Raw genomic sequence first — 46,116 nt, 5'->3', positions numbered from 1 at the left:
CTCGCCGGCCGTGCGGTAGGCCCGCGGATCCGGCTTGTAGGTGCGGGCGAGCTCGGCGGACAGGATGCAGTCGAAACGCAGCCCGGCGTGCTTGGTGAGGCGGCTCAGCAGGCCGATGCCCCCGTTGGACAGCGTCGCCGTCAGATGGGTTCTGCGCAGCTGTGCGAGTCCGGGTGCCGCGTCGGGCCAGGGGCGCAGCCGGTGCCAGGCGCCGACGAGTTCGGCGCGGTCGGCCCCGGTGAGCGCGTCGAGTCCGTGTGCGGTGAGGACCTCGTCGAGCATGCGGCGGTGGAGCACGTCCAGAGTCCGGTAGGGCAGTTCCCCGTCGAGGACCTGCCGCAGCGTCGGGCGGTACCGGTGCCGCCAGGCGTCGGCGACGGCGGACCAGTCGGCGTGCAGCCCTGCCCGGCCTCCGACGCGGGCGACCTCGTCCCGGATGCTCGACCGCCAGTCGGTGAGCGTCCCGAAGACATCGAAGAGTACGGCGTCGAGAGCGTGCGTCATGGTGCCATCGTCCCGGCAGGCGGCACGCCAGGGCGAGAGGCGCCGGCAGGTGATCTCGGGCGAGTCCGTCGGCCGGGGCCGAAGGCCGGGCCGTCAGCGCGGCAGGTCGGCCTCCAGCTCGTCCAGGATCCGGTCGGCGGCCGTGTAGCCGATGCCCTGGATCCACAGCTCGTCACCGACTGGAAGGCACGGCGCTCCGCACGGCGCGCATGGTCTTCCGCAGCGGACTCCTGACGGCCTTGACCTCACCGGACTTGGCCGCGTCGCTGAAGGCGGTGTAGAAGACGGCGTCCGCGTCGCCCTTGTCGACCTGTTCGGGGCCGACCTCCATCGCCGGCCCGCCGAGATCCTCGGCCCGCTTGGCGGCGGCGGACGGGAGGGGCCCACGTCCTTCAGCACGGTGCCGATGTACGCCTTCTCGCCGTGGACACGGGTGTCGCCGCCCTCCTGGAAGCGGATGACACCCGTCTCGACACCGGCGGCCCGCTTCGCCCCGCCGAGCGCCTCGGTGACCTGCCGGGTGTGGGACCGGTAGCCGGCCAGCACCTTGCGGGCCTCCGCCTGTGCGCCGAGCGTGGCGGCGTGCACCTGGAAGTTCTTCTTCCACGGGTAGCCGGTGGTCTCCGTCATCACCGCCGACGGGGGAGAGGGCGGCGGGGCGAGCAGGAGGGGAAGGCGGGGCCGCCCGTGCGGCAAGGCAGAATGTTCGACATGGTTTCGCACGCCCCGTTCCGGTCCGCGACGGCGGGACCGTCCGGCTCCCCCGACGCGTCGCCCGGGCCGTCCCCGGCGTCGGGCCCGTCCGGCCCCACGGTCGGGTTCGACCTCGACATGACGCTGATCGACTCCCGCCCCGGCATCCACGCCACCTGGTGCCGACTGGCGCAGGAGACGGGCGTGCCCATCGACGCGGACCTGGTCGTCACCCGGCTCGGCCCGCCCCTGGTGCAGGAGATGGCGTACTGGTTCCCGAAGGCGGAGATCCCCGCGCGGACGGCACGCTACCGGGAGCTCTACCCCGACCACGCCATCGAACCGACCACCGCCATGCCGGGGGCCCGCGCCGCGCTGGACGCCGTCCGGGCTGCGGGCGGGCGCACGCTGGTCGTCACCGCCAAGCACGGGCCCAGCGCGCAACTCCACCTCGACCACCTCGGCCTGCACCCCGACGTGCTGGTCGGCGAGCTGTGGGCGGAGGGCAAGGCGGAGGCGCTGACCGCGCACGGCGCCGCCGTGTACGTCGGTGACCACGTCGGCGACGTGCGGGGCGCCCGGACGGCAGGCGCCCGATCCGTCGCCGTCGCCACCGGACCCTGCTCGGAGGCGGAGCTGGCCGAGGCGGGCGCCGACGCGGTGCTGCCCGACCTGACGGCGTTCCCCTCCTGGCTGGCGGACTTCACCGGGCGGCCACGGGGCGTGTGACCGGACGCCGAGCGGCCCGGGATCAGCCCCCGTGGGCCGCGCGGCGCTGCGCCAGCGCGGTGCGTACGACGCCGACGGCCGCCAGCACGAACCCCAGCCCCATCAGCATGCAGACCAGGTAGGCGGGCGCCGGGAACGGCGTGCTGCCCAGGAACAGCGGGGCCACCGTGACGACCGTGGCCACGGCGCCGATCAGGAAGACGATCCCGCCGATGCGTACGAGAAGATCACCGGCGGACGGAGTTTCAGTGTTCACCCACACAGGGTAGGTCGGGTGGCGGGTGCTCCACCGGCGGGGCACCCGGCTCGTCGGAGGGACACGCTCCGGATGCGACCGGCGCCACCTCGCAGCCGATGGCACCTTGCCACGGCGCCCCGGGCCATTAACCTTGGTGATGGCGGGTCCTACGGCCCGCCCGACTGTTCTTCCGGGGGATCGGGGGTCGTGTTGTCGGGGTTCGCCAGCGGCGGTCCCGGGGCCTGACCCGCCCCAGCACAGCAGCGCCAGCCCATCAGCCAGTTTCCAGCAGCCCCTTCCCGGTGCTTCCGGACGAGTACGAGGACGAGGACAGACGTGCCTACCGGCAAGGTCAAGTGGTTCAACAACGAGAAGGGCTTCGGCTTCCTCTCCCGTGACGACGGCGGTGACGTCTTCGTGCACTCGTCCGTGCTCCCGGACGGTGTGGACACACTCAAGCCCGGACAGCGGGTCGATTTCGGCGTCGTCGCCGGACAGCGCGGCGACCAGGCGCTGTCCCTCACACTGCTGGACCCGGCCCCGTCCGTGGCGGCCGCACAGCGCCGCAAGCCGGACGAGCTCGCCTCGATCGTGCAGGACCTGACGACGCTGCTGGACGGCGTCTCCCAGTCCCTGGAGCGCGGCCGCTACCCCGACAGACAGAGCGGCCGCAAGATCGCCGGTCTCCTCCGCGCAGTAGCCGACCAACTGGACGTCTGACCCCCACCCCGCGGCCCCCGCGCCTGCGGGGGCGCGGGGAACGGCGCACTCAGCCGAAGCGCACCCGCACGGGGCCGCTCACCGCAGTCCGACGGTGAGGGCCCCACCCACTCCGGGGTGAACCCGCCCCTCAAGGCGAGCCCGCTCCTCAAGGCGAGCCCGCTCCTCAAGGCGAGCCCGCCCGTCAGGCGTACCGCTTCACGGGAAGTCGAGAGCTCCGGGCGTCAACGCGGGCACCAGTCCCTCCCCCGCAGCCCGGGACAACAACCCGCGCACCGCCCCGTAACCGTCCTCCCCCAACTCCTCGGTGAACTCGTTCACGTACAACCCGATGTGCTGCTCGGCCACCGCCGGATCCATCTCCTGCGCATGCGCGAGCACATACGGCCTGGAAGCCTCCGGGTCCTTCCACGCCGTCCGCACGGAGGCGCGAATGGTCTCCGCGAGCGCCCCCAGCACCTCCGCCCCCAACGACCGCTTCGCGATGATCGCGCCGAGCGGGATCGGCAGCCCGGTGGTCGCCTCCCAGTGCTCGCCCATGTCGGCGAGCTTGTGCAGCCCGTACTGCTGGTAGGTGAAGCGGGCCTCGTGGATGACCAGCCCCGCGTCGACCGCCCCGTCCCGAACGGCGGGCATGATCTCGTGGAACGGCAGCACCACGATCTCCCCGACCCCGCCGGGCACCTCGGCCGCCGCCCACAGCCGGAAGAGCAGGTAGGCGGTCGACCGCTCGCTGGGCACGGCCACCTTCTTCCCGCCGAGCGCCGCCGCGCCCCCCGCCGCGCCCCCCGCGGCGGTGAGCACCAGCGGCCCGCAACCGCGCCCCAGCGCACCGCCGCACGGCAGCAGCGCGTACTCCCGCAGCACCCACGGCAGCACCGCGTACGACACCTTCAGTACGTCCAGCTCGCCACGTTCGGCCATGCCGTTGGTGACGTCGATGTCGGCGAAGGTCACCGATGGCGGGGCCGGGGCCGCCTCGGCGATCCGGCCGTGCGCCCACGCGTCGAAGACGAACGTGTCGTTGGGGCAGGGGGAGTAGGCGATCGAGAGGGGAGGCAGCGGGGAGGTGGTGGCCATGACGACATCCTTCTGTGCGGTGCTACGGGACCAGCGCGCCGAAGGCGGCCGTGAGGGCGGCCAGCGCCTGCGGTATCCGCCAGGCGGCACGGTCCCGGGGGCCGACGGCGTTGGAGACGGAACGGATCTCAAGAGCGGGTACTCCGCCCGCGTGCGCGGCTGCCTCGGCGACGCCGAAGCCCTCCATCGCCTCCGCGGCGGCGGCCGGGTGGCGGGCCAGGAGGTGGTCCGCGCGCTGCCGGGTGCCGGTGGTCGTCGAGACGGTGAGGACGTCTCCCCGGTGGCCGCCGGTCGCCTCGGCGGCGGCCGCCACCAGGTCGGGCGGCGGCAGATGCGTGTCGAGACCGAAGCCGAGCTCGGCGACGGACGCGAAGCCGGCCGGTCCGTCGGGGCCCGGGGGCAGTTCGGCACCCAGGTCGGCGGCGACGATGCGGTCGGCGACGACGAGGTCGCCGACCTGTACTCCGGCCGCGGCGAACCCGCCGCCGATGCCTGCCGCCACGACCAGCTCGTAGGGGCGGCCCTCGCGCGCCGCCGCGCCCAGGGCGCTCGCCGTGCGGGCCGCGGCGGCGGCGGGACCGACCCCGCCTTCGATCACCTCGACGTGCGCGGCCCGCTCGCCGGTGGCCGCGGCCACCGCCTCGCACTCGGCGGGCACGGCTGCCACGACCAGGACCCGCGCACACCGCTCCAGCACGTCGTCGCCTCCCGGGTGGGGCCGCCGCACGGGCCGTGGCCCGGCGTGCCCGTCAGTTGTGCGGGTCTTCAGCTGTTGCTGTTCTTCAGGTTCACGTGCCAGACGCCGTTGAAGTCCCCTCCGGCGGTCTGCACGACGGTGACCTCGACGTTCTTCTTCGGCGCCGAGGGCTGGCCGGAGGAGGAGGACTGCTGGAAGAAGGCGTCGCCCTGGAAGGAGTAGTACGTCTTCTTCAGCGGCTCGGGCAGCGCGGGCTTCCCGTCGACCAGGACCAGCCAGCCGTCGTCGGCGGTCTCCGGGTCGACGCCGATCCGCAGCTTGTCGCCGGCGCTGACGTCGACGGTCTTGTCGGCCTTCTTGCCGAGACACTTGCGTACGTCGTCCTGCGGGATGGCCTTGCCGTCGTCGTAGCAGGCGGCCTCGCTGGAGACGGAGTCCCCGCCGACCGTCGAGGTCACCATGGGGCTCGGCTGCGTGCCGCACGCCGAGAGGGCGACGAGGCCGAGCGAGGCGGCACCGAGGGCGGAGGCGGTGCGCACGCCCCGCCGCGACTGTGACGACATGCGGCCCTGCCGCGCGAGCTTGCTCATGCGGGCAGGCTATCGGGCGGCCCCGACTCCACCGCGCGCGGGTGCGGCGTGCCGCGGCTTCCCCGGCCGTCGCCCGGCCGGGGTCCACCCGCCTCACGCTCACCCCCGCCGAGGGGGGCCGACCGCACCCCGGCGCGGCCCGACGCACCCCGGCCCGGCCCGTCGCGGGCCCGCCCGGCCCGGCCGAACACCCGGCGTCCGTCCGCGGCGGGGCCGAGTCCGGTTGTCCGTCCGTGTGCGGGTCGGTGGGGGGGCTGGTCGTTGTCCGGTGCTGTGTCGGTTTGGGTTCGGTGTCCGTGTGGGGTGGGGCGGGGTCCGGTTGTTCGTCCGTCCGTGGGTCGGCGGGGGCCTGGCCGCTGTTCGGTGCTGTGCTGGTGTGGGTTCGGTGTCCGTCCGGGGCGGGGCCGCGTCCGGTTGTCCGTCCGTGGGTCGGTGGGGGGCTGGCCGCCGTGCGGTGCTGCGTCGGTTTGGGTTCGGTGTCCGTGTGGGGCGGGGCGGCGCCCCGTTGGCTGCCGAGCTCGGGCGACGGGGGCGGCCACCGTTCGACGGCGTCCGGGCGTCCGCCCGGCAGCCGTTCCCGTCGGCGGGCAACTGTCCGGCGTCCGCCAGGCAACCGTGCGACCGCGGGTCAGGACCCCGGGGCGGGGCGTCACGCGACGCGGGAGTGGGGGCCGCCGCGGCGGGCGGCGCTCAGCAGGCCGCGGGCGGCGGTCAGGACGCCGGCGGCCACCACGGCGGCGCCCACGGCCATACCGAGCCGTCCCACCAGGGGGAGGGCCATGGCCAGGGCACCGCCGAGCACCCACGACATCTGCATCAGGGTCTCGGAGCGGGCGAAGGCGGAGGTGCGCACCTGCTCGGGGACGTCGCGCTGGATGATCGCGTCCAGCGCCAGCTTGCCCAGTGCCTGCACGATCCCGGCGACGGCGGCGACGCCGGTGACCGTGACGGTGCCGTACAGCGCGGCGGCCGTCAGCGTCGCGCCCAGGGCGCAGAACAGCACCACCGTGATGATCACTTCGGGTCCGCGGGCGCGCAGCCAGGCGCCCAGCGCCGTGCCGAGGGCGTTGCCCGCACCGGCCGCGACGCCGGCCAGGCCCAGGGACACGGCCGCCGACAGACCGTCGAACGGGTGCTCGCGCAGCAGGAAGGCGAGGAAGAAGGTGAGGAACCCGGACAGCGCGCGCAGCGCGGCGTTGCCGCACAGGGCGCTGAGCACCGGTACGCCGACGGTCCGCAGTCCCGGCCGCGCCGAGCGGGCCAGCTTCGCCGGGCGCTCGCCCTTGGCCGAGTCGACCTTGGGGTCGAGGGAGAAGGACAGGAAGGCACCGAGCAGGAAGACCGCGCACGCCCCGTACAGCGGCCACGGCGGGCCCAGCGCATGCAGCCCCGCACCGGCGGGCGCGGCGGCACCGGTGGCCAGCAGCCCGGCGAGGGTGACCCGCGAGTTGGCCTTGACCAGGGAGATCCGCGGCGGCAGCAGCCGCGGCACCACGGCGGAGCGCACCACGCCGTACGCCTTGGAGGAGACCAGCACCCCCAGTGCCGCCGGGTACAGCTCCAGCCCACCCGTCGCCACGGCGCCCGCCATGGTCACCGCCAGCACGGCGCGGGCCAGCATCGCGGTGGCCATCGCGGCGCGCCGCCCGTGCGGGACGCGGTCGAGCAGGGGCCCGACCACGGGCGCGAGGAGAGCGAAGGGCGCCATGGTCACGGCGAGGTAGAGGGCGACACGGCCGCGGGCCTCACCGGTGGGGACGGAGAAGAAGACGGTGGAGGCGAGGGCCACCGTGATGAGCATGTCGCCCGCCGAGTTGACGGCGTGCAGCTCGATGAGTTTGCCGAGTCCCGACTCGCCGGCGCCGCTCGCGTGGGTGGCGCGCCGGACGCGGCGGGCCAGGGCGGCCGGCGGGCGCGACAGCGCGCGCCCGGCACGGCCGAGGGGGCCGTGTCCGCTGCGGTTGCCGTGCGTGTCGACAGGCACGCCGTTCAGTGTGCCCCAGATCGTGCCGCCTGCTTCTTCTCGCGGGCGGCCTGCCGGTTTCTCCGCGAAGCGGGCGGTTCGGCCGCGGTGGAAGGCTGGCTGCGGATTTCTTCCGTGACCCTGTGGGGTAGCGTGGGTGAACGGTGCGCACCGTATGGCCTTTGAGCGCGGGCGCGGACGTCGCAGCGGCCACCCGGTCCCGCTCCGTCCCCGACCCGGCCCCTCCACTCGTGGCCGTCCGGGCAGCGCACGCCGACAACGGCGCTACGGCGTAGGAGAGACGATTCTTGTGAGTGCTGCATGACTGCCGCGACCCGGAGTGCGAGCCGCGGTGCGCGGAGCCGGCGCGCCCCCGACCAGCTGTGTGCCGAGGCCGTCGAGCCGGCCCGTGCCGCGGCCGAGGAGGCGGCTGCCCCCGGCGACGTCGGGGAGTGGCTGGAGGCCGTCGCCGACGGGGACCGGGTGGTCACTCACTTCTTCGCGGCCCGCGAGCCCGGTTACCGGGGGTGGCGCTGGGCCGTGACGGTCACCCGTGCCTCCCGGGCCCGGAACGTCACCGTCGACGAGTCGGTGCTGCTGCCCGGTCCGGACGCGCTGCTGGCCCCCGAGTGGGTGCCCTGGAGCGAGCGGCTGCGCCCCGGCGACCTGGGCCCCGGGGACCTGCTGCCGACGGACGCGGACGACCTGCGTCTGGAGCCGGGCTTCTCCGGTGAGGACGAGCCGCTGCCCGGTTCTCCCGTCGCCGAGCGGGAGCCGGACGAGCCGGGCCCCACGCGCGCGGCCATCGGCGCCGTCGCCGAGGAGCCGGGCATGGGCAGGCCCCGGGTGCTGTCCCGGTACGGGCTGCACACCGCGGCCGACCGCTGGGAGGAGTCGTACGGCCCCAAGACGCCGATGGCGCAGGCGGCCCCGGCCAACTGTGTGAGCTGCGGTTTCCTGGTGCCGCTCGGGGGTTCGCTGCGGCAGGCGTTCGGGGTCTGCGCCAACGAGTACAGCTCGGCCGACGGCCATGTGGTCTCCCTCGCCTTCGGCTGCGGCGGCCACTCGGAGGCGGCCGTCATGCCGCGTCCCCCGCAGCCGCCGCCCCCGGTGATCGACGAGACGCTTGCCGACCCCTTCGGTCTCCGGGACGACCCCAGGGACGACGCGGGCCCCCTCCCGCAGGACGCCCCGTCGGAAGGTTCCGCCACGGAGGGCTCCACCGCCGGGAGCTCACCCGCGCCGGACCCCTCCGCCGAGGAGCCCGCTGCGGAGAGCTCCCCCGCGGAGAGCTCGACTGCGCAGCGTTCCGCCACCAAGGGCTCGGCCGCCAGGGGGTCCGCCGCGAAGAGGTCCTCCGCCAAGCGTTCCGCCGCCAAGGGCTCCTCGGCGAACGGCTCTTCCGCGAACGGTTCCGCTGCGAAGGGGTCGGCTGACAAGGGTTCCTCCACCGAGGGCTCGGCCGCCGAGAGCCCGACCGCGAAGGGTTCCGCCGAGGGTTCGGCTGCCACCGAGGGTTCCTCCGCCAAGGGTTCTTCCGCGAAGGGCTCGGCCGCCAAGCGTTCCTCCACCAAAAGCTCCTCCGCGAAGGGCTCCGCGAAGGGTTCGGCCGCTGAGGGCTCCTCCGCCAAGGGCTCGGCCACCAAGGGTTCCTCCGCCAAGGGCTCTTCCGGCGAGGGCTCTTCAGCGAACGGTTCCTCCGCCGAGGGTCCGGCCTCCGAGGGCTCGGCCTCCAAGGGCTCCTCCGCGAAGGGCTCCTCGGCGAAGGGCTCCTCCGCGAAGGGTTCGGCCGCCGAGGGCTCCTCCGCGAAGGGCTCCTCCGCCAGGGGCTCGGCCACCAAGGGTTCCTCCGCGAAGGGCTCTTCCACCAAGGGCTCTTCCGGCGAGGGCTCTTCAGCGAACGGTTCCTCCGCCGAGGGTCCGGCCTCCGAGGGCTCCTCCGCCAAGGACTCCTCCGCGAAGGGTTCGGCCGCCGAGGGTCCGGCCTCCAAGGGGGGCTCCGGGAAGAAGACCGCCGCTGAAAGGCCGGCCACCAAGGGTTCCGCGAAGAGCTCGGCGAGGGGCTCCGCGAAGGGCTGAGCAGCTGAGCGGAGGCGGGTGGCACGGCGGCGTGCCGTAACCTTCCCTCTCGCCCGAACCTTCCTTCCCGCACGGCACCGACGTGCGGACGGGCGGGGACGGGCGGCAGAACGGGGCGGGATGCGAGCGTCGAGGAGGCCGGTGGCGTGAGGGACACCTTCGGACAGGCGGTGGGGGACACGTCCCACGCCGCCCCCGCGGACACGTTCGCGACCGCACGGTTGCGGCAGGGCGTACTGGACGCGTGGCGGGCGTCCGCGGCGCGGTTCAGGGAGGACGCCAACGCCGAGCAGGACCTGGCGCTGGGCGGTTACCGCGACCGGCTGGTGGTCGAGCTCGCCCAGAACGCCTCGGACGCCGCGGCCCGCGCCGGTGTGCCCGGCAGGCTGCGGCTCACCCTCTCCGCCGACTCCACACTGACCGCCGCCAACACCGGGCAGCCGCTCGACGCCGCCGGGGTCGCCTCGCTCTCCACGCTGCGGGCCTCCGCGAAACGGGACGAGTCCGACCGGGCCGCCGTCGGGCGTTTCGGGGTGGGCTTCTCCGCCGTGCTGGCCGTCACCGACGAGCCCGCCGTCGCCGCGCGTTCGGGACAGGGGGTGCGCTGGTCGCTGGCCGAGGCCCGGGAGCTGACCCGGCAGGCCGCAGCGGGCGAACCGGATCTGGCGGCGGAGCTGGAGCACCGCCAGGGGCACGTACCGCTGCTGCGGCTGCCGCTGCCCGCGACGTGGGAACAGCCCGTGGTGCCCGCCGGGTACGACACGGCTGTCCTGCTGCCGCTGCGCGACGAGGCGGCGCGTTCCCTGACCCGCCGGCTGCTGGACTCGGTGGACGACGCCCTGCTGCTGGCGCTGCCCGGGTTGAGCGAGGTCGTCGTCGACAGCGAGCAGGACGGTGGCCAGGTCCGCACTCTGACCCGCCACGACGAGGGCCCTTTCGTGCGGATCGAGGACTCCGCACACGGCACCACCCGGTGGCGGCTCGCGAGCGCGAGCGGCGTCGCCGATCCCGGACTGCTCGCGGACCGGCCCGTGGAGGAGCGGGCGCGTCCGGGTTGGTCGGTCACCTGGGCGGTCCCCGTCGACGAGGAGGGCGCCCCGGCCGAGCCGCGGACCGACGCCTGTGTGCACGCGCCCACCCCGACCGACGAACCGCTGGGCTTCCGCGCCCTGCTGCTGGCCTCCTTCCCGCTGGAGCCCACCCGCCGCCATGTGGCGCCCGGACCGCTGACCCGGTTCCTGCTGGAGCGGGCCGCCGACGCCTACGCCGAACTGCTGCGCGACTGGCACCCGGTGTCCGTCTCCGCCCTCGACCTGGTGCCGGGGCCGCTCGGGCTCGGTGAACTGGACGGGGAGCTGCGCGCCCTCGTGCTGGAGAAGCTGCCCGCGGTGCCGTTCCTGGCGAGCGCGGCCACCCACCGGGAGGAGGGGGAGCCGCCGCAGTCGTACGCGCTGCGGCCGCGGGACGCCGAACTCGTCGAGGGCGCGGGCGCGGACACCGTCGCCGTCCTCGCGGAGCTCTTTCCCCACCTGCTGCCCGCCGGGCTGGAGCGCCGCCCCGAGCTGCGGGCCCTGGGTGTGCCCCGGGTGCCGCTGGGCGAGGCCGTGGACCGGCTCGCCGGTGTGGCGCGGGAGCCGGGCTGGTGGCGGGAGTTGTACGCCTCCCTCGCCGGTGTGGACCCCGAGCGGCTGACCGGGCTGCCGGTGCCGCTGGCCGACGGCCGCCGCGCGGTCGGCCCGCGCCACGTGCTGCTGCCGCTGCCGCAGGGTGCCGTAGCGCCCGGTGCCGAGGGCCCGGACGGGACGTGGGGGAGGCTGGCGCGGCTCGGGTTGCAGGTCGCGCACGCCGAGGCCGTCCACCCGCTGCTGGAGAAGCTGGGCGGCACGCCCGCCACCCCGCGCGCCGTCCTGACCACTCCGCAGGTGCGCGCCGCGGTCGCCGCCTCGCTGGACGCGGAGGAGAGCTGGGAGGAGGACGACGAGAGCCTTTCCCCGGACGAGCTGGCCGAGACGGTCCTCGCTCTGGTGCGCGACGCGCAGCTCGCGCCCGGCGAGGAGCCGTGGCTGGGCGCTCTCGCGCTGCCCGACGAGGACGGCGAGAGCGCGCCCGCCGCCGAACTCGTCCTGCCCGGCTCGGCGTTCGCCCGGGTGCTGCGCGAGGGGGAGCTGGCCGCCTGCGACGCCGAGCTGGCCGACCGCTGGGGCGCCGGGCCGCTGACAGCCGTCGGGGTGCAGGCCGACTTCGCGCTGGTCCGCGCCGAGAACGTGGTCCTGGACCCGGACGGTTTCGAGCCCCGCGACAGCGACTACCCCGAGCCCGACGATCCGGGGCTGCTGGACGCGGTCGACGTGTGGTGCGAGGACGTGCTCGACCAGTTGGCCGCAGACGGCGCCGACGGTGACGCCGACGCCGCCGACGGTATGGCCGTACCCCCCGTCGCCCTCGAACTGGTCGCCGTCCGCGACCTCGACCTCGTCGACGACGCGTGCTGGCCCGAGGCCCTGGCGATGCTGGCCCGCCCTCCGCTGCGGGACGCGCTGACCGCGCCGGTGCGGGTGCGCCTCGCCGACGGCACCGTCACCGACGTGCGCGCGTACACCGCCTGGTGGCTGCGCGGCCACCCCGTCCTGGACGGCCGCCGCCCCGCGGGACTGCGCGCCGCGGGCGCCGATCCGCTGCTGCGCGGCCTGTACGAGGAGGCCGATCCGGGCGAGGTCACCGACGACCGTGTCCTGCGGGCGCTGGGCGTGCGCACCACCGCCGCGGCGCTGCTGGCCGAACCCGGCGGCCCCGCGGAGCTCCTCACCCGCCTGGCCGACCCGGACGCGACCGTCGAGGCCGCCCAACTCCACGGCCTGCACACGCTGCTGGCCTCGGCCGGTCTCGACCCGGAGACGGTGACCCTGCCCGAGACCCTGCGGGCCGTGCGCGGCGGGACCACGGTCGTCGTGGACGCCGCCGAGGCCCTGGTGGCCGACGCGCCCGACGTCCTTCCCCTGCTGAGCGGCCGCCCTCTCCTCCCGGTGGCGCCGGCCCACGCCGCGGAGCTGGCCCGCCTGCTGGAGGTGCGCCCCGCCACCGAGGCCGCCGCCCGCCTGGTGCCCGAGGACCCGGGCACCCTGCGCGAGGTTCCTCCGGCTGTACGGGACCTGCTGCCCGGCGTTCCCGCCCACTACCGCGAGCACGAGGAACTGGTGCTCGGCGGCGTGGACGTGGACTGGCGCCGCGCCCCGGACGGGAGTCTCCACGCCGCCACCCTGGAAGGTCTCGCCTCGGCCCTGGCCTGGTCGGCGGGCGCCTGGCCCCGCCGCTTCGAGCTGACCGCCCTGCTGGAGGACCCCACCCGGGTGCCCGAACTCTCCCGGGCCCGCTGGTTCGACTGACCGGCGACGCGACTGCGCGGGCCGCTCCCGGGGCGCGCGTTTCGGGGCGCGGTGGCGGTGCGGGGCTCAGCCCTTGGTGCTGTAGACGGCGGCCAGCGGGGCGGGTCCGGAGCTGGGCTTGCTGATGTCGTCATGGCCCAGGTACAGGCGGCCGGCCGTGTAGCGGACGCGGGACGCGCCGATATCGAAGGAGGCCTCCGTCTTGCAGGCGGAGTCCTCGTTGTGCACGAGCGGGGCCTTCTTGAGGGTGGCCGCGTCGAGGCGCCAGACGGCGCCGCCCTTCTCGCTGCCCGTGTTCGCCTTCTGGTAGGCCAGCACGTCGCCGTGTGCGTCGAGGCCCATGGGGGCCAGCTCGCCGGAGTCCGTGCCGTCCGCCGCCCCGGTCTGCTTGCCGGTGCGCAGGTCGAAGGCGACGATGCCGTTCCTGGCGTCGGAGCCCGCCTCGACCGGTTCCTCCGTGCCCAGGTACAGGGAGTGTGCCTGCTTGCTGACGGCGACCTGCCGGCAGTCGGTGACCTTTGTGGCGGGGCATTCGACGTTGTACTTGCCGAACTTGCCGCCCTTCGCGCCGATGCTCGCCAGCACCCGCCCCCGCGTGCTGCTGGTGTCCACCGACAGGAACCGGGACGTCCCCGAGCCGCCTTGCGCCGTGCCGTCGTCGGCGGCGAGCACCAGCGGGTCGGCGGAGACGACGTGCACGTGCTCCGTCCCGGCGGGCAGCGCGTAGGTGGAGTCGGCGGCGCGCGTGCGCGGGTTCACCGTCTGGACCTTCAGGCGCGGGTGGTCGCTCGTCCCGCAGTCCCGTACGGCGACGAGCTTGTCGCCGAAGCCGGCGTATCCGTCGGCGGGGCACTTCTCCTCGGAGGAGGGGCCCCACAGCTGCCGGCCGCCGACGGTCCACCCGGCGCTGCCGCTGGTGCCGCCCGCGGCGACCGTGCCGCCGCCCACGGTGACCTCGTCGAACATCGTCGCGGAGGCGTCGCGCGGGGCCTGCTTGTGCCAGCGCAGCCTGCCCTGGTCCAGGTCGAGCAGGCCCACCTCGGTGCAGACGGAGGGGTCCTTCTTGTCGTTCTCGTAGACGACGGCGACCAGGCCGTCCTTCGTCGGTTCGGGGGACGACCAGCAGACCTTTCCGCCCAGGGGTACCGTCCAGGCGGGCCTGCCCCCGTCGAGCGGGTAGCCGACGACCTTCTTCAGGCCGGTCTTGACGAAGTGCTTGTCGGTCGTCCACATGCCCATGGATCCGGTCATCTCGCCGACCTTTGCCATGGGCACCTGGTGCGTCAGTTCCGCCTCGGAGGCGGCGTCCGCGGCGGCCTTGTCGCCGCCGCTCCCGCTCTCCTCGGGGCCGCAGCCGCTGACCAGCAGGGCTGCGGCCATGGCCGTCGCGGCGAGCGTCGGCACATGGGTACGGGGCATCGGATGTCTCCTCGCGGGTGTGACTGGTGTGGTGGGTGTGACGGGCCTTTCTGTCATGGCCGTTCCGGAACGTCAACTCCGCTTGCACGCTTGGAAGTTGAGTCGGGAATGACCCTGTCGGCCACCGCCGCGGGCGGAGCCCCGGAACTCCGCCGGTATCCCGGTGCCGCCCGGCGAGGCGCCCCCGAACGGGTGCGCGCCGGGCGGCTGAGCCGTCGCCGCGCAGGCTGCCTCACCGCCCCGGCGGGGTACCGATGTGCTCGCCCGGCACAGCGAAGCCCGTACCCGAATGCGCGAGGAGAGCGGCATGGCCGTCTGCGAGGTCTGCGACAACGACTACCCCCACACCTTCGAGGTCCGCGCTGCCGGGCAGGTGCATGTGTTCGACTGCCTGGAGTGTGCGGCCCACAAGATGGCGCCGGTGTGCGAGAACTGCGGGTGCCGCATCCTGGGCCACGGCATGGAGTCCGACGGAAGCTACTTCTGCTGCGCGCACTGCGCCCGCGCGCAGGGCCGCACGCAACTGGCCGACAGCGCCCCGTGAGACCCGCGCCGCCCGCTCACGGGCGGCGCCACCGTCGCACCACCGGGCCCCCGCCCTCGCCGCCCCGCCGGCACCAGGCCGGGGGCCCGGCGCCGTACCGGGGCGCCTTCACGGTTCGTCGGCCCCGGCCGCCCTCTCTCCGCGTACGGGGGCCTTCCCGGCTCTCCGCGTGCGGGGGCCTTCCTGGCTCTCCGTGTGCGGGGCCTGCCCGGGTCACTCGGCGCGGTCAGCGCTCTCCGCGTCGTCCCCCGCGCGTTCCGCACTCTCCGCGCGCTTGATCGCCTTGTCGCGGGCGCGTACGTACCAGATGCCGATGCAGCCCAGGCCCGCGCCCGCGGCGCAGGTCCACACCCACCAGCCGTGACCGCCGTCGGCGAACCACCCGTAGAAGGGCAGCTGGACGAGGAAGAGAACGAGCCAGACGAGGGTGCCGGTCACGACGGTGGCGACGACGTTGCCCTCCAGCGGCTCGGGGGCCTCGCGCTCGCCGTCGGTCCACTTGTTCATGAGACCCATCGCCGCGGCTCCCTCAGCTCTCGTCCGGTTGCGGCCCCAGCCTAGCGAGGGCCGGCGGAGGGGGGAGGGGCGGAGTTGGCGATCAGGCCGTTCGTTTGTTCATACTGAAACAACCGGGGGACGGCCGGTTTCTTTCGTAGGAACGTATGAACCACGGCAGTCGCGGTCCTCCCCTCCGCCAGCACCACAGCACTAAACCGAGGTCACCCATGCCCGCTTCGGCCAGCCCGGTCGATTCCTCCGGCTCCCCGCAGGACGTCCCGCCCGGCCCCCCGTCGGCTCCCCCCTCCGCACTGGACCGCTTCTTCCACATCTCGGCCCGCGGCTCGACCGTGAGCCAGGAGCTCCGCGGCGGGCTGGCCACCTTCTTCGCGATGGCGTACATCATCGTGCTGAACCCGATCATCCTCGGGGCGGGTACGGACAAGTACGGTCACCAGCTCGACAACGGGCAGCTGGTGACGGCCACCGCGCTGATGGCGGGGCTGACCACCGTGCTGATGGGCGTCATCGGCAACGTTCCCATCGCGCTGGCCACCGGTCTGGGCATCAACGCGGTGGTGGCGCTCCAGCTGGCCCCCGAGATGACGTGGCCCGACGCGATGGGCATGGTGGTGCTCGCGGGTGTCGTGCTGATGATTCTGGTGGCCTCCGGGCTGCGCCAGCGCGTCATGGACGCCATCCCGAACGGGCTGCGCCGGGCCATCGCCATCGGCATCGGCCTGTTCATCTCCCTGATCGGCCTGGTGGACTCCGGCTTCGTCACCCGCAACCCGGACGCGGCGAAGACCACCGTCCCCCTCGGGCTCGGCACCGGCGGTCAGCTCCAGGGCTGGCCCGTGCTGGTGTTCGTGCTCGGGCTGATCCTGATGTTCGTGCTGACGGTGCGCAGGACCAAGGGCGCCATCCTGATCGGCATCGTCGTCATGGCGGTCGTCGCCGTCGTCGTCAACGCCGTCGCCGAGATCCCCGAGGCGGCCTGGGGCCTGTCGGTACCGTCCGTGCCGCACTCGGTCGTGGGGACCCCCGACTTCTCCCTGGTGGGGAACATCAGCCTGTTCGGCGGCTTCCACGAGGTCGGCTGGCTGACCGGCTGCCTGTTCGTCTTCACGGTGCTGCTGTCCGGCTTCTTCGACGCGATGGGCACCATCATCGGCGTCGGCCAGGAGTCGGGGCTGGCCGACGAGCAGGGTCAGCTCCCCCGGATGGGCCGCATCCTGTTCCTGGACGGCGTGGGCGTCGCCGCGGGCGGCGTGGGTTCCTGCTCGGCCAACACCTGCTTCGTGGAGTCCACCGCCGGCGTCGGGGAGGGCGCCCGCACCGGGCTGGCCAACGTGGTCACCGGCGGGCTCTTCCTGCTGGCGCTGGTCTTCACCCCCCTCGCCAAGGTCGTTCCCTCGCAGGCGGCGACCCCCGCGCTGCTGGTGGTCGGCTTCCTGATCATGGCGGCCAACGTGCGGGACATCGAGTGGGGGGACACGGGCGTCGCCGTCCCGGCGTTCCTGACCATCGTCTCGATGCCGTTCACCTACAGCATCACCAACGGCATCGGCATGGGCGTCATCGCCTTCATCGTGCTGCGGGCGGCCGCCGGCCGGTTCCGGGAGATCCCCTGGCTGCTGAACGTCGTCGGGCTCTGCTTCCTCGTCTACTTCCTGCTGAACCCGATCGAGCAACTCGTCGGCGTCAAGTAGCGCCGCTCACCGCCCGGTTCCGCGCGTGTGCCCCCTCTCCCGGGAGGGGGCACACGCGCTTTCTGCCCGCGTTTGCGCCCCCGGCACGAGGCACGCCCCGCAGGGGGCGGCCTCCGGGCGGACGCCCGCGCGCCCGCGGAGGCCGGGGCACGGCCTCCGCTGGAGGGTCGCGGGAGGGAGGGCGGGTGTCGGCGGGCGTACGGGGGCGGGGCGCGGGTGTCCGAGGATGCGAAGAGAGGGGCACGGGCTTCTCGATGGGCGGAGGGCACGGTCCGGAGCCCTAGGCTGGGCGGCCGTAGAACCGCTCGGTCTCCTCGACGGACGCATGGAAGCGTTCGTCGAAGTCGTCGCGGACGAGCGTCCTGATCACGTAGTCCTGGACGCTCATTCCGCGTTTGGCGGCGTGCTCGGTCAGGCGCTCCAGCAGGGTGGCTTCTATACGGAGACTGAGCACATGCGAGTCGGGCTGCCCGTGGTGGTCGTTGTCGCAGGGCGGAGTCAGGCTGTTCATACGACCACGGTCGCGAACCCACCCTCCCCGCTGTCCGGCGAACGTGTGTGGACTCACTCGTACGTGTGAGCCCATGGTGGTGCGATCCAGTGGTCTTTAGACGGAGTAATGAGGTAAGCTAAGAATCATGTCGGAACAGCTCCCTGCTCCGCGGCTCGCCGACGGGCCGCAACCGGGTGTGCTCGACCCCCTCGCAGACACCGACCCGCTGGCCGAGGCCGACCAGGAAGCCGTCAACGCGCTGCGCGCCGGAGTGATGCGGCTCTCCCGGCGGTTGAAGCACCAGCGGGTCGACGAGTCGCTGAGCCCCACCGAGATGTCGGTGCTCGGCACCCTCGCCCGGTGCGGCTCCGCCACCCCGAGCGAGCTGGCGCGCAAGGAACACGTGCAGCCGCCGTCGATGACGCGGATCGTGGCGATGCTGGAGGCCAAGGGCCTGGTCCAGCTGGAGCCGCACCCCGAGGACCGGCGGCAGAAGGTGGTCACCCAGACCGAGCAGGCCGAGTCGATGCTCGCCGCGGCCCGCGCCAAGCGGAACGCCTGGCTGGCCGAGCTGGTCCAGGAGCTGGACGAGGACGAATGGGCGACGCTGCGCGCCGCCGCGCCGGTGCTGGAGAAGCTGGCGCACCTGTAAGTAGAACGGTCGAGAACAGGAGGCGAAGCCGCTTGAGTACGGGCCACGGAGCACACTCCGCACCCGCACCATCCGCACCCGACGACAATCAGCCCCGCGCACCCCGAGCCGGAGGGCCCACGCAGGGCAGCGGCGCGAAGTCCTCCATGTTCGCCTCGCTGAGAATCCGCAACTACCGCCTCTTCGCCATCGGCCAGGTCGTCTCCAACACCGGCACCTGGATGCAGCGCATCGCCCAGGACTGGCTGGTGCACAGCCTCACCGGCTCCTCCACCGCCGTCGGTATCACCACGGCGCTGCAGTTCCTGCCCATGCTGCTGTTCGGGCTGTACGGGGGCGTCATCGCCGACCGCTGCTCCAAGCGCACGCTGCTGTTCGCGACCCAGTCCGCCATGGGCGTCACCGGCCTGGTACTGGCCGCGCTCACCCTCAGCGGCAATGTGCAGGTCGGACACGTCTACGCGCTCGCGTTCGTGCTCGGCCTGGTCACCGTCGTCGACAACCCGACGCGGCAGACCTTCGTCTCCGAGATGGTCGGGCCCGGCCAGATTCGCAACGCCGTCTCCCTCAACTCCGCGAACTTCCAGAGCGCCCGGCTGGTCGGTCCTGCCGTCGCGGGCGTGCTGATCTCCGCGGTCGGCGGCGGCTGGGCCTTCCTGATCAACGGCCTCTCGTTCGCCGCCCCGCTCGTCGGGCTGCTGATGATGCGGACCGGTGAACTGCACACCAGCAAGCCGGTGGAGCGCGGCAAGGGCCAGTTGCGGGAGGGCCTGCGCTATGTGAAGGGCCATCCGGAGCTGTTGTGGCCCATCGTGCTGGTCGGTTTCATCGGCACGTTCGGCTTCAACTTCCCCATCTGGCTGACGGCCTTCACCAGCGACGTCTTCGACGCGGGTGCCGGTACCTACGGCACGCTCAACTTCCTGATGGCTGTCGGCTCGGTGGCCGGCGCGCTGCTGGCGGCCCGGCGCGGCCAGTCGCGGATGCGGCTGATGGTCGGCGCCGCGCTGGTCTTCGGAGTGCTGGAGACGGTCGCCGCGCTCTCGCCCTCCTACTGGCTGTTCGCCGCGCTGATGGCGCCGATCGGACTGGCGGGGCTCACCTTCAACGTGACCGCCAACTCCAGCGTCCAGCTCGCCTCCGACCCGGCGATGCGGGGCCGGGTGATGAGCCTGTTCATGATGGTCTTCGTCGGCGGTACGCCCATCGGCGGCCCGATCATGGGCTGGATCACCGACACCTTCGGCTCCCGGGCCGGTTTCCTGGCCGGCGGTCTGGTCTCCGCGGTGTCGGCCGTGGCGGTCGGCCTGGTGCTGGCCCGTATCGCGGGGCTCCGCCCGGCGGTGAGCCTTCGGCGGGGGCAGGCCCCCGTACGGTTCGTCCGCCGCGAGGAGGTGACCGAGGCGGCCTGACCCTCGCAGGGCGCCGGTTCGGCGGTCGCGGCGGTGCAAAGGTGCGGTGACGTCCGTACGCGCCCCTTGCCTGCGGAGGTCCACGACCGCCTTCCCCGCGTCGGCGCGTGGTCGGATGCCGCCTGCTCGCCCGTCGCGGCGTCACCGTCCGGCCCGCCTCCGGGTCCTGCCGGGCCGCACCGGAGCGGCAGGAGACAGCGCCTCTGCCGGGGCCCCGTGCCGATGGGCTCGGGCGTTCAGCCGTCAGCTCGATCCGCCGCGCCGCGGGAAGTCGAGCACCATGCCCTCTTCGGCGGCGAGCACCTCGCCCGCAAAGCTGCTCCGGGCCTCAGCGGTGGAACGCGTGCGGTCGCTGCCGGGCCAGAAGTGGGTGAGGAGCAGCCGCCCGGCACCGGAACGGGTGGCCCATACCCCGGCCTCCACGGCGCTCATCAGGCGGCGGTCGCCGCCCTCGGCGCAGGCGCCCTGGAGCGTGACCCCGGCGATGAACAGGTCTGCTCCTCCGGCCAGCCGGGCGAGGGCGGGGTCCGGTCCGGCGTCGCCGCTGTAGGCGAGGGTCAGGCCCGGCGCGGTCAGCCGCACCCCGGCGTGCGGAACGTGGTGCGGCAGCAGTGCGGCATCGAGCTGGAAGGGCCCTGCCCGGTGGTTGGAGGGGAGCGGGTGCGGGGCGAAGACCTCCAGCAGGTCCTCGGTCGGCTCCATCGCCTGGACGCGCTCGATCACTCCGGGGGTGCAGTACAGGGGCAGGCGCGTGCCCGGCTCCTGAGCGAAGTGGCGGGCACGGCACAGGGCGCTGAGGTCGGCGCAGTGATCAGCGTGCTCGTGTGTGATCACCACTGCGTCGAGGCGACCGCCGGGGCAGTGTTCGAGAAGCCGTGGGAACGTGGCGTAGCCGAGGTCCAGCACCAGCCGGTAGCCGTCGTACTCCAGCAGGAACCCGCTGGCGCTCCGGCCGGCCTCGGGCCAGGCCCCGCACGTCCCCAGGACCGTCAGTCTGCGCACCGGCCGATGTTCTCACGGGCAGCCCTGCCGTCCGCAGTGCGGCGACCGGGCGGCTGCGCGGGGCCGTGTGAGCAGGCGGCCCGGTGCACCTTCCGCCCGGAGTGGGAGCGGGGTCCGTCGCGGAGCCGAGGCGGCGTCGGCGGCGGTGCCGCACGGTGTGTGGCAGAGTCCGCCCCATGAGACTGTTCGCGGCGCTGTGGCCGCCGGAGGAGGCGGTGGCGGAGCTGAAGCTGGAGGTGGCCGCGGTGCGGGGCCTGCCCGGCGCGGACGGGCTGCGGTGGGCGCCGCCGGATAGCTGGCACCTCACACTGAGCTTCTACGGCGAGGCGGACGAGGCACAGGCGGCGGACCTCGCCGTACGGCTGGCCCGCGCGGCGCACCGGGTGCCGGAACCACTGTGGATGCGCCTGGCGGGGGCGGGCCGGTTCGGCGACCGCACGCTGTGGGCGGGGCTGCACCCGGACGACTCCGACCTGGCGGCCCTGGCGAAGCTGGCGGCGTCCACCACGGCCGCGGGCCGCCGCGTGGGGCTGTTGCCGCCCGATGCGCCGCCCTCCTTCCGCCCGCATCTGACGCTGGCCCGCACCCGGGGCAGGGGCGGCGCCCGCCGGGGCGCGGGAGGTGGGGACCTGCGCCGGTACGCCGAGGCCCTCGACGGGTTCCGGGGCGCTCGGTGGTGCGCCCGCGAGCTGCTCCTGGTGCGCAGCGAGCTGCCCACCGGCGGGGCGCCGGGGGAGCAGCCCCGCTACCTGCCGGTGGAGCGGCTGCGGCTGGGGCGCTGAGCACAGCCCGGGGCCGCCGTTGGTGCGGGGCCCCGGGGGGTGCGCTCAGCCGCCCGGTTACCGTTGTCACCGTGAACGCGAAGACCAGGATGCGCATTGTGACCGGTGTGCTGGTGGCGCTCTTCGTCGTGGTCGTGCTGGCCTCGGCGCTGAACGGTCACTGAGGACGGTCACCGGGAGCGGTCCGGTCCGCCGGGGCGGTCCGGACCGGGCCGGGTCACCAGGCGAAGGCCTCGGGGGAGGGGCCGGGGCCGGGGAAGATCTCGTCCAGCGAGGTGAGCAGCTCCCCGGGGAGCTCCAGTTCGACGGCGCGCAGCGCCGAGGTGAGCTGGTCGGCGGTGCGCGGCCCGACGATGGGCCCCGTGACGCCGGGCCGGGTCAGCAGCCAGGCCAGGGCCACCTCGCCGGGCTCCAGGCCGTGCCGGTCCACCAGGCTCTCGTAGGCCTCGATCCGCGCGCGCACGGTGGTGTCCTCCAGCGCGGTGGCCGCCCGGCCGGAGGTGGTACGGCCTCCGCCGCCCTCGCGCTCCTTGCGCAGCGCGCCGCCCAGCAGCCCGCCGTGCAGCGGCGACCACGGGATGACGCCGAGCCCGTAGGCCTCGGCCGCCGGGACGACCTCCATCTCGGCGCGCCGCTCGGCGAGGTTGTAGAGGCACTGCTCGCTCACCAGGCCCAGCGAGCCGCGGCGGGCGGCGTTCTCGTTGGCCTGCGCGAGGTGCCAGCCGGCGTGGTTGCTTGAGCCGACGTAGAGCACCTTGCCCTGCTGGACGAGGACGTCCATGGCCTGCCAGATCTCGTCCCAGGGCGTGTCCCGGTCGACGTGGTGGAACTGGTACAGGTCGATGCGGTCGGTGCCCAGCCGGCGCAGGCTGGCGTCGACGGACCGGCGGATGTTGACGGCGGAGAGCTTGTCGTGGTTCGGCCAGGGGGTCCGGCCGTCCCCCTCCATGTTGGCGTAGCCCTTGGTGGCGAGGACGGTTTTGTCGCGCCGGGAGGCGCCCTTGGCGAACCAGGAGCCGATGATCTCCTCGGTGCGGCCCTTGTTGTCGCCCCACCCGTAGACGTTGGCGGTGTCGAAGAAGTTGACGCCCGCCTCCAGTGCGGCGTCCATGATCGCGTGGCTGTCGGCCTCGCCGGTCTGCGGCCCGAAGTTCATGGTGCCGAGGACCAGCCTGCTGACCTTCAGGCCGGTGCGGCCGAGCTGCGTGTACTCCATGCCGCCACGCTAGCCACTTGGAGCGTGCTCGAAGCAAGACCCGGCCCTCACGTCGCGCCGGTCCGTCCGTCCGGCGGGCGGAAGACGCCGTGCACGGCGGCCAGGTAGGCGGACTCCGCGCTGGTGCGGACGCACTCGGCGTCGAGGGGGCGGCGGCTGATCAGCAGCCGGTAGTAGAAGGGGGCGCCGAGCGCGGCGATGACCTCCTCCGCGTCGGTGCCTGGCGGTACCTCGCCCCGTGCGACGGCCCGCTCCACCAGTACCGAGACCTGGCGCAGCCGGTTGCGGAAGGTCTCGCGCAGGACCTGTTCGGCGCCCTTCTCGCGGGCCGCGGCGGCGACCATGCCCTCGACGAGCCGGCGGTTGCCCGGCAGCGCGTGGAAGTCGGCGATGTTGCGTGCCATGGCGTGCAGGTCGCGGCGGAGGTCCCCGGTGTCGGGGATGGGGATGGTGCTGGCGCCGTGCGAACCGAGCAGGTCGGTGATGACGCCCTCCACCGTGCGCCAGCGGCGCCGGATCGTGGCGGCGTGCACGCCGGAGCGCCGGGCGAGCAGGTCGACGGTGAGGGAGGCGTAGTCGCGGGTGTTGAGCTCCTCCCGGGCGGCCGCCAGGACGGCGGAGCGGGTACGGGCGGTGCGCCCCCCGGGGCGCGCGGCCCCGTGCGGTCGTGGCTCGGTCATGGTCGCGCTGTGGTCCCGCGTTGCGTAGAGGATGACGTTCCGGTTACTGTCCTACCAGTTAGTGCGCGTCAGCGCGCATTAGTCGGGGGAGGTGAGCGCCCCGCGGTGTACGGCTTCGCGCCGTCGCACCCGGGGCGTTCACGTTGTTCGCAGCGCCCGCAGTGTTCCCAGCGTCGGCGGCGTTTCCAGCCCCCGCTGTCTTCCCAGCGTTTTCAGCGTGCCCGGTCTCCCCGGCGTTCCCGGCGTTCGCGGTTTGCTCAGGGCTCGCGGGATCCGGGCTGTTCACGGCTGTCGCGGCGCACATGATCATCAGTCTGACGCACCGTCGCGGGACCGCGGGGGCCGAGGTCCCGTTCCGACGCGAAAGGTGCGCGAGCTGGCGGGTTCTCGCCGGTCGGCCCCGGTTGCGCACGGCTTCGGGGCCGTCGCTCACCAGTCGCCGTCGTCCTCCTCGGCCCCGGGCCCAGGCGAGGCGGACGGCGGCTTGGTCAGGACGCCGCGCGCGTAGCCGTAGCCCGCGTGGAAGACCATGTGGTCACCGGAGCCGACCCGCGCCTTCAGCGTGATCTCCAGTTGCCGGACCGCCCGCGGCGCGTACACCGGCACCGTGTGGTGCAGCATCGCGTGGTGCTTGGCCGCGCTGACGGTCCGCGTCCGCTCGGGGGAGCGGTACGGCTCGCCCACCGGCTTGCCGGCCTCGTCCAGGCCCTGCACCTGGAGCCACGAGGTGAGTTCGCCGCCGGCTGCCTTCGGGTTGCGCGAGCCGCACATCGCGTAGGCCTCCGCCCGGTTGCAGGTGGTCACCTCCGCGTCGACGGCGATGTCCAGGCGGGTGGGGCCCAGCGGGGCCGCCCTCCCGACCCTGGCCCTGGTCGTCATCGGTTCGGCCGTCGTGCCGGGGGCCAGCAGCAGGTCGCCCAGGTCGGCGGGGCGCGTCCAGGTGGTGGCGTCCCGGCCCACGCGGGTGCTGGTCACGCCGCGCGCGCCGTCGATCCGTTGCCGTCCCGCCAGCCGGACCGTCATCCCCGGGGCGTGGGCGGTGCTGGAGGCGGAGGCCCTGAGCGCGCACCGGTAGGTGCCGCTCTTGTGGGCGACGAGCAGGGCGCGGATGTCGGGTGTCCGGTCCGGTTCGTCGGGGGTCAGGTTCGCCCCGTCGTGCGCGCGCAGCGCGGGGCGTCCGGCCGGGTCCGTACAGGTGAGAAGCAGCGTGGTGGCGATGTCCGTGGGCCTGCCCTTGCCCCAGGAGTCGATGGAGAACGCCATGTCGGGGGTGTCCAGCGCGCGTCTGTCCCCGGCGCGGAGCTTGTAGGAGGTGGCGGAGACGGCGTGCAGCGGCGTGGAGTACGCCTGCACCGGGAGGGTCACCCCGGACGCGCCCTGGGTGCCGTCCCCTCCGGTCGCCGCGCTGGCGTGCGGGGGAGGCGCGGTGGTGACCGCGCAGAGTGTGAGGAGGCCGAGGACCCACCAGAGCGGCTTCATGGGCAGTGACCGTATCGGTAGGTCAAGCCGTTTTTGTGGTCAACAGACCGGTATGCCCCCGTACGGGCCACCGAGGGCCCACGCCTGGTGCAGCGCGTCGGCGAACGCGGCGGCGATCCGGTGCTCCCCCTCGGCGGACGGGTGGGTGCCGTCGTAGGTGTCGCGGGCCGGTGACCAGTCGGACGGTACGGAGGCGAGCAGCAGCGGGGAGCGCGGCTCCGACAGGTCCGCCACCGCCTTGGCCAGCAGGGTGTTGAAGTGGGCGCAGGCGGCGGCGAAGGGCGGGTCGGTGGCCGCGCGGATGTTGGGGATCACCGGCAGCAGCACGGCGCGCAGCGCGGGGTTCGCGGCGCGCGCCCGGGCCAGGAAGAGCTCGACGTTCTCCAGCGTCTGCTCGGGGCCGGTGTAGAAGCCCAGGTCGATCAGTCCGAGGGAGACCAGCAGGGTGTCCGGCGCGTACGCGGCGACCGTCTCGCCGACGACCGGCGCCATGTGCAGCCACCCCTCGCCCCAGCCCGCGAGGTGGGCCCGTGCGTGCGTGGGGAAGGCGGGGTCGGCATAGCCGTGGCTGCCCTCGTGCAGTGCCGTGCGGGGACCGACGATCTCGGGCGCGTCCTCGGGCCGGGTGCGGCACAGGTGCTGCCACAGGCGGTAGCGCCAGGTGTGGTCGCCCGCTGCTCCGATCGTCATGGAGTCGCCGACGAAGAGGATGCGCATGGCGCACATCCTGGGGGATCATGTGCTGACCCGCACCGTGATGCTGGACACTTGCCCCATGTCTGTGCGAGCACGTCGGGTGCGTGGGGTCGGGGTCGGGGCGGTTGCCGGTGCGGTGGTGTGCGTGTGCGTGGGCGTGGGCGGAGTCGCGGCGCCGGCCGTCGCGGCGGACGATCCGAAGGGCTTCACCATCGAGGATCCCCGCATCACCGAGTCCAGCGGTCTGGCCGCCGTCCGCGGCCACGAGGGCGTCTACTGGACGCACAACGACTCCGACGACGGCCCGTACGTGTACGCCGTCGACGGCCGCACCGGCAAGACCGTCGCGCGGGTCACGATGCGTGGCATCGACCCGCGTGACGTGGAGGCCGTCTCGGTCGGCCCCGACGGCGACGTGTACGTCGGCGACATCGGCGACAACCTCGACGGCAGTTGGCCCGAGGTGTGGATCTACCGCTTCCCCGAACCGAAGCGGCTGCGCGGTGACATCACGGTGACCCCGACGCGCTACACGGTCCGTTACGCCGACGGGCCCCGCAACGCCGAGTCGCTGATGGTCCATCCCAAGACCGGCCGTGTCTACATCGCCAGCAAGAACGCCGAGGGCAAGGCCGCCCTCTACGCGGGTCCTGAGCGGATGCAGGCGGGCGGTGTGAACACCTTCTCGCGGGTCGCCCCGCTGGACTTCGAGGCCACCGACGGCGCCTTCTCCCCCGACGGTACCCGGCTGGTGCTGCGCGGCTACTTCTCCGCCTACGGCTACCGCTGGCAGGGCGGGAGGCCGAAGAAGATCGGTTCCGTGCCGGTGCCGCTGCAACGGCAGGGCGAGTCGGTGACCTTCGTGCCCGACGGACGCACCCTGATGTACGGCTCCGAGGGCGTGCGCAGCGGCGTGGAGCCCGTCCAGCTCAAGGGCGAGGCGCTGCCCGAGTCGGCACGCGGGTCCGCCGACGGCAAGGGCGGCGCCGGGGGCCGGGACGGCACGGGTGCCGCGGGCGCCTCCGGCGACGACGACCACACCCTGGGCCTGGGCGCCGCCACCTTCGTCGGCGCCCTGGTGGTCTGGTGGGGCCTGCGCCGCCTCTTCCGCCGCCGCCGGGACTGAGTTCCCCACGCCGCGTACGCCGGAGGGCGGACCCGTTCCCCGGGCCCGCCCTCCGGCGTAGGCGTCACATCACGTGCGCGGTCACAGGTTCTCGATCACGTGGTCGATGCAGGCGGTCAGCGCCTCGACGTCCGCCGGCTCGACGGCCGGGAACATGGCGACCCGAAGCTGGTTGCGGCCCAGCTTCCGGTAGGGGTCGGTGTCCACGATGCCGTTGGCCCGCAGCACCTTGGCCACGGCGGCGGCGTCCACGTCGTCGGAGAAGTCGATGGTGCCCACGACCTGGGAGCGCTGCGCCGGGTCGGTCACGAACGGGGTGGCGAAGGAGGTCTTCTCCGCCCAGCCGTAGAGCCGTCCGGAGGAGTCCGCGGTGCGCTCGACGGCCCAGTCGAGACCGCCGCGGCTGTTGAGCCACTCCAACTGGTCGGCGAGGAGGAAGAGAGTGGCCAGCGCCGGGGTGTTGTACGTCTGGTTCTTGCGCGAGTTGTCGAGGGCGGTCTTCAGGTCGAAGAACGCCGGGATGTGCCGGTCGGAGGCGGCGATGCGCTCGGCGCGTTCGACGGCGGCGGGGGAGAAGACGGCGATCCACAGGCCGCCGTCCGCGGCGAAGGACTTCTGCGGCGCGAAGTAGTAGACGTCCGTCTCGCTGACGTCGACGGGCAGGCCGCCGGCGCCGGAGGTGGCGTCCACCAGGACGAGCGCGCCGTTGTCGGAGCCGGGGACGCGCTGGATGGGCATGGCGACGCCGGTGGAGGTCTCGTTGTGGGTGAGGGCGTAGACGTCGATGCCCTGCTCGCCGCGCGCCTCGGGGTGGGTGCCCGGGTCGCTGGAGATGATGCTGGGCTCGCCGAGCCACGGTGCCTGCTGGGCGGCCTTGGCGAACTTGGAGGAGAACTCGCCGAAGGACAGGTGCTGGGAGCGGGCGGAGATCAGGCCGTGGGTCGCGATGTCCCAGAAGGCGGTGGTGCCGCCGTTGCCCAGGACGACCTCGTACCCCTCGGGCAGCGAGAAGAGGTTCCGCACGCCCTCCCGCACCTGGCCGACCAGGTTCTTGACGGGGGCCTGGCGGTGGGAGGTGCCCATGAGGGAGGTACCGGTCGCGGCCAGCGCGCTGAGCGCCTCCGGACGCACCTTGCTGGGGCCCGAGCCGAAGCGACCGTCGGCGGGCTTGATGTCAGCGGGAATCTGGATATCAGCCACGGGCAGAGCCTAGTGCCGCGCGCGCCCGGGTATCGCGGAACGTCCAGGGCATGAGACGGCCGGTGGGCCGCGACCGTCGGTGGGCGCCCCCGAGCCGCGGCCGTGGCTGCTGCGGCCGTGCACGCCGGGAGGCGACCTGACCTGCCGGGCTTCCAGGACGTGCGCCGCCTGGCTCCGGTGCTGCCGCAGACCAGGGAGGCGGAGGCGTGGTCGATGCCCGCCTTCGGGGTCGCCGGGAAGACGTTCCTGACTGTTGCCCTGGGCTGGAGGCAACAGGCCGCCCCGCCCCGTCTGCTGGAGACCTGCACGATTCCGGACCCGCATGAGGGCGACGGCTCACCCACCCGTACGGGGTGACGCGCAACACAGGTGTTCCGGCGGCATCAGGGGCAGCGTGCGCCGGGCCTCAGCGTGCACCCTGTGCGCATGGCTGAGGTACGGGACGGCGCACAGGGCCGGGCGGCACGGGACGGGGCGCGGGAGCTGGAAGGGGCACTGCGGGCGGCGGTGCGGGGCGGCGAGGTGGAGTTCGGCGCCCAGGACAGAGCGCTGGTGACGATGGACGCCTCCAACTACCGGCGGGTCCCGCTGGGTGTGGTGGCGCCCCGCGACGACGACGACGTGGCGGCCGTGCTGGCCGTCTGCCGGGAGCGGGGCGTCCCGGTGGTGGCGCGGGGTGCGGGGACGTCGATCGCGGGGCAGGCGACCGGGCTCGGCGTCGTCCTCGACTTCACCCGCCACCTGCGGACGCTCGAACATCTGGACCCCGTCGGCCGGACGGCCGTCGTGCGCCCCGGCCTGATCCTGGACGAGCTGCGCACCGCGGCGGGGGCGCACGGCCTCACCTTCGGCCCCGACCCCTCCACGCACAGCCGCTGCACGCTCGGCGGGATGATCGGCAACAACTCCTGCGGCTCGCACTCGGTGGCCTGGGGCACCACCGCCGACAACGTCCGCGAGCTGGAGGTGCTCACCTACGGTGGTGAGCGGGCCCGCCTCGCGCGTGGCGGCGACGGCGTCCCGGAGCGGTTGCGCACGGGCGTGCGCTCCCTCGTCCAGGGCGAACTGGCCCGGCTGCGCACCGGGTTCCCCGAGCTGCCGCGCCGGATCTCCGGCTACGCGCTGGACGCGCTGCTGCCCGAGCAGGGCGAGGACTGGGCGCGGGCCTTCACCGGCAGCGAGGGCACGCTGGGCGTGCTGACCCGCGCCACCGTCCGTCTGGTGCCGGCTCCGGGTGCCCGGGTGCTGGCCGTGCTCGGGTACGCGGACGAGGGCGCGGCGGCGGACGCGGCGGCCGGGCTGCTTCCGTACGCGCCGCTGACCGTCGAGGGCATGGCCAACGACCTGGTGGGTGACGCGGCCCGCGCCTCCCTTCCCCGGGGCGGGGCGTGGCTGTTCGTGGAGGTCGGCGGCGAGGACCGCGCGCAGGCCGAGGCCGATGCCGCACAGGTGTGCCGCGCCGCCCGCGAGGGCACCACCGACCACGCGCTGGTCACGGACCCGGCCGGGCAGCGCGCCCTGTGGCGGGTCCGCGAGGACGCCTCCGGCACGGCCACCCGGCTGGCGCTGCCCGGCATGGCGGAGGACGCGGAGGCGTGGCCGGGGTGGGAGGACTGCGCCGTTCCCCCGGCCCGGCTCGGCGCCTACCTGCGCGACTTCCGCACGTTGCTGCGCGAGTACGGGCTGCGCGGTCTGCCGTACGGGCACTTCGGCGACGGCTGCATCCATGTGCGTATCGACTTCGACCTGATGGACGCCGCCGGCATCGCCGTCTTCCGGGAGTTCTCCGCCGCGCTGGCCGACCTCGTCGTCGCCCACGGCGGTTCCCTCTCCGGCGAGCACGGCGACGGCCAGGCCCGCGCCGCCCTGCTGCCCCGCATGTACGGGACGCAGATGGTGGAGCTCTTCCACCGCTTCAAGGACCTGTGGGACCCGGCGGGCGGCCTCAACCCCGGCATGCTGGCGCGGCCCGACCCGATCGATGCGAACCTGCGCTTCGCGCCGCTGCCGCGCACCCCGGTCGACGTCGAGTTCGGGTACCCGCACGACGGCGGCGACTTCTCGGCGGCCGTCCGCCGCTGTGTCGGCGTCGCCAAGTGCCGCAACGAGACGGTGTCGGGCGCGAGCGTGATGTGCCCGTCCTACCGCGCCACCGGCGAGGAGAAGCACTCCACGCGGGGTCGCGCCCGGCTGCTGCACGAGATGCTGGCCGGGGAGATCGTCACCGGCGGCTGGCAGTCCGAGGAGGTACACGACGCCCTCGACCTGTGCCTGTCCTGCAAGGGCTGTAGGAGCGACTGTCCCGTCGGCGTCGACATGGCCACCTACAAGGCCGAGTTCCTGCACCACTACCACGAGGGCGACGCCGAACACCCCGGCAGGCGGCGGCCGATGGCGCACCACTCCATGGGCAGGCTGCCGCAGTGGCTGCGGCTGGCCGCCGCCTCGCGCACCGTCCCGCTGCTGAACGCGGGCGCCAGGGTGCCGCCGCTGGCCGCCCTGGCCAAGCGGCTGGGCGGGCTCGCCCCCGAGCGGGACATCCCGGCGCTGCCGCGTACGCCGTTCACCCGCTGGTGGCGCAGGCAGTCCGGACGGGACAGGGCGGAGGGCACCCCGGTCGTCCTGTGGCCGGACACCTTCACCAACTACCTCTCGCCCGAGGCCGGTTCGGCAGCCGTGCGGGTCTTCCAGGACGCCGGGCTGCGGCCGGTGGTGCCGCCCGAGCAGGTGTGCTGCGGCCTCACCTACGTCTCCACCGGGCAGCTCGATGCGGCCCGCAGGGTGATGCGCCGCACCCTCGACCGCATCGAGCCCGCCCTGGACGCCGGGCTGCCCGTCGCCGTCCTGGAGCCGCCGTGCGCGGCGGCGCTCCGCTCGGACGTGCCCGAACTGCTGGGCGACGACCCGCGCGCGGCCCGCCTCGCCCGCGCCGTGCGCACCTTCGCCCAGGCCCTGGAGGAGTACGCCCCGGACTGGTCCCCGCCTCGCCTGGAGCGCCCCGTCGCCGGGCAGACCCACTGCCATCAGCACGCCGTCATCGGTGACGCCGCCGACCGCAGGCTGCGGGAGCGGGCGGGACTGACGGGCGAGCTGTCGGGCGGCTGCTGCGGCCTGGCCGGCAACTTCGGCTTCGAGAAAGGGCACTACGAGGTCTCCGCGGCCTGCGCCGAGGACCAGCTCCTGCCCTCCCTGCGGGCTGCCGCGCCGGGCACGGAGATCCTCGCGGACGGCTACTCGTGCCGTACCCAGATGGCACAGCTCGGCGGCCACCGCAGCCGCCACCTGGCGGAGGTGCTGGCGGAACACCTGACCCCGTGAGGCGCCGCACTCACCGACGAGCGGCCAGCACTGCCGCGAGCCCTTCTCGCAGATCCTTGACGAAGTGCTCGGGAACCTCCAGCGAGGGGAAGTGTCCTCCGGCTTCGGGCGTCCTCCACCGGACGATCTGCCGGTACCGCTGCTGTGCCCAGGGGCGCGGGCACTTCTCGGTGTCGCGGGGGTACATCGTCAGTGCCGAGGGGACGTCGACGCGGAGTCCGGGGTCGAGCGCGTTGTGGCTCTCGTAGTAGAGGCGGGCGGCGGAGGCGCCGGTCCGCGTCAGCCAGTACAGGGTGACGTCGTCGAGAACGCGGTCCCTGGAGAGCGTCTCGAAGGGGCTGTCGTCGGTGTCCGTCCACTCGGCGAACTTGTCGAGGATCCAGGCGAGCAGCCCGACCGGTGAGTCGACGAGCGAGTAGCCGATGGTCTGCGGCCGGGTCGCCTGCTGCTTCGCGTACGCCGCGCGGTGACGCCAGAAGTCGCGGGTCTCCTCGGCCCACTCGCGTTCGACCGCCGTCAGCCCGTCGGTGGTCGACCCGGGCGGTCCCTCTGCGAAGGTCGTGTGGATGCCGAGCACGTGCGCGGGGAACCGGCCGCCGAGGACCGTGGTGATGTTGCCTCCCCAGTCGCCGCCGTGGGCCAGGAACGTGCTGTAGCCGAGCCTTTCCATCAGTTCCACCCAGGCGGCTGCGATCTTCTCGGTTCCCCATCCGGTGGTGGTCGGCTTGTCGCTGTACCCGAAGCCTGGCAGCGACGGGACCACGACGTGGAACGCCGGCGCGTCCGCATCCTCCGGGTCTGCCAGCTCGTCCACGACGTCGGTGAACCGGACGATGCTGTCCGGCCAGCCGTGCGTCAGGAGCACAGGGGTGGCGTCCGCGCGCGGGGACCGGCGGTGCAGGAAGTGGATTCCCAGACCGTCGATGGTCGTGCGGAACTGGCCGATGCGGTCGAGTCGCCTCTCGAACGCCCGCCAGTCGTACCCGGTACGCCAGTAGTCGACGACATCGACGAGGTCGGCGAGCGGAACGCCCTGTTCCCATCGGCCGGGCCCGGACGCGGTGCGAGGGACCGTCTCGGCCTCGGGGAGCCGCGCCGCGGCCAGCCGCGCACGCAGATCGTCGAGTTCGGCGTCGGTCGCGTGGGTGTCACATGCGTGCACGTCGCTGGTCGGACCGCTCATGGTCAGGAGACCTCCTGGTCATCGTGGGACCGGCCGGGACCTGCCGCGAACCGGCTCAGACGGTTCTAGCAGGGGACGGTGCGGCCGTGCAACCGGCTAAGGTGGTTCCATGCGTGACGGGTTCCCGGACTTCCGCCTCGGCAGCGTGCTGGCGACCAGCTTCACGGCGACCCTGACGGAGCGTCAGGGGAACGCCGTGGAGCGCATTCCCACGCCGCAGCGGCTCGTGGACTGGCTGGCGGTGAACGGTCTGGCCGTGGACTCCTGCACCACCGCGCAGCTCGAACTCGCCCGGGAGCTGAGGGAGGCGATCCACGCCGTCGCGACGGCGGCCGCCCTCGGGGACGCCCTCCCCGCGTCCGCTGTCCACGTCGTCAACGACCGCAGCACGCAGGGGCGGGCCGCGGCTGTCCTGACGCCCGAGGGGACCCGGGAATGGCGGCTCGGCGCGGATTCCCGCGTGGCAGACGCCCTCGGTGTGATCGCCGCCGACGCGGTCGGCATCATCGCGGGCGAACGGGACGGGAAGCTGGCCCTGTGCGCCTCGCCGACGTGCCGGGCCGCCTTCTTCGACACCAGCCAGAGCCGCACCCGCAGATGGTGTGACATGAACACCTGCGGAAACCGCCAGAAGAAGGCGCGCTTTCATGCCGCCCGGCGCGGGAGTTCCGGGCCCGCGCAGTAGCCGTCGTTCCCGTACGTCCCGGGCCACCCCGGCCCGCAGGTCTGCGGCGCATCAGCTCCCTGTGGCTCGACGGCCCCTTCCGTGGCCGGGCGCGTGGGAGGCGGCTGTCATCCGGGGCAGGGGTCCAGGCGGGCCCCCGGCCCTTCCTTCCGGGGCCTCGGTCCGCCGGGGTTGTCCGGGCGCCGACCGTGAAGAAGTCATGCAAGCACGCTTGCTTGTTTTTCGCTCGGCTGTCAGTCTCGGTGCCACGCACGGCAGTCGGGGCCCGGGGCGGGCCCCGACTCGTCGGCCCCCGACCTGCGACTTCGAGGAGGGTGGCTGTGGCCGCACCGGTGGACGTTCTCCGCGCCGTCCTGGCGGACCTGGGCGAGGAGAGCGAGGAGGTGGACGGACTGGTCGCCGGGTTGCCGCCCGCGGCCTGGCGCGCGCCCACCCCCGCGCCCGGCTGGACCGTCGCCCACCAGATCGCCCATCTCGCCTGGACCGACCGGCGCGCCCTGCTCGCCGCCACGGACCCGGACGCCTTCCGGCGCGAGACCGAGGAGTACGTGGCCCGCGAAGGGGGAGCGGGGCACTTCATCGACGAGGCCGCACAGCAGGGCGCGGCCCTGCCGCACGGCGAACTGCTCGGCCGCTGGCGCCGGGGCCGCTCCGCGCTGGCCGACGCCCTGGCCGCCGTCCCCGCCGGGGTGAAGCTGCCCTGGTACGGGACGGCCATGAGCGCGGCGAGCATGGCCACCGCCCGGCTCATGGAGACCTGGGCCCACGGCACCGACGTCGCCGACGCGCTCGGCGTCCGCCGCGTGCCCACGGACCGGCTGCGGCACATCGTGCGGATCGGCGTCCGTGCCCGTGACTTCGCCTACGCGGCGCACGGCCTCACCCCGCCCGCCGAGCCCTTCCGGGTGGAGGTCACCGCGCCGGACGGCCGGATCTGGGCCCACGGTCCCCAGGGCGCGGCGCAGCAGGTGACCGGTGACGCCCTCGACTTCTGTCTCCTGGTGACCCAGCGCGCACACCGGGACGACACCGGCGTACGGGCCGAAGGCGCCGAGGCCGACCGGTGGCTGGGCATCGCCCAGGCGTTCGCGGGCCCACCGGGCGCGGGCCGCCCACCGGGCGGAAGGCAGCACCCTGAAGCGCCCGCCCGCACCCGGACCTCCGGGGAGGCCCTCCCGTGACCACGCCCGCGCGGCCCACAGCGCAGCACCCTCGGACGCCGCCCGCCCCGCTGCGGATCGGCAACGCCTCCGGCTTCTACGGTGACCGCTTCAGCGCCCTCACCGAGATGCTCACGGGCGGCCCGCTGGACATTCTGACCGGCGACTACCTGGCCGAGCTGACCATGCTCATCCTTGGCCGCGACCGCCTGAAGGACCCCTCCCGCGGCTACGCCAGGACGTTCCTGCGGCAACTGGAGGAGGGCCTGGGGCTCGCCCGGGAGCGCGACGTCGCCCTCGTCACCAACGCGGGCGGCCTCAACCCGGCCGCGCTCGCCGACGCCGTCCGCGCCCTCGGTGAGCGGGTCGGCGTGCCTGTGCGGGTCGCCCACGTCGAGGGCGACGACCTGACGGGCCGCCAGGAGTGGGGCGAGGGCGTGCTGACGGCCAACGCCTACCTGGGCGGCGCAGGCATCGCGGAGTGCCTGCGGTCGGGCGCCGATGTCGTGGTCACCGGGCGGGTGACCGACGCCGCGCTGGTGAGCGGCTGCGCCACCGCCCGCTTCGGCTGGTCCGCCGACGACCGGGACCGGCTCGCCGGCGCCGTCGTCGCCGGGCACGTGCTGGAGTGCGGTACCCAGGCCACCGGCGGCAACTACGCCTTCTTCGCCCGGGACGGCATCGACGTGCGCCACCCGGGCTTCCCGCTGGCGGAGCTGCACGAGGACGGCTCCGCGGTGGTCACCAAGCACCCCGGAACGGGTGGCGCGGTCACCGTCGCCACCGTCACCGCGCAGCTCCTCTACGAGACCGCGGGCCCCCGCTACCCGGGCCCCGACGTGACCGCCCGCCTGGACACCGTGCGGCTCAGCCAGGCGGGCCCCGACCGCGTCCGCATCGACGGTGTACGCGGCGAACCGCGCCCCGGCACCCTCAAGGTGGGCCTCACCCGCCTCGGCGGCTTCCGCAACGAGGTCACCTTCGTGCTGACCGGCCTCGACATCGAGGCCAAGGCCGCGCTGGTGCGCGCACAGATGGAAGCCGCCTTCGCGGGCCCCGGTCGCCCGAGAGAGGTCACCTGGAGCCTCGCCCGGACGGGGCGCGAGGACGCCGACGTCCAGGAGGAGGCGAGCGCGCTGCTCCGGCTGGTCGTCCGCGACGACGACGAGGCCGCCGTCGGGCGCGCCGTCTCCGGACCCGCCGTCGAACTCGCCCTCGCCAGCTACCCCGGCTTCCATGTGACCGCTCCACCCTCGCGGGCAGCGCCCTACGGAGTGTTCGAGGCGCAGTACGTCGAGGCATCCACCGTCCCCCACGTCGCGGTCCTGCCCGACGGCACGCGCCGGGACGTGTCCTTCCGCGCCGCCCCTGCCCAGGACTCCGCACGCGCCGCGGAGGCCCGGCCCGCACCTCCCCTGGAGACCGGGCGGCCTGCGGGCGCCGACGGCCCGCAGGCGGAGCTTTCCGCGCAGCGACCGGAGCCGCGGACCCGGCGCGCGCCCCTCGGCCTCGTCGCCGGGGCCCGCAGCGGCGACAAGGGCGGCAGCGCCAACATCGGCGTGTGGGCCCGCGACGCCGACCCGGCGCTCTACGCGTGGCTGCGCGGCACCCTCACCGTCGACCGGCTCCGTGCCCTGCTGCCCGAGACGCGGGACCTCCCCGTGACCCGCCACGAGCTGCCGAACCTGGCGGCCCTCAACTTCGTGGTCGAGGGCATCCTCGGCGCGGGCGTGGCCTCCCAGCACCGTTTCGACCCGCAGGCGAAGGCGCTCGGCGAGTGGCTGCGCGCCCGCCACCTGGACATACCGGAGGTATTCCTCACGTGACCGCGGCAGCAGGGGCGCTCCCCTCGGCGCTCGACACCGGCGCACCGGCGTACGGCGAGAACCGCGCCGCCATGCTCGCCAAGCTCGACGAGCTGGACACCGAGCAGGCGAAGGCCCTGGCGGGCGGCGGCGAGAAGTACACGACGCGCCACCACGAGCGGGGCAAACTCCTCGCCCGCGAACGGATCGAACTGCTCCTGGACCCCGACACCCCGTTCCTCGAACTGTCCCCCCTCGCCGCATGGGGCAGCGATTGGACGACCGGCGCCTCCCTCGTCGCCGGGATCGGCGTGGTCGAGGGCGTGGAGTGCATGATCACGGCGAACGACCCGACCGTCCGCGGCGGCGCCAGCAACCCGTGGACGCTGAAGAAGGCGCTGCGGGCCAACGAGATCGCCTACGCCAACCGGCTGCCGTGCCTCAGCCTCGTGGAGAGCGGCGGCGCGGACCTGCCCAGCCAGAAGGAGATCTTCATCCCGGGCGGCGCCCTCTTCCGCGACATCACCCGCCTCTCGGAGGCCGGTATCCCCACCGTCGCCGTCGTCTTCGGCAACTCCACGGCGGGCGGTGCCTACATCCCCGGCATGTCCGACCACGTGATCATGGTCAAGGAGCGGGCCAAGGTGTTCCTCGGCGGGCCGCCGCTGGTGAAGATGGCGACCGGTGAGGAGGCCGACGACGAGGAGCTGGGCGGCGCCGACATGCACGCCCGCACCTCGGGCCTTGCCGACCACTACGCGCTGGACGAGCCGGACGCGCTGCGCCAGGCCCGCCGCGTCGTCGCCCGCCTCAACTGGCGCAAGGCGCACCCGGATCCGGACCCGGCCACCGTCACCGAACCCCTTTACGACCCCGACGAACTCCTCGGCGTCGTCCCGGGCGACCTCAAGGTGCCCTTCGATCCGCGCGAGGTGATCGCCCGCATCGTGGACGGCTCCGCCTTCGACGCGTTCAAACCGCTGTACGGCACCAGCCTGGTGACCGGGTGGGCGCGGCTGCACGGCTATCCGGTCGGCATCCTGGCCAACGCCCAAGGGGTCCTCTTCAGCGAGGAGTCGCAGAAGGCGACCCAGTTCATCCAGCTCGCCAACCAGCGCGACATCCCGCTGCTCTTCCTGCACAACACGACCGGCTACATGGTCGGCACCGAGTACGAGCAGGGCGGCATCGTCAAGCACGGCTCGATGATGATCAACGCCGTCTCCAACTCGAAGGTGCCGCACCTGTCCGTCCTGCTGGGCGCCAGCTACGGCGCGGGCCACTACGGCATGTGCGGCCGCGCCTACGAGCCGCGCTTCCTGTTCGCCTGGCCCAGCGCCAAGTCCGCCGTCATGGGCCCCCAGCAACTGGCGGGCGTGCTCTCCCTCGTCATGCGGGAGTCGGCCGCCGCCAAGGGCAAGCCCTTCGACGAGGAGGCCGACGCGGGGCTGCGCGCCATGGTCGAGCAGCAGATCGAGAGCGAGTCGCTCCCGATGTTCCTCTCCGGCCGCCTCTACGACGACGGCGTCATCGACCCCCGCGACACCCGCACCGTTCTCGGCATCTGCCTGTCCGCGATCCACACCGCGCCCGTCGCCGGAGCCCGCGGCGGCTTCGGCGTCTTCCGGATGTGACCGGGGGCCGGACACCACAGGGAGCAAGGAATGATCCACTCCGTCCTCGTCGCCAACCGCGGCGAGATCGCCCGGCGCGTCTTCCGCACCTGCCGCGCCCTCGGCATCGCCACCGTCGCCGTCCACTCCGACGCCGACACCGAGGCACCCCACACCCGTGAGGCGGACGCCGCCGTACGCCTGCCGGGCAACGCGCCCGCCGACACCTATCTGCGCGCCGACCTCCTGCTGGACGCCGCCCACGCGGCCGGCGCCGACGCCGTGCACCCCGGCTACGGCTTCCTGTCCGAGAACGCCGACTTCGCCCGCGCCGTGCAGGACGCGGGCCTCACCTGGATCGGCCCGCCACCGGAGGCCATCGAGGCCATGGCCTCCAAGACCCGGGCCAAGAAGCTCATGGCCGACGCGGGCGTCCCCCTCCTGACCCCCCTGGATGCCGCCCGCGCCACCGCGGCCGACCTGCCCCTCCTGGTGAAGGCGTCGGCGGGCGGCGGCGGTCGCGGCATGCGCATCGTCCGCGACCTGGCCGCCCTCCCCGACGCGATCGAGGCGGCCCGTTCCGAGGCGGCCTCCGCCTTCGGTGACGGCGAGGTGTTCGTCGAGCCGTACGTCGAACGGGGCCGCCACGTCGAGGTCCAGGTGCTCGCCGACGCCCACGGCACCGTCTGGGCGCTGGGCACCCGCGACTGCTCCCTCCAGCGCCGCCACCAGAAGGTCGTCGAGGAGGCCCCGGCCCCCGGCCTCCCCGACGCGCTGCGCAGCACCCTCCAGGACGCTGCCGTCACCGCGGCCCGCACCGTCGGCTACACCGGCGCCGGCACCGTCGAGTTCCTCGTCTCCGCCGAAGGACGCCCCTGCTTCCTGGAGATGAACACCCGCCTCCAGGTCGAGCACCCGGTGACCGAGGCGGTCCACGGCCTCGACCTGGTGGCCCACCAGATCCGGATCGCCGAGGACGCTCCCCTCCCACCCGACGGCCCTCCCGCCCCCTCCGGCCACGCCGTCGAAGCCCGCCTCTACGCCGAGGACCCCGCCCAGGGCTGGCAGCCGCAGACCGGCCGCCTCCACCGTCTGCACGTGCCCGGCGACGTGCGCGTCGACTCCGCCGTCGAGAGCGGCACCGACATCGGCATCCACTACGACCCGCTCCTGGCCAAGGTCGTCGCCCACGCCCCGACCCGCCCCGCAGCCCTCCGCAAACTCGCCCGCGCCCTCGAACAGGCCACCCTGCACGGCCCCACCACCAACCGCGATCTCCTGGTCCGCACCCTCCGCCACCCCGACTTCACCTCTGCCCGCCTCGACACCGGCTTCTACGACCGCCACCTGGCCACCCTCACCACCCCCGCCGACACCGGCACCGACCACACCCTCCTGGCGGCGGCCCTCGCCCAGGCCACCGACCACGACCCCCGACGCCCTCACGTGGCCACCCGCGTCGGCGGCTGGCGCAACCTGCCCTCGGCCCCCCTCACCCGCCGCTACACCGACCCGACCGGCCGCGAACACGAGGTCCGCTACGCCTGGGGCCGCAACGCCAGGCTGATCCCCGTCTCGTCCCCCGACGTGCGGGTCCTCGCGGCGCACCCCGACGAAGTGGTTCTGGAGACCGGCGGGGTACGCCGCACCTACCCGGTCGCCGTCCACGGCGACCGCGTCTTCGCCGGCTCGCACACCTTCACCGCCCTTCCCCGCCACCCCGAACCGGAAGCGGCAACGGAACCCGGTTCCCTCCTCGCCCCCATGCCGGGCACGGTGATCCGCCTCGCCGAGGACGCCACCGAAGGCGCCACCGTCACCACCGGCCAACCCCTCCTCTGGCTCGAAGCCATGAAGATGGAACACCGCGTCGCCGCCCCCACCACCGGCACCCTCACCCTCCACGTCACCGAGGGCCAACAAGTAGAACTCGGCACCGTCCTCGCCGTCGTCACCGACTGACAAACCCGCAGGAAAGCCACCGGACGCACCAAGGCGGCCTTCCACCAGGGCGTTCCCACGAAGTAAACGAGCTGAAGCTCTTGCGGAAGGGGGCTCCTAGGGGTGGGGGTCCCCCCGGACGAAGTCTGGGGGAGAAGCCCCCGTAGCGGGGGGCAGTTGGGGGGCGGAGCCGCCCCAACGCCCGTCCGGCGAGGACCCAGGGGGTTTGGGGGGCGGAGCCCCCCAACAACAGACGGCCGTCGGCCCCCCGACAAAGAACAACCACCCACAAGGGAGGGACCACCCATGGTCACCGAAACCGAAGAACAAAAAGCCCTCCGGGCCTCCGTATCCGCCCTCGCCCACCGCTACGGCCACCACTACTTCACCGACGTGGTCGCCAAAAACGAACACACCGACGCCCTCTGGCAAGAGGCCGCCCACCTGGGCTACCTAGGCGTCAACCTCCCGGAGGCCCACGGCGGCGGCGGCGCCGGAATCCAAGAACTCTCCATCGTCCTGGAAGAACTCGGCACCGCAGGCTGCCCCCTCCTCATGCTGGTCGTCTCACCAGCAATATGCGGCACAGTGATCTCCCGCTTCGGCACACCCGCCCAGAAGAAGACCTGGCTCCCCGGCCTCGCCGACGGCACCCGCAAAATGGCCTTCGGCATCACGGAACCCGACGCCGGCTCCAACTCCCACCGCATCACCACCACCGCCCGTCGCGACAAGGCGACGGGCGACTGGCTGCTGACCGGCCGCAAGGTCTTCATCTCGGGCGTCGACATCGCGGACGCGACCCTCGTCGTGGGCCGCACGGAGGACGCCCGCACGGGCAAACTCAAGCCGTGCCTGTTCATCGTCCCCCGGGACGCGAACGGCTTCACCCGCCACCAGATCGACATGGAACTGGGCGCCCCCGAGAAGCAGTTCGAACTCGTCCTGGACGACGTCCGGCTGCCCGCCGACGCGCTGGTCGGCGACGAGGACGCGGGCCTCCTCCAGCTCTTCGCCGGCCTCAACCCGGAGCGCATCATGACGGCGGCCTTCGCCCTCGGCATGGCCCGCTACTGCATCGCACGCGCTGTGGACTACGCAGGCACCCGCCAGGTGTGGAAGGAACCGATCGGCGCGCACCAGGCGATCGCGCACCCTCTCGCGCAGGTGCACATCGAGGTGGAGTGCGCCCGCCTCATGATGCAGAAGGCAGCCGCCCTCTACGACGCGGGCGACGACGTCGCCGCGGGGGAGGCGGCGAACATGGCGAAGTACGCCGCGGGGGAGGCGTGCGTGCGCGCCGTCGACCAGTCGGTGCACACGCTGGGCGGCAACGGCCTGACCCGCGAGTACGGCCTGGCGCAGATGATCACGGCGTCCCGGGTGGCCCGTATCGCGCCGGTCAGCAGGGAGATGATCCTCAACTACGTCTCCCACCAGACCCTCGGCCTCCCGAAGTCGTACTGATGCCGGGTTCCGAGCGCGCCGGGGGTACGGCGCACACCACCGGCACCACCCCCGGCGAGGAGCCCCTCACCACCGCATCGAGGGACGGTGTCCGCACCCTCACCCTCGACTCGCCCCGCAACCGCAACGCGCTCTCCACCCGCCTGCTGGCCAGGCTCCACGAGGAGTTGGAGCACGCGGAGCGGGACCCCGGCACCCGCGTGCTCCTCCTCACCCACACGGGCAGCACCTTCTGCGCGGGCGCCGACCTGACCGAGGCGTCCGCGCACGATGCCCCGACGGACGCCCCCCTGGCCCTGGCCGGGCTGCTCCGTGCGATCGTCGCCCACCCCAAGCCCGTCGTCGCCCGGGTCACCGGACACGTCCGCGCGGGCGGCACGGGCCTGCTGGCGGCGTGCGACATCGCGGTCGCGGGCCCGAGCGCGACCTTCGCCTTCACGGAGGCCCGCATCGGCGTCGCCCCGGCGGTGATCTCGATGCCGGTGCTGCCGCGCGCCGACCCGCGGGCGATGGCGCGCTACTACCTGACGGGCGAACGGTTCGGCCCGGCCGAGGCCGCCCGGATCGGCCTGGTGACAGAGGCGGCCGACGACCCGGACGAGGCACTCGTCCCCGTCCTGGACGGCCTGCGCCGTGGCTCCCCGCAGGGTCTCACCGCGTCGAAGCGGCTGGTGACCCAGGAGGTGCTGGCCGCGTTCGACCGCGACACGGGTACGCTCGCTGACCTGTCGGCGCGCCTGTTCGCGTCCGACGAGGCCCGCGAGGGCATGACGGCTTTTCTCGAACGACGGGAGCCCCGATGGGCACGGCAGGCGCCCACGAGATGACCGAACGAAACCCCACCACCCCAACCGACACGGCCCCGGGGGGCACCGCTTCAACCGGCACTGGCCCGGGGGGCACCGCTCCAACCGGCACCGCTTCAACCGGCACTGCCGCAAGCGGCACCGCTCCAAGCGGCACCGCCGCAACCGGCACCGCCGCAAGCGGCACCGCTTCAACCGGCACTGCCGCAAGCGGCACCGCTTCAACCGGCGCCGCCGCAAGCGGCGCCGCTTCAACCGGTACCGGTCCGAGGGGTACCGCGCCAAGCGGTGTCGCGCCGCGTGGTGCCGCGCCCAAGCAGGACCGCAGCCGCGCCACCCGGCAGCGGCTGCTGGCCTCGGCCGTCACGTGCCTGGCCGACCTGGGCTGGTCGGGCAGCACCGTCACGGTGGTGGCCGAACACGCGGGCGTCTCGCGGGGCGCGGCCCAGCACCACTTCCCGACCCGAGAGGACCTGTTCACGGCGGCGGTCGAGTACGTCGCCGAGGAACGCTCCCGCGCGCTGCGCGAGTTGCCGACCCCGGCGTCCCTGCACGCCGCGGTCGACACGCTGGTCGCCCTCTACACGGGCCCGCTCTTCCGCGCGGCCCTGCACCTGTGGGTGGCTGCCTCCAACGAACCGCAGCTCGGCCCCCGCGTCACCGCGCTGGAGGCCCGCATCGGGCGGGAGACCCACCGCATGGCGGTCGAACTGCTGGGCGTGGACGAACACAGACCCGGCGTCCGCGAAACGGTCCAGGGCTTGCTCGACATGGCCCGCGGCCTGGGCCTCGCCAACCTCCTCACCGACGACCGCGCGCGCCGCGAGAGGGTCGTGACCCAGTGGGCCCGCCTGCTGGAGACCGGCCTCGACCGCTGACCGGCCCCGGGGCGTACGCACGCACCGTCCGCCCTCTCAGCGCCGTCACTGCTCCCCGGACACGACCTGCGGGCGCATGCGACGGCCGGTGGACACGAGCCGTCGGTGGAGACGATCCGTCGGTGACGACGACCTGCCGGTGAACAGGTGAGGCTTTCGGCACGTACTCCCGAACAGAGACGACCGCCCCCGAAAGGAGTCCGCTGATGCACCGCGCGCCGCCACCGAACGCCCTCCCGCCCCGTGAACAGGAGCGGGGAGTACCCCGACGGCGCCTGTTCCTCCTCTCGGGGGCGGCGGCCGGTGGTGCGCTCCTGGCGGCGGGTTGCAGTGCGGGCAAGGACGAGGAAGGCGGCGGGGGAGGGGACGGCGGCTCCGCGGAGCACCCCGCGACCGCTCCGAGCGGCATCCTGGGTGTCAACTTCAACGAGGACCCCACCGAGGTGACGTATCCGCGGTTGCGGGGCGCCTCCGCGAGCTGGGTGCGGGGCTTCCTCCCGATGCCCCAGGTCGACCAGGGCCCGGTGGGGGAGCAGCGAGCGGTGGCCACCCTGCTGGACGCGCACGAGCAGCAGTACGGCACCGTGCTGTCGCTGAAGTTCCCCTACCGGCAGCGTGCGCTGCCCGCCCCGGGCAGCGGGGCGATGGAGGACGAGCTGGCCCGCGTGGACAAGGTGGCCCGCGCCGTGCTGGACAAGGTCGACATCCTCGTGATCGGCAACGAACCGTTCCTGGAGTCCCGCCGCGCCGACCGCGAGGGCCCCGCCCTCAACAGGTTCTACGAGCACGTGGCCGGGCACCTCGTCGCGTACCGCAGGAAGCACTTCCCGCGCGGGTGCCGGACCCGCCTGTACATGGGCGCGCTCAACCACCTCGACGACCCCGCCGAGCGCACGGCGGCCACCCGCCGGTGGCTGGAGTTCGTCCACGGCACGCGGGAGCTCGAAGGCGTCGACATCCACCCGCACGTGACGTCCCTGGACGCCGCACAGCAGTACCTGGACTACGTGGTCCCGCACTTGCGCTCCGACCAGAAGTTCCTCGCGACGGAGTTCTCCCTCGTCCTCAACTGGCGTGCCCACCTGGGCGACAGGGTTCCGCCCCGGTTCGCCCGCCGGTACGGCGTCGCCCCGGACACCCGGGTGTGGCAGCTCCTGAAGAGTGCGGTGGACCACCCGTTCCCGCAGGACAAGTGGAACGCTTTCCTGGCCATGAGCCCTTGGTTCCACAAGAACAGGCACTACCTGCGCGACCAGGTGCGCCGCTTCCGCGACACGGGCAAGCTCGCCGTCGCCACGTACGGAGTGGCCCAGGCCGATGCCATGGTCCGCAACATCGGCCCCGGCAAACAGCCCTGGATGCTCAACAGCCTTTACGCCACCCGCACCGTCCGGCAGGAGAGGAAGGGCGAGACCGGACGCACCCAGCCGTGGTTCGAGGACTTCAGGTCCCTGCAACGGCACCGCGACCGGCTCCCGGTCCGCACGGCCACCACCCGCACGTGAGGAACGCCCCACGGCGGCGCCCGTCAGCTACGCGCCCGGGGTGTCGGGGACGGTGACCGCCCCGGGCCCCGGGCTCACCCCGGCAGGTCCACTTCCGCCCACAGCGTCTTGGTGATCAGATCGTTCACCCGCTCTCCCCAGCGGTCCGCCACCGCGTCCACCAGCACCAGCCCGCGCCCCGTCTCCTCCTCCGGGTCCGAGGGCCGACGCGGGCCCGAGGGCAGGGGCTTGTCCGCGCGGGCGTCGGTGACCTCGATGCGCAGCACCGGCCCCCGTGCGGTTCCGGCGGCGCCGAGTGTCAGCCGCAGCCGGAAGTCCCGGCCGATGTTGCCGCAGTGCCGTACCGCGTTCGTGGCCAGCTCGGCCACGAGGAGCGCCGCCGTGTGCGAGGTCGTACTCCGGTACGGCACCCCGTGCTCGTCCATCCACTGCGTGGCCAGCAGCCGCGCCAGCCGGGCGCCCCGCCGGGTGGAGCTGAGCTGCACGGCGAACGCGGCCGGGCCCGCCGTGTCACCGGGGCCGCCCTCGCGTGGTGGCGCGGCCCGGCGAATCCTCTGCGTTTGCGTATTCATGGCGTGACGGTCCCGCTACGCAGCTAGCGTTTACCAGGTCGGAAGAGTGTGCCCCGGCGACGGGTACGGCGGAGTACGCCTTCTGCGCGGGAATGTACGGGCTGTTCGCCGTGACCGGATCACGGCGGACGGCGTTGGCGCTGAGACCCCTTTCGGGCGCACAAGGACGTGAGGCCGGATGACCGTTGCCCCTCGAAGGAAGGACGGCCGAGCCGTCCCCTCACCACGCACGGTGGACGTCGGCCACCAGCGCAAACGCGAGGACGACCGCCCCGGCGTCTGGATCGCCTACGGCAAGCTGCTGCGCAAGTTCCGCAAGGCCGCCGGTTACTCGCAGGAGACCCTGGCCCCGCTCCTCGGCTACTCCGTCGAACAGCTCGCCTCGGTCGAGCAGGGGCGCCGCGCGGCGAAGGCCGTCCTGACGGAGGCCGCGGAACGGGTCCTGAACGCCAACGGCGTCCTCTCCACCCTCCAGGAGGATGTGGACCTGGCGAAACTGCCCCCGTTTTTTAGGGACTTCGTCTTGTTGGAGATGGAGGCCGTCAGCCGGTTCGGGTACGCCCCGCTACTGGTTCCGGGACTGTTGCAGACGGAGGCGTACGCGCGTGCACTGTTCGAGGGCCACGTTCCCGTGCTCGACGAGGACGCCATCGAGAACAACGTGGACGTGCGCCTGACCAGGCAGAAGATCCTCACCAAGAGTCCACTCGTGGACTTCTCATTTGTCATCGGGGAGGCCGCGCTGCGCCAGGAACTGGGCGGGCCGGAAACGATGAAGCAGCAGTATCGGCACATGCTGGCCATGAGCAAACTCCGCAACGTGGCGATCCAAGTCGTGCCCATCGGCAGCGGCTTCCATGCCGGGCTCACCGGCGGGTTCGTGCTCGTCGAGAGTTCGGAGCACCGGCAGCACGGCTACTTCGAGTCCCAGGACATCGGTCACGTCGTGAGTGAGGCCAAACATGTGAGCACGTTCGCCCTGCGGTATGGGAAGCTGCGATCACAGGCGCTGAACGTCGAGGATTCGGCCGCCTTCATCGAGCAGTTGGCAGGGGAACGATGACGAACGAGCAGGAGCAGGAGGCAGCCCGACTCCGCGAGCTGCCCTGGTTCAAGAGCAGCTACAGCGGCTCGTCTGGCGCCAGCGACTGTGTGGAGGTCGCACACGCCGTCGGGACGACGCACGTGCGGGACTCCAAGGACCAGCGCGGTCCCATTCTCTCGCTGCCGTCCGCGCAGTGGACGTCCTTCATCGACGAGCTGTCCTGGCACAAGAGCACCTACAGCGGCCCGGACGGCGGCAACTGTGTGGAGGTCGCACAGGCCGCCGGCACGGTCCACGTGCGGGACTCCAAGGAACAGTGCGGCCCCGTCCTCTCCGTACCGTCCGCGCAGTGGGCGCGCTTCATCGGTTTCGCGGGGGACTCCGCGTAACCGAGCGCGCTTCCCACGTCGGCCCCGGCACCCTCGCGGTGCCGGGGCCGTCGTACGTCGGATCGGTGGCTGTTACATGCTCCGGACATGCCCTCGTGAACTCCTGCTGCCGAGGGTGCATCGAACCTTCCGTAACGCACTCCACAGGACGGGGAGCGCCGG

40 protein-coding genes and 1 pseudogene are annotated in these 46,116 nt (G+C 73.5%); 23 read left to right on the top strand and 18 right to left on the bottom strand.

All coding sequences use genetic code 11. The features are described from left to right. Together H297_RS40035 and H297_RS43520 are read right to left on the bottom strand one after the other, a co-directional pair. Nucleotides 1–504: HAD-IA family hydrolase (locus H297_RS40035; protein ID WP_037795962.1), on the bottom strand; the 504-nt coding region annotated here is incomplete at its 3' end. 93 nt (nt 505–597) lie between these two features. After that, nucleotides 598–1,134 (bottom strand): TroA family protein, encoded by a 537-nt coding sequence (locus H297_RS43520; RefSeq protein ID WP_158693790.1) that lies wholly within the window; start codon nt 1,132–1,134, stop codon nt 598–600. A 72-nt stretch (nt 1,135–1,206) separates the two neighbouring features. On the opposite strand from H297_RS43520, the gene H297_RS0133485 reads away from it, so the two are divergent. Further along, complete coding sequence (locus H297_RS0133485; protein ID WP_106959754.1) at nt 1,207–1,926, top strand: HAD family hydrolase; 720 nt, start codon at nt 1,207–1,209, stop codon at nt 1,924–1,926. Nucleotides 1,927–1,948: 22 nt separating this feature from the next. Here the strand turns inward: H297_RS0133485 and H297_RS0133480 are convergent, their stop codons facing one another. Beyond that, entirely contained in the window at nt 1,949–2,188 is a 240-nt protein-coding gene (locus H297_RS0133480; RefSeq protein ID WP_078515048.1) for a hypothetical protein, read from the bottom strand. Nucleotides 2,189–2,500: 312 nt separating this feature from the next. Here H297_RS0133480 and H297_RS0133475 point away from each other — a divergent pair, with 312 nt between their 5' ends. Then, a complete protein-coding gene (locus H297_RS0133475; RefSeq protein WP_027740590.1) occupies nt 2,501–2,884 on the top strand; it encodes a cold-shock protein in 384 nt (127 codons plus the stop codon). A gap of 198 nt (nt 2,885–3,082) precedes the next feature. Here H297_RS0133475 and H297_RS0133470 read toward each other — a convergent pair whose 3' ends face one another. The 4 genes from H297_RS0133470 to H297_RS0133455 all read right to left on the bottom strand — a co-directional run bounded on the left by H297_RS0133470 (nt 3,083) and on the right by H297_RS0133455 (nt 7,235). Beyond that, the gene (locus H297_RS0133470; RefSeq protein WP_027740589.1) at nt 3,083–3,964 is read right to left on the bottom strand and encodes a 1,4-dihydroxy-6-naphtoate synthase; all 882 of its coding nucleotides are present in this window, start codon (nt 3,962–3,964) and stop codon (nt 3,083–3,085) included. A 22-nt stretch (nt 3,965–3,986) separates the two neighbouring features. Continuing rightward, on the bottom strand, nt 3,987–4,661 hold the full coding sequence (locus H297_RS0133465; RefSeq protein ID WP_027740588.1) for a futalosine hydrolase: 675 nt from the start codon (nt 4,659–4,661) through the stop codon (nt 3,987–3,989). Between the two features lie 68 nt (nt 4,662–4,729). After that, nucleotides 4,730–5,251 (bottom strand): hypothetical protein, encoded by a 522-nt coding sequence (locus tag H297_RS0133460; RefSeq protein WP_027740587.1) that lies wholly within the window; start codon nt 5,249–5,251, stop codon nt 4,730–4,732. 649 nt (nt 5,252–5,900) lie between these two features. Next, on the bottom strand, nt 5,901–7,235 hold the full coding sequence (locus H297_RS0133455) for an MFS transporter (RefSeq protein ID WP_027740586.1): 1,335 nt from the start codon (nt 7,233–7,235) through the stop codon (nt 5,901–5,903). Nucleotides 7,236–7,535: 300 nt separating this feature from the next. On the opposite strand from H297_RS0133455, the pseudogene H297_RS40025 reads away from it, so the two are divergent. After that, a pseudogene (locus H297_RS40025) lies at nt 7,536–8,405 on the top strand (DUF3027 domain-containing protein); the annotation flags it as partial. Nucleotides 8,406–9,439: 1,034 nt separating this feature from the next. Further along, on the top strand, nt 9,440–12,676 hold the full coding sequence (locus tag H297_RS0133445) for a sacsin N-terminal ATP-binding-like domain-containing protein (protein WP_486589783.1): 3,237 nt from the start codon (nt 9,440–9,442) through the stop codon (nt 12,674–12,676). Nucleotides 12,677–12,742: 66 nt separating this feature from the next. Here H297_RS0133445 and H297_RS40020 read toward each other — a convergent pair whose 3' ends face one another. Continuing rightward, nucleotides 12,743–14,095, bottom strand: a complete 1,353-nt coding sequence (locus H297_RS40020) for a hypothetical protein (RefSeq protein ID WP_051352409.1) — start codon at nt 14,093–14,095, stop codon at nt 12,743–12,745. A gap of 307 nt (nt 14,096–14,402) precedes the next feature. Between H297_RS40020 and H297_RS0133435 the strand changes: the two genes are divergently transcribed. Beyond that, nucleotides 14,403–14,639, top strand: coding sequence for a hypothetical protein (locus H297_RS0133435; RefSeq protein WP_027740584.1), 237 nt, complete (start codon nt 14,403–14,405; stop codon nt 14,637–14,639). A gap of 213 nt (nt 14,640–14,852) precedes the next feature. Here H297_RS0133435 and H297_RS0133430 read toward each other — a convergent pair whose 3' ends face one another. Next, entirely contained in the window at nt 14,853–15,146 is a 294-nt protein-coding gene (locus H297_RS0133430; protein ID WP_027740583.1) for a DUF2530 domain-containing protein, read from the bottom strand. Between the two features lie 218 nt (nt 15,147–15,364). On the opposite strand from H297_RS0133430, the gene H297_RS0133425 reads away from it, so the two are divergent. Next, nucleotides 15,365–16,849 (top strand): NCS2 family permease, encoded by a 1,485-nt coding sequence (locus H297_RS0133425; RefSeq protein WP_027740582.1) that lies wholly within the window; start codon nt 15,365–15,367, stop codon nt 16,847–16,849. Between the two features lie 280 nt (nt 16,850–17,129). On the opposite strand, the gene H297_RS40015 is transcribed toward H297_RS0133425, so the two are convergent. After that, entirely contained in the window at nt 17,130–17,360 is a 231-nt protein-coding gene (locus H297_RS40015) for a hypothetical protein (RefSeq protein WP_037795961.1), read from the bottom strand. 256 nt (nt 17,361–17,616) lie between these two features. Here H297_RS40015 and H297_RS0133415 point away from each other — a divergent pair, with 256 nt between their 5' ends. Then, a complete protein-coding gene (locus H297_RS0133415; RefSeq protein WP_486589789.1) occupies nt 17,617–17,994 on the top strand; it encodes a MarR family winged helix-turn-helix transcriptional regulator in 378 nt (125 codons plus the stop codon). Between the two features lie 32 nt (nt 17,995–18,026). Next, nucleotides 18,027–19,406, top strand: coding sequence for an MFS transporter (locus H297_RS0133410; protein WP_027740580.1), 1,380 nt, complete (start codon nt 18,027–18,029; stop codon nt 19,404–19,406). A gap of 243 nt (nt 19,407–19,649) precedes the next feature. Here the strand turns inward: H297_RS0133410 and H297_RS0133405 are convergent, their stop codons facing one another. After that, nucleotides 19,650–20,408, bottom strand: coding sequence for an MBL fold metallo-hydrolase (locus H297_RS0133405; RefSeq protein WP_027740579.1), 759 nt, complete (start codon nt 20,406–20,408; stop codon nt 19,650–19,652). Between the two features lie 176 nt (nt 20,409–20,584). Here H297_RS0133405 and thpR point away from each other — a divergent pair, with 176 nt between their 5' ends. Further along, nucleotides 20,585–21,190, top strand: a complete 606-nt coding sequence (gene thpR / locus H297_RS0133400) for an RNA 2',3'-cyclic phosphodiesterase (RefSeq protein WP_027740578.1) — start codon at nt 20,585–20,587, stop codon at nt 21,188–21,190. A gap of 217 nt (nt 21,191–21,407) precedes the next feature. On the opposite strand, the gene H297_RS0133390 is transcribed toward thpR, so the two are convergent. From H297_RS0133390 to H297_RS0133375, 4 genes are all read right to left on the bottom strand, one after another. Next, nucleotides 21,408–22,406, bottom strand: a complete 999-nt coding sequence (locus H297_RS0133390) for an aldo/keto reductase (protein WP_027740577.1) — start codon at nt 22,404–22,406, stop codon at nt 21,408–21,410. Nucleotides 22,407–22,453: 47 nt separating this feature from the next. Then, complete coding sequence (locus H297_RS40005) at nt 22,454–23,086, bottom strand: TetR/AcrR family transcriptional regulator (protein ID WP_037795959.1); 633 nt, start codon at nt 23,084–23,086, stop codon at nt 22,454–22,456. Between the two features lie 429 nt (nt 23,087–23,515). After that, entirely contained in the window at nt 23,516–24,565 is a 1,050-nt protein-coding gene (locus H297_RS0133380; protein WP_027740576.1) for a hypothetical protein, read from the bottom strand. Nucleotides 24,566–24,604: 39 nt separating this feature from the next. Then, on the bottom strand, nt 24,605–25,282 hold the full coding sequence (locus H297_RS0133375; protein ID WP_027740575.1) for a GDSL-type esterase/lipase family protein: 678 nt from the start codon (nt 25,280–25,282) through the stop codon (nt 24,605–24,607). Between the two features lie 58 nt (nt 25,283–25,340). Between H297_RS0133375 and H297_RS0133370 the strand changes: the two genes are divergently transcribed. Then, nucleotides 25,341–26,387, top strand: a complete 1,047-nt coding sequence (locus tag H297_RS0133370) for an SdiA-regulated/phytase-like domain-containing protein (protein WP_486589782.1) — start codon at nt 25,341–25,343, stop codon at nt 26,385–26,387. 81 nt (nt 26,388–26,468) lie between these two features. On the opposite strand, the gene serC is transcribed toward H297_RS0133370, so the two are convergent. Beyond that, nucleotides 26,469–27,587, bottom strand: coding sequence for a phosphoserine transaminase (serC, locus tag H297_RS0133365; protein ID WP_027740573.1), 1,119 nt, complete (start codon nt 27,585–27,587; stop codon nt 26,469–26,471). Nucleotides 27,588–27,689: 102 nt separating this feature from the next. On the opposite strand from serC, the gene H297_RS0133360 reads away from it, so the two are divergent. Then, a complete protein-coding gene (locus H297_RS0133360; protein ID WP_027740572.1) occupies nt 27,690–27,944 on the top strand; it encodes a hypothetical protein in 255 nt (84 codons plus the stop codon). A gap of 69 nt (nt 27,945–28,013) precedes the next feature. After that, nucleotides 28,014–30,905 carry an FAD-binding and (Fe-S)-binding domain-containing protein gene (locus tag H297_RS0133355; RefSeq protein WP_051352417.1) on the top strand — a complete coding sequence of 964 codons (2,892 nt, stop codon included), beginning with the start codon at nt 28,014–28,016 and terminating at the stop codon, nt 30,903–30,905. A gap of 10 nt (nt 30,906–30,915) precedes the next feature. On the opposite strand, the gene H297_RS0133350 is transcribed toward H297_RS0133355, so the two are convergent. Further along, nucleotides 30,916–32,088 (bottom strand): epoxide hydrolase family protein, encoded by a 1,173-nt coding sequence (locus H297_RS0133350; RefSeq protein WP_027740570.1) that lies wholly within the window; start codon nt 32,086–32,088, stop codon nt 30,916–30,918. A 109-nt stretch (nt 32,089–32,197) separates the two neighbouring features. Between H297_RS0133350 and H297_RS0133345 the strand changes: the two genes are divergently transcribed. The 9 genes from H297_RS0133345 (at nt 32,198) to H297_RS0133305 (ending at nt 43,948) form a co-directional block, all read left to right on the top strand. Then, the gene (locus H297_RS0133345; protein ID WP_027740569.1) at nt 32,198–32,773 is read left to right on the top strand and encodes a CGNR zinc finger domain-containing protein; all 576 of its coding nucleotides are present in this window, start codon (nt 32,198–32,200) and stop codon (nt 32,771–32,773) included. A gap of 320 nt (nt 32,774–33,093) precedes the next feature. Beyond that, nucleotides 33,094–33,954 carry a TIGR03084 family metal-binding protein gene (locus H297_RS40000; protein WP_078515044.1) on the top strand — a complete coding sequence of 287 codons (861 nt, stop codon included), beginning with the start codon at nt 33,094–33,096 and terminating at the stop codon, nt 33,952–33,954. A 107-nt stretch (nt 33,955–34,061) separates the two neighbouring features. Further along, complete coding sequence (locus H297_RS0133335; RefSeq protein ID WP_486589788.1) at nt 34,062–35,759, top strand: acyclic terpene utilization AtuA family protein; 1,698 nt, start codon at nt 34,062–34,064, stop codon at nt 35,757–35,759. Then, nucleotides 35,756–37,372 (top strand): carboxyl transferase domain-containing protein, encoded by a 1,617-nt coding sequence (locus H297_RS0133330; protein ID WP_027740567.1) that lies wholly within the window; start codon nt 35,756–35,758, stop codon nt 37,370–37,372. Before H297_RS0133335 ends, H297_RS0133330 begins: the two co-directional genes overlap by 4 nt. A 30-nt stretch (nt 37,373–37,402) precedes the next feature. Beyond that, a complete protein-coding gene (locus H297_RS0133325; RefSeq protein ID WP_027740566.1) occupies nt 37,403–39,313 on the top strand; it encodes an ATP-binding protein in 1,911 nt (636 codons plus the stop codon). A gap of 285 nt (nt 39,314–39,598) precedes the next feature. Beyond that, complete coding sequence (locus H297_RS0133320; protein ID WP_027740565.1) at nt 39,599–40,759, top strand: acyl-CoA dehydrogenase family protein; 1,161 nt, start codon at nt 39,599–39,601, stop codon at nt 40,757–40,759. After that, nucleotides 40,759–41,586, top strand: coding sequence for an enoyl-CoA hydratase family protein (locus H297_RS39995; RefSeq protein ID WP_051352408.1), 828 nt, complete (start codon nt 40,759–40,761; stop codon nt 41,584–41,586). Before H297_RS0133320 ends, H297_RS39995 begins: the two co-directional genes overlap by 1 nt. A gap of 326 nt (nt 41,587–41,912) precedes the next feature. Beyond that, entirely contained in the window at nt 41,913–42,443 is a 531-nt protein-coding gene (locus H297_RS39990; protein ID WP_051352415.1) for a TetR/AcrR family transcriptional regulator, read from the top strand. Between the two features lie 206 nt (nt 42,444–42,649). Then, nucleotides 42,650–43,948: a hypothetical protein gene (locus H297_RS0133305; protein ID WP_078515042.1), complete on the top strand. Its 1,299-nt coding sequence runs from the start codon at nt 42,650–42,652 to the stop codon at nt 43,946–43,948. Between the two features lie 74 nt (nt 43,949–44,022). Here the strand turns inward: H297_RS0133305 and H297_RS39985 are convergent, their stop codons facing one another. Continuing rightward, nucleotides 44,023–44,520: an ATP-binding protein gene (locus tag H297_RS39985; RefSeq protein ID WP_078515040.1), complete on the bottom strand. Its 498-nt coding sequence runs from the start codon at nt 44,518–44,520 to the stop codon at nt 44,023–44,025. Nucleotides 44,521–44,698: 178 nt separating this feature from the next. Here H297_RS39985 and H297_RS0133295 point away from each other — a divergent pair, with 178 nt between their 5' ends. Both H297_RS0133295 and H297_RS42450 read left to right on the top strand, forming a co-directional pair. Further along, the gene (locus H297_RS0133295; RefSeq protein ID WP_027740563.1) at nt 44,699–45,583 is read left to right on the top strand and encodes a Scr1 family TA system antitoxin-like transcriptional regulator; all 885 of its coding nucleotides are present in this window, start codon (nt 44,699–44,701) and stop codon (nt 45,581–45,583) included. Continuing rightward, nucleotides 45,580–45,954, top strand: coding sequence for a DUF397 domain-containing protein (locus tag H297_RS42450; RefSeq protein WP_037795955.1), 375 nt, complete (start codon nt 45,580–45,582; stop codon nt 45,952–45,954). The genes H297_RS0133295 and H297_RS42450 overlap by 4 nt, the downstream gene beginning before the upstream one ends. Nucleotides 45,955–46,116 lie beyond the last annotated feature (162 nt).

Source organism: Streptomyces sp. CNT360 (assembly GCF_000424785.1).
This window is presented reverse-complemented; position numbering and strand designations above follow the sequence as displayed.

Bases quoted from the DNA above. Each gene is read 5' to 3' on its own strand.
- H297_RS0133305 (WP_078515042.1), top strand. From the start codon at position 42,650: ATGCACCGCGCGCCGCCACCGAACGCCCTCCCGCCCCGTGAACAGGAG.
- H297_RS0133320 (WP_027740565.1), top strand. From the start codon at position 39,599: ATGGTCACCGAAACCGAAGAACAAAAAGCCCTCCGGGCCTCCGTATCC.
- H297_RS0133325 (WP_027740566.1), top strand. From the start codon at position 37,403: ATGATCCACTCCGTCCTCGTCGCCAACCGCGGCGAGATCGCCCGGCGC.
- H297_RS0133435 (WP_027740584.1), top strand. From the start codon at position 14,403: ATGGCCGTCTGCGAGGTCTGCGACAACGACTACCCCCACACCTTCGAG.
- H297_RS42450 (WP_037795955.1), top strand. From the start codon at position 45,580: ATGACGAACGAGCAGGAGCAGGAGGCAGCCCGACTCCGCGAGCTGCCC.
- H297_RS0133485 (WP_106959754.1), top strand. From the start codon at position 1,207: ATGTTCGACATGGTTTCGCACGCCCCGTTCCGGTCCGCGACGGCGGGA.
- H297_RS0133335 (WP_486589788.1), top strand. From the start codon at position 34,062: ATGCTCACGGGCGGCCCGCTGGACATTCTGACCGGCGACTACCTGGCC.
- H297_RS39985 (WP_078515040.1), bottom strand. From the start codon at position 44,520: ATGAATACGCAAACGCAGAGGATTCGCCGGGCCGCGCCACCACGCGAG.
- H297_RS0133375 (WP_027740575.1), bottom strand. From the start codon at position 25,282: ATGCGCATCCTCTTCGTCGGCGACTCCATGACGATCGGAGCAGCGGGC.
- H297_RS0133460 (WP_027740587.1), bottom strand. From the start codon at position 5,251: ATGAGCAAGCTCGCGCGGCAGGGCCGCATGTCGTCACAGTCGCGGCGG.
- H297_RS0133355 (WP_051352417.1), top strand. From the start codon at position 28,014: ATGGCTGAGGTACGGGACGGCGCACAGGGCCGGGCGGCACGGGACGGG.
- H297_RS0133370 (WP_486589782.1), top strand. From the start codon at position 25,341: ATGTCTGTGCGAGCACGTCGGGTGCGTGGGGTCGGGGTCGGGGCGGTT.
- H297_RS39995 (WP_051352408.1), top strand. From the start codon at position 40,759: ATGCCGGGTTCCGAGCGCGCCGGGGGTACGGCGCACACCACCGGCACC.
- H297_RS0133295 (WP_027740563.1), top strand. From the start codon at position 44,699: ATGACCGTTGCCCCTCGAAGGAAGGACGGCCGAGCCGTCCCCTCACCA.
- H297_RS0133350 (WP_027740570.1), bottom strand. From the start codon at position 32,088: ATGAGCGGTCCGACCAGCGACGTGCACGCATGTGACACCCACGCGACC.
- thpR (WP_027740578.1), top strand. From the start codon at position 20,585: ATGAGACTGTTCGCGGCGCTGTGGCCGCCGGAGGAGGCGGTGGCGGAG.
- H297_RS0133345 (WP_027740569.1), top strand. From the start codon at position 32,198: ATGCGTGACGGGTTCCCGGACTTCCGCCTCGGCAGCGTGCTGGCGACC.
- H297_RS40005 (WP_037795959.1), bottom strand. From the start codon at position 23,086: ATGACCGAGCCACGACCGCACGGGGCCGCGCGCCCCGGGGGGCGCACC.
- H297_RS40015 (WP_037795961.1), bottom strand. From the start codon at position 17,360: ATGAACAGCCTGACTCCGCCCTGCGACAACGACCACCACGGGCAGCCC.
- H297_RS0133430 (WP_027740583.1), bottom strand. From the start codon at position 15,146: ATGAACAAGTGGACCGACGGCGAGCGCGAGGCCCCCGAGCCGCTGGAG.
- H297_RS40020 (WP_051352409.1), bottom strand. From the start codon at position 14,095: ATGCCCCGTACCCATGTGCCGACGCTCGCCGCGACGGCCATGGCCGCA.
- H297_RS0133415 (WP_486589789.1), top strand. From the start codon at position 17,617: ATGCGGCTCTCCCGGCGGTTGAAGCACCAGCGGGTCGACGAGTCGCTG.
- H297_RS0133380 (WP_027740576.1), bottom strand. From the start codon at position 24,565: ATGAAGCCGCTCTGGTGGGTCCTCGGCCTCCTCACACTCTGCGCGGTC.
- H297_RS0133425 (WP_027740582.1), top strand. From the start codon at position 15,365: ATGCCCGCTTCGGCCAGCCCGGTCGATTCCTCCGGCTCCCCGCAGGAC.
- H297_RS43520 (WP_158693790.1), bottom strand. From the start codon at position 1,134: ATGACGGAGACCACCGGCTACCCGTGGAAGAAGAACTTCCAGGTGCAC.
- H297_RS0133390 (WP_027740577.1), bottom strand. From the start codon at position 22,406: ATGGAGTACACGCAGCTCGGCCGCACCGGCCTGAAGGTCAGCAGGCTG.
- H297_RS0133470 (WP_027740589.1), bottom strand. From the start codon at position 3,964: ATGGCCACCACCTCCCCGCTGCCTCCCCTCTCGATCGCCTACTCCCCC.